Below are 57,010 nucleotides of genomic sequence, written 5' to 3' on the forward strand. Positions count from 1 at the left end.
GCATACCCTCATCAAAGAGCATTGTACATAGAAAAATATGGTGATGAAAAATATAAGGACAAGACTCTTATTGATTTATTCCAAAACACTCACTACAAGAAATAATTTCACTATGAAAAAGGCAATTTATTTTAATATTATAATACTCATTCTTTCATACCTAAACTGTGTTGGTCAAATTATTCCAAAATACGGTTACGATAATAACGGTAATTTAAGTTATGATCAAAATAAAGAAATCGAATCCATAGCATATAACGTTCTCAATCTACCAGAAGCTATTAACTTTAATGACGGTAGAAAAATAGTTTTTTCCTATAATGCATCAGGAGAGAAAATTCAGCAAAGCGTATACGACAGTAACGGTAATCTTGTGCAACAATATAATTATATAGGCGGTATTGTATATGAAAATCAAAATCTCAGCTTTATTGCTCAGCAAGAAGGCTACATTGAACCTAATGATGATCAAACTTTTTTATATACCTATCAACATTTCGACCATTTAGGTAATATTCGGTTATCCTATTCTGATGCAGATAAGGACGGCCTAATTGATCAAGTAGTAAATGGCACGGATAAGGACGGGGATGGTGATTTTTATAATGAAGTAAAGGAGACTAAAGACTATTACCCATTTGGTTTGGTTTATAAAAGGGATAATGTAGTGAGAGGACGTAAACATCCTTATGGTTTTGGTAAAAAAGAGGAATTAGAAATGTTTGGCTTAGACTGGCAGGATTTTGGAGCTCGGATGTATGAGGCATCGCTAGGAAGGTGGCACGTAATTGATCCTTTAGCTGAAAAGTATTATGCTATATCCCCCAATGTTTATGTAGCTAATAATCCATTGAACTTTATCGACCCTACAGGTGCAAAAATAGAAGATCCTGACGGTATTGTAAAAAGGCAGAAAAATTTTCATGAATCTAACATTGAAGGTATTAAAGAGGCTTTAAAAGTAGTAGAGGATAAAAAAATGAAAAAGGCATTCAAAGGTTTATTGAATGCTAATAAATCTATGTTAGATAAAATAGAACAGCTTGAAGTATCAGAACAGACCTATCGTGTAAGTACAATAAATGATAATGGTGTGGGTTATAATGTCATAAACAATAAGGTAGATATAGGAATTGATGGAAACCTTTCTAATGATGATTTTATTGCTATGGTTGCACATGAACTAGAACACGCACATCAATATGAAACAGGACAAATATCCTTGAGAACTGATGGTTTTGCAGAAGCATTAAATGATATTGGGGATGAAACTAATGCTTTTAATCAAGAGCGAATTTTTGGACTAGGAGCTAGGTTTTTTCTTAATAAAACTGAAGAAGAATATACGGATGCTAAAACACGAGGCGAAGGTGTAAATTATAGAGCCTTACCAAAGGGGCCTATATCAATTAATTCACCTCAGGGGAGAGCTCTTAGAAGGAGAACAATTGAAGCCGGTAGAACTGGTCAACCGACTAAGGAATATTATAAGGGATGGCAAGCGGATAGAGCACTTGGTTTTTTAGGTAGAACTTATACTACGAGTCCTTTTAGCAATTAATAGATGTTAAGAATTTTAGTCTATGATAAAAGACTCCTTTGCACAATTTTTTACCAAAGGAGTCTTTTGTTCGGTATTTTTAAATGACGCGATGCTTCAGTGCCCCTTTCTCATTCACACCCTAAATCCACTCTTGATTCCGCATCATTGTTTGGAAAGCAAAATCCAGAATTAAGTGTTTCAGGAACATAGCGCCTTAGATTTGGATCACGCAATCCATTTTCAATAAAGGCAGTAAGGTCATTCATTTCTTCATCCGTTAGGTTGGTAGCACCAAATTGAGGTGCAAGTTGCGTAGGAGGAACTTCTGAGCTTTCCGGTACGCCATTATTCTTATATCGAATGACGTCTTTAACAGAAGTAAACGTACCGCCGTGACCGTAAAAACCATTGTCTATGATATTGTATAGTGTAGGTGTTTTGAACTTATAATCGTCTTCACTGTTTTGAGTAAAACCACCTCTTCCCTTCTTTACGTTAGAAAAACCAGCTTCATCCAAAACCATAGCTTGGCTAGAGTTATCAAAATCTCCCATTCCAAATGCATAAAAGTTTTTATCATTTAATGCGGGCCCTGTATGACATTCATAACATCTACCTTTATCAAAAAATACTACTGCTCCTCTTTTTTCAGTATTATTTAAGGCTTGCAAGTCACCATTAAGCCATTGTTGCCAAGGGGACTGATTCGCTAATAATGTTCTTTCATAAGCGGCGATTGCCAAAGCAGCATTTTGTTTTGTGTAGCGCTCAGACTCCGGTGAATCTGGAAAAGCAGCATCAAAAAGTGCCTTATACCCGTGTCCATTTACAAATTCTTCATCGATTAATAAACGATGCACGTCCTGTCCTTTAATAGCTTGTACTTCAATGCCTTGAAAACCTAAATTGTTTTCTGGGATATTGGTCCAGTTGGCTTCTGTACCCGCATTGGTACCCGTTGCGCCAAATTGACCGTTCCATAGCATAACATCTTGGTAGGCTACATTAAGTACGGTTGGGGATTTAATGGGCTGGATGTCTAGGTTTTCTTGAGGAACTTCAGGATTAACTATTCTTCCTTCTCCCTTAATTCCAAATCCCATTCCACCTTCGCCAAGACCTTGTCGTAATGAAGCAGCAAAACCAGCATCAGCCTGGTGACAAGAAGCACAAGAGTAAGTGTCTTTCATTTCTGTGATCTGCGGATTTCCAGCGGTTCCTGTTTCATGCATAAGCAACTTACCTAAAGCTACTTTTTCTGCTGTTATTGGATTCAGTGGATCTTGCGGAATATTTGAAAAATCATCACTTTCTGGTAAGGTAAAGAACGATTTTCCTTCCCCGTTTGAGGCTTCAATTAATAAATCTTCTAATTCTAAATCTAATGAAGATGCTATAGGCGTATAGTCATCATTGTTACATGAAGCAACGATCAATGCTCCAGCAACGAAAAATAAAATTTTTTTCATCCCTTTATTGTTTTTCCCTTGGTTTGTTATTGGTTCCCTTTTCTTAACAAAATGTTAAGTAAAACAAATATAACAATTGCAGGCAAAAACCATCCTAAATTATAAGAACTTAATGGGATATACTTTAAAAAAGGGGTATTTACCCCTGCTAATCCTACTGAATTTAAAAAGTCTGGTATGCTAAAAAGTAGAATAATCGCTACTACTCCTTTAAAAATTGGTGGTGAGGCATACTTATGTGGAACTAGATTAAGAAATATTAATCCTATAGTAACCGGATAGATTAACATAAGCGCAGGAACAGCGATGTTTATGATATAATTGACATCAAATTGTCCCATTAGTACTCCTAACAAACAGCCGATGATTGCAGTTGCTTTAAATGCTTTGTCAGAGTCACCAAAAAATCCCTTTACAAAATCAGCAGTTCCTGTTACAATTCCTATAGCTGTGGTAAAGCAGGCTAAGGAAACCAATAGGCCTAAGAACATCTTGCCGATATGACCTAGTGTAAAAATACTAAGGGAGGATAGAACTTCAATACGAGAACTATTAGGTTCCATCCAAGTACTGTAAATTGAACCGTTATAGATCAGTCCTGTATAAACTAATAAAAGTGCTAAACCTGCAATACAACCTGATTTAATAATTAATGCTTTATTTACTTTAAAATCAGAGGCACCTTTGAGTTTTAAAGAAACAATAATAACTCCACCAATCACAACTGCGCCGATAGCATCAAAAGTTTGATATCCTTCAAATAATCCTCTAACAAAGGGTTTTTCTAAATCTGTAACGACAGTACTAGCGGGACCGGTAAATAGCCCAATGCCGATAATACTTAGTATGGTCAATAAGATTACTGGAGTTAAAAATTTACCAATTATATCAAGAATTTTAGATCTATTGAGTACAAAGAGTAGTACAAGTGCAAAATATATTGAGCTCGTCAAAAGATACCCAGAATCCAAATAAGGTTGTATGGCTATCTCGTGTGTTACTGAAGCGGTTCTTGGCGAGGGTAACCCAATAGATATTGCATACACAGCAAAACAGTAGATATAACTAAAAACAGGAGATACTTTTTTGCCAAAATCAAACATTGTACCTTGAATTTTGGCGTGTGCAACTATTCCTAATATAGGGATAATAACTGCAGAAATAATAAAACCAAATGTTACCCAATTCCACTGGTCACCAGCTTCGTGACCCAAAAAAGGCGGTAACATTAAATTACCCGCCCCAAAAAACATGGAAAATAATGCAAATCCAGCAACAAATGTTTCCTTATTTAATCTCATTTCTTTAGGTTTAAAGCGGTAATATATTTTTATAAAATGACAATCAGCCATAAAGGTATTAAAATACAATTTCAGGAATCAGGAGTAGGAAAAAATATTGTGTTTTTACACGGTTTTTTAGAGAATCTTACAATGTGGAATTCAATCAAACCTCATTTTAAGGACTATCGATGTATCAGTATTGATCTATTGGGACACGGAGGAAGTGAATGTCTGGGGTATATCCATACTATGGAACAAATGGCAGCTGCAGTGCTGGAAGTTTTGGAATATCTAGAAGTATCCAATGCCGTTTTTGTAGGTCATTCTATGGGGGGATACGTTAGTTTAGAATTAGCTTATAAATATCCAAACATGATTAAAGGCCTAATATTGCTGAACTCTACATCGTATGCAGATAGCGAAGAAAGAAAATTAAGTAGAGATAGAGCCATTGAAATCGTTAAGAATAATCCAAATGCCTATACCAGTATGGCAATAGCAAATTTATTCGCTATAGAAAATAGAAAAAAGTATGCTGATCAAATACTTGCCATAAAGAACCAAGCCAGCAACACTCCGTTGCAAGGTATTATTGCTGCTTTAGAGGGAATGAAAGTAAGAAAAAACCTATCCAATACACTAAAGTATTTAGCAGTCCCCAAAGCAATTTTTGCCGGTACTCAAGATCCGGTATTAGCTTATGAGCAAAGTGTTGCTGAATCTAATTACACCAATACTGAGCTGGTAACTTTTGAAGGAGGACACATGTCTTACATTGAAAATAAATCAAAATTTATTAAAAGTCTGCACTCTTTTTTAGAACATTTATAATATCATTTCAGCGTTACCGAGGAGGGTAAAACCTGTCTAAAAATCGATAAAATACACATTATTTAGTCTTTTTGTGTTAAAATGATGATTTTTAGGGTAAATTTTCTTACATAATATGGTATATCAAATTATTTTTGTTATTATTGTGTTGATTATGAACAAGTAACCCCAACGCATATGACAAAATCAACTTCCCAATCGGGACTTTCTTTTTCTAAGTTATACTGTTCTTTATTTGGTCATAAATTTGAGGTGACCAAAAAAATTACCAATCACGTAAAAGAATATACGTGCTGTCATTGTAAAGAACAGGCTACAATCAATAGTAGAGGAAAGTTAGAAAAATTAACACCTAAATTAAAAGAAGCCAATAAAGCATTAGCTAGCGTACACAAAAAAAAGGTAGCTAAAGAAAATGCTTCTTCCACTTTTCAGGCAGCTTCTTAGTTGTCATTTTGAATAGGATTCCATCCTTGAGCTTTTAGCTCAATTCTTTCATTAGCTCTGGTTACCAAGGCATTTCCACTTTTTTGGTCAAGCATATGACCGATCACCGTAAAATTAGGATTAGCTTTAATCTTAGGGTAATCCTCTTGTGCTATAGTAAAAAGTAATTCATAATCCTCACCACCACTTAGAGCAACCGTTGTGCTGTTTAAAGAAAATTCTTCGCAAGTTGATATTACTGTTGGATCTAGAGGAATTTTTTCCTCATAGAGATTTACACCTACACTAGAGCTTTTACACAGATGTAATACCTCTGAGGAAAGTCCGTCGCTTATGTCAATCATACTGGTTGGTTTTACTTCCAGTTTTTGAAGCAAAAGCATAATATCCTTTCGAGCCTCAGGCTTTAGTTGTCGCTCAATAAGATAGGTATATTTATCTAAATCAGGTTGTACTGATGGATTTACTTTGTAGACCTCTTTTTCACGTTCTAAAACCTGAAGTCCAAGATAGGCACCACCTAAATCTCCGGTAACAACGAGTAAATCATTTTCTTTGGCACCACTTCGATATACGATTTCATCTTCATCTGCGTGGCCGATAGCAGTAACACTTATGATTAGACCCGTAGTTGAAGATGTAGTATCTCCACCGATCACATCAATATCATAAATTTTAGCGGCGGTATAAATACCTTCGTACAACTCTTCTAAAGCCTCTACAGGAAATCTATTTGAAACTGCTATTGATACAGTTATGTGCGAAGCAGTTGCATTCATGGCATAAATGTCAGATAGATTAACCATAACCGCTTTGTAACCTAGATGCTTTAAAGGAACATAGCTGAGGTCAAAGTGTACGCCCTCAATTAGCATGTCTGTGGACACTACTGTTTTTTTAGAATCAAAACTTAGAACGGCAGCATCATCACCAATCCCTTTTATTGTACTCTTGTGTTTTAAGGATACTTCTTTAGTTAGGTGTTCAATTAAACCAAATTCTCCCAATTCGGATAAGGGAGTTCGTTGTGGATTTTTATCTTCTATCATAGATGCAAAGATACTATTTACGCGTTAATTGAAATCAAGGATTTTAATTAACAGTTTTCTTTTCTAAATAAATTAAATGCCAGGTAACATCCTCAGATTTGTAAATTACCAAATCATTAAAACCAATTGCGTAATGTGCTTGCAGAGAGCGTTGATTATGAGCAGCTACTTCTGTAATAAGCATGTCATATTTTTCTCCAAATTCTTTGAGCATAGTAGCATATAAATTTCTAAAAACTCCTTGGCTCCTATATTTTTTAGCAATACAGATTTGCCCCATAATCAAATAGGAAGTAGCGGAAGTAATCTGATTTGTAATTATTGTAAACATAGGTTTAAGGACCTCTATTTCTTTCGCAAAATCTGGATGCATACTTAAGGCATAACCAACAACAGTTTCACCTTGTTTTGCTATAATATGCGCTTCTTTAGCGTTCATTCTTTCAAGTAACTCCATAGTATGCGTTACAGTAACAAACCCTTCTTTTAACTTTTCGTCATCGGATAGTACCAATGGTAAATTTTGTTGCTGTAAAGCTAATATTTGCAGCAATTCTTCGGTAGATGTTACCTTTTTATAACTAATATCCATAATTAATTATCGTATAGTATAAAAATAACAAATGAGGCAATACGCCCCATTTGTTATCAGTTTTTTTAATAAAACTTTGTAGGCTACTTTTCTAAGTGTGTTGATAAGTAGGCTAAAATCTCTTTTTGCTCATAATGGATGGCGTAATCTATAGCCGATCTACCTCTTTTTTTAGCCTTATAATTAGCTCCGTTTTCCACTAATTCTTTGAGCATATTTAATTCTCCATATTTTACTGCGTATAACAAAGGTGTTTTTGCTGAGCAATCGGATTCCAGATTAGCACCTTTCTTTATCAAAGCACTAAAGCACTTTTGGGCTTTTGTTTTAATAGCAAGAGAAAGTAAATGATAAGGTTTGTTATTAACCTGGTAACAGTTATCCAGGGCACTGGGGTCAACTGTTTTAAATAGAAGTTCTGGTTTGTCTGTCGTTAGTGCTTCTTTGAGCTCAGCAGTAACAGACTGAGCAGTTACATTAATAGTAATAAAAGTAAGGATTGATAAAAATAAAGTTTTCATACTGTTTGATTTTTGATTGATGAATTATGATTATGTATTAAAATTAGTCTTGTTGATATTCTAAAATATCTGCAGGTTGACAGTCTAGCGCTTTGCAAATAGCTTCTAGCGTAGAAAAACGAATTGCTTTTGCTTTTCCTGATTTTAAAATGGAAAGATTAGCAGTAGTAATACCAATTTCTTCTGCCAAATCTTTGCTCATCATTTTTCGCTTGGCGAGCATTACATCTAAGTTTACAATTATGGGCATAGTTAAATGGTTAATTCGTTTTCTTGTTGTATTTGCGTTCCTTCTTTAAAAATTGAGGCAATAAACCACGAGAATATTCCTAATATTAGATGCAGCATCCATTCAGGAGTTTCAGTTATTGACATTCTTTGATAGAGAATCCCGATTATAACTAATTCGGTTACTGCATACAAGAGATTCCAGAAGGTAAAATACAGCAGATAACGTGACGCTTTTTTGGTAAATAGAACTTTTGACTTAAACGTCTTAAATATGTTGGATGCTAAGTAGAAAAATACGGTGTAAAAGATCAGAAATATGGTTATGGCCAAAAAAACCTTGGTTTCATAATTTCCTTTGATTACAGAATCAGTAAACGGAATCTTAATGATAAATTCGTTATTGACTATTTCAAAGGATTTTGTAACGATCGCAAGTACTATTAAAATAAAGAATATAATATATCCTATCGTAATCGCTCGCAGTGCATAAAATAATAATGTGGATAATGATCTTTCTCCGAATGTTTTTAATTTCATGAGTTTAGCATTTCTATCGATGGGTCAAAAGTATATAAAATTATTGAAAAACAATAATTAATAGTTGTTTTTTATTAATAAATTACTGTTTTACAAAGTAAATAAACTACCGTTTTATAGTTATAAAACATAGTATTTTGTTGTATTTTAGCCCTATGACAGTGTTTCCTAAAAGACTTCAGAAAAAATTGCAGGATAGAGCTGAAAGCAATGCACTTAGACAGCTTACAAAGGCTACATCATTAATTGATTTTTCTTCTAACGATTATTTGGGCTTTTCTAAAAACAAGAATCTATTTCATCAAGCGTATCAATTATTAGAGAAGACCAATAACAAAGGTAATGGTGCTACAGGTTCTCGATTATTGACTGGCAATCATGAATTATATGCAAAAGCAGAAGAAATGATAGCCGCATTTCACAACGCTGAGTCGGCTTTAATTTTTAACTCTGGTTACGATGCCAATCTAGGCTTATTTTCATCAGTTCTTCAAAAAGGTGATATTATTTTATATGACGAGCTTATCCACGCTTCCATAAGAGATGGTATCCAAATGAGTAATGCAAAGGGATACAAGTTTAGGCATAATGACTTGGAAGATCTTCAAAAGAAATTGAAAAAACACCAAAGAGATACTGAAATCTATGTAGTTACGGAGTCTGTTTTTTCAATGGATGGGGATAGCCCAGATTTAGCTCTAATCAGTAAATTATGTCAAAGTCATAAGGCGCATTTAATAGTAGATGAGGCTCACGCGGTTGGTATTTTTGGAAAAGAGGGAAGAGGGTTAGTGCAAGAGTTAAATTTAGAAGCAGAGGTTTTTGCTAGGATCAATACTTTTGGTAAAGCCATAGGTTGCCACGGGGCTGCTATTTTGGGCTCGGAAAAGCTGATAAGCTATTTAGTGAATTATGCCAGAAGTTTTATCTATACTACTGGACTACCACCTCATTCACTAGCGACCATTTACTCGGCGTACTTGCAATTACGAGAAACGACCGATATTGTTCAACTTAAAAGGAACATAACATACTTTAAAGAAGCTGCAAAAACCTTAGGTATTTGCGATATATTCATTGAAAGTACATCTGCAATACAATGTTGTTTGATTTCAGGAAATGCAGCTGTTAAAGCTTTGGCAGAAAGCTTACAACAAAGAGGGTTTGATGTTAAGCCTATTCTATCACCAACAGTTCCTAAAGGCAAAGAACGCTTACGCTTCTGTTTGCACAGCTATAATACTCCTGAAGAAATTATGGAAGTCTTGCAGCTACTTGCTACCTTTGTCAAAAAGTGAACATAGATCTAGATGGCGAAAAAAAGTAAAAATTCACAGCACATTTTCATTACGGGTATTGGGACAGAGGTTGGTAAAACAATTATATCGGCTATTGTTACCGAAGCTTTACAGGCAGATTACTTTAAACCAATTCAGGCAGGAGATTTAGATTATGCTGACATGGATAAGGTTCAATCTTTAATATCCAACGATAAATCCAAATTTCATAAAAATAGTTTTGCCTTGAACACACCGATGAGTCCACATGCCGCAGCTGATATAGACGGTGTAAAAATCGAAGCAAAGTCGGTTAAAATTCCAAATACAAAGAACACATTAGTAATTGAAGGAGCAGGAGGGTTACTGGTGCCTATCAATGATACCGAAACAATACTTGATCTCATCCCGAAGGATGCAAAAGTAGTTTTAGTTTCAAGGCATTATTTAGGCAGTATTAATCATACCTTACTGTCAGTAAAAATTCTTCAGGATAGGGGCATAGAACCTGTGATAATTTTTAATGGAAAAGAACATCCTACTACAGAGGCTATCATACGAAAAATGGCTGGATGTCAAATTATAGGTAGGGTTGATGAAGAACCCTATTTTGATCAAAGAGTAGTAGCGGAATACGCGGATTTATTTAAAGAAAGTTTAGAAGCCTTACTATAATGAGTTTATCAAAAAGAGATAAGAAATATTTGTGGCACCCCCTTACACAGCACAAGATTCATCCTGAAGCGTTACCGATTGTAAAAGCAAAAGGAGCGATACTTTATGACGAATCTGGAAAGGAGTATATCGACGGAATTTCTTCTTGGTACACAGCAATGTATGGCCACTGTAATGATTATATTATCGAAAAGGCTTCGGCTCAAATGAAGAATTTGGATCAAATTGTTTTTGCCGGATTTACTCATCAACCTGCTATTGAATTATCTGAAAAGCTTATTGAAATCCTTCCGGATAATCAAGCTAAAATTTTCTTTTCAGACAATGGTTCCACAGCAAATGAAGTGGGTATTAAAATGGCATTACAATATCATTTCAATCACGGAGAAAAAAGAAACACCATCATAGCCTTTGAGGATGGTTTCCATGGAGACACATTTGGGGCGATGTCTGCTTCTGGATTATCGGTATACAATGGTCCTTTTGAAGATTTTTTTATAGATGTTCAACGAATACCCACTCCTACAGCGCATAATATTGAACAAGTACTCGCTAAATTACTTGAGATCATAAAGACTAATAGCGTAGCGGCATTTATATACGAACCTTTGGTACAAGGTGCTAATGCTATGCACATGTATGAGGCAAAGTATCTCGATACAATTTTAAATATTTGTAAGGATCAGGGAGTAATCACCATAGCGGATGAGGTGATGACAGGGTTTGGTAAAACCGGTAAAAATTTTGCTTCAGCATATATGCAAACACAGCCCGATATCATTTCCTTATCAAAAGCCTTAACTGCTGGTATGGTACCTATGGGAATTACGAGTTGTACCCAAAATGTCTATGAAGCCTTTTATGATGATTCAATAGGGAAGGCTTTTTTTCACGCTCATACCTATTCTGCTAATCCTATAGCTTGCGCAACCGCTATTGCTGGTATTGAACTGTTACAATCTACGGAAATACAAGAAAAAATAGCAAGTATTATAACATCACATCAAGAGTTTGATGCAAAAATTAAGAATCATCCTAAAATAAAAGGTACAAGACAGCAAGGAGTTATCTATGCTTTAGATCTAAATATTGATATGGATCGCTATGGAAACAAGAGATATCAAATATTTGATCATTTTATGGATAATGGAGTGTTTTTAAGACCCTTGGGTAGTACCATATATATTTTAGCTCCTTATGTGATTAGTCATAAAGAGCTGTATAAAATATACAATGCTATAGAATCGCTATTGTCCAATATTTAGCAGTGTCATTTACCATTCCTCATCATTAGTGTCTTCCGTTTTTTGGTTTTCGTATCCAAGTAGATCTATCTGTTCATTAGTTTCTTTAATGATAACATACATTTCTTGGTAATCCCATTCATCAAACTCTTTTTTACCAACCACATAGATTTTAGCTTCACCTTTTGGACCTTTTATCGGTACTGCTATATTTACTTTTCCTTTACCATTAGTGTAGGAAATATTACCTTGCATCATTCCGTCTTTTTCGATGGGTTCACCAAGAATTCCGACTACATAGCTGTCTTCTTTGACCTTAGCTAAGGCATCATTATAGGGATCACTATTTGTCATAATTTCGCTAACGCCAAAAATTACTGACCCTAAAAAGACAAAGAATAAAATAATGAGTGTAAGGCAGCCTCCCACTGGGACCACCCAAGGCCAATTACGACTAAACCAACTTTTTTGTTGTATTTGATTATTCATATATAAGATTTGATGTATACTTATATGATAAGTAGCTCCATTTGTTAAAAAGTTACAAATCTTTTCGGTAGTACATCTTCATTTTACGCTGTTGTCTTGAAAGAAAAAGAGTAAAACCCTACATTTGCCCAAACTACTAGAAATTTGAAGAATCCAGTTGCTATTACCGGTTTATCCTCGATTTCACCGTTAGGAGTGGAAGCAGATCAAATCTGGAAAAGCTACCAATTAGCTACCCATAACTTAACTTTTGAAGAATTTTTTGAGGAAAAAGCACTCGTAGCTGCTTTATCTGAGGAGACTATAAAAATAGTTGATCAATTAAGATCCGAGAATGATCACTATAAAGAGCTGGATGATTCGGTGTTATACGCAATATTAGCTGCCAGAGGCGCGGTGAAACAGGCCGGTTGGGAAGATTACTCAGACTTTGGTGTAAATATAGGGTCCTCCCGTGGAGCTACGGCATTATTTGAAAAATACCACACAGAGTTTTTGAATAAGAAAAAAGCCTCCACACTCAGTTCACCAACAACAACTTTAGGTAATATTTCCTCTTGGGTAGCACAGGATTTAAAAACCTTCGGCCCTGAAATTAGTCATTCTATTACCTGCTCTACTGCATTGCATGGATTACTAAACGGAGTAGCGTGGTTGCAGTCGGGCATGGCAACTAAATTTGTAGTTGGTGGCAGTGAAGCACCGTTAACCCCTTTTACTATAGCTCAAATGAGAGCTTTAAAAATTTATGCTGATAATGATGCTGGCACCTACCCATGTCAAGCGTTGCAGTTGTCCAAAAGTAGAAACTCAATGTGCCTAGGCGAAGGAGCTGCAGTCATTTGTATAGAGGATGGCAATCAACCCGATGCTTTAGCATTAATAGGAGGTGTAGGGTATGCTACGGAAGCATTACAACATAATATTTCGATTTCGGCAAATGCCAATTGTTTTCAGGATGCTATGAAGATGGCTATGCAATCCATTTCGCCTGAAGAGGTGGACGTAATTGTTATGCATGCACCAGGTACTGTTAAAGGAGATTTAGCCGAGTATAGAGCAATCGAAAAGGTATTTTTAACAAAAAAACCTGCACTGACAACCAACAAATGGAAAATAGGGCATACTTTTGGAGCAAGCGGAATGCTAAGTTTGGAATTAGCGGTTATGATGTTGAATCATCAACAATTTATAGAGATACCTTATCTTCAAGATATTGAAAAACCAAAAAGGATTAAGAATATATTGGTTAATGCTGTAGGGTTCGGAGGAAATGCTGTTAGTATCTTGGTTCAAAAAACGGAAAAAAATTAACATTTAAAGGGAATAATATTAGCAGAATATAAATAATTTGCTAAATGTTTACTTTGGTATTGAATAGTAAACAGTATTTTTGAAATTTCACACGCTATTTATGAGTACGATTAGACACAACTGGACAAAAGAGGAAATACTTGAAATTTATAACAAGCCATTAATGGACCTTTTATATGAGGCGGCTTCAATTCATAGGGAGTATCACGATCCTAACACTGTTCAGGTTTCTACATTACTATCGATCAAAACCGGGGGCTGCCCAGAAGATTGTGGATACTGTCCACAAGCAGCAAGATATCATACCGATATCGAAGGTAATGACTTAATGAGTGTTTCTCAGGTCAAAGCTCAAGCCCTTAGAGCAAAGGCTTCTGGTAGTTCTAGAGTTTGTATGGGAGCAGCTTGGCGAAATGTTAAGGATGGTGAGGAGTTTGATAATGTTTTAGAAATGGTTCGTACCATAAATAAATTAGACATGGAGGTTTGCTGTACGCTTGGTATGATTACCGAAAATCAGGCACAGCGATTAGCCGAGGCAGGATTATATGCCTACAATCATAATTTAGATACTTCAGAAGAATATTATAAAGAGGTAATCTCTACCCGAGGGTTTGAAGATCGATTACAAACTATTGATAACGTTAGAAAAACTAATGTAACTGTTTGTAGCGGTGGAATAATAGGGATGGGAGAACACGCAGAGGATAGAGCAGGTATGTTAGTTGCTTTATCTACCTTAGATCCTCAGCCAGAATCCGTGCCAATTAATGCATTAGTAGCGGTAGAAGGAACACCTATGGAAGAGCAAACACCCGTTGAAATCTGGGATATGATACGTATGGTAGCCACCACAAGAATAGTGATGCCCCAAACTCAAGTACGATTATCTGCAGGAAGAACTGAAATGAGTAGAGAAGGACAAGCAATGTGTTTCTTTGCAGGTGCTAATTCTATATTTGCAGGTGATAAGTTACTAACTACTCCAAATCCTGATGTAAATGAGGATATGGAGATGTTCAAAATGTTAGGTCTAAATCCCCAAAAGCCATTTGTCAAAAAATCACAACCTGAAACGATTGAAGCAGCAGACTCTCAATATAAAGCATTAGGCGAAAAGCCAAAATGGACAAGACCAGGTCATGTCATTGAGAAAAATGAACTAGCTAAACAAAAAGCTAAAGAAACTGTTGTTAGAAAATAATACAGTATACTTTTTCGTTTTTATGGGTATAAATGGGATATCATTTGTGAAAGATGGAGGGATTGAATTTAGAGCAGATACCAAGGGTCAAAAAAATAACAAAAGAAGCATTTCTTAAAGATTACTATGCCAAACAAAGACCTGTTGTCATAGAAAACCTAATCGAAGATTGGCCTGCCTATCAAAAATGGAATTTGGATTATATCGATAGTATTGCAGGAGATAAAACCGTTCCCTTATACGATGATAGACCCATATCTTCTGAGAAAAAGTTTAATGAGCCTCATCACAAAATGAAAATGGGGGACTACATTGAGCTACTAAAATCAAAACCAACTAACTACCGTATTTTTTTATATAATTTATTGAAGGAGGTGCCCCAACTTCAGGCTGATTTTAAGTATCCCAAACTGGGGATGCGGTTTTTAAAAGGGCTTCCTTTTCTTTTTTTTGGAGGAAGAGGCTCCAAGGTCTTTATGCATTTCGATATTGATTATGCTAATATTCTGCATTTTCACTTTCACGGAGAAAAGCAATGTATTTTATATCCACCATCTGAAACACCGTTTTTATATAAAGTACCACACGCATTAATAGCGCATCAGGAAATTGATTTTTCCAACCCTGATTTTGAAAAATGGCCAGCATTGCAAAAAGCAAAAGGGCTTGTTACTCATTTGAAGCATGGGGAAACCTTATATATGCCTGAAGGCTATTGGCATCATATGACCTATCTAACTCCTGGATTTTCCATGAGTATACGATCTGTACCTAAATCGATTTATAATTTGGCAAAGGCAACGTATAACGTTTTTGTGCTACGTCATTTTGATAATTTTATGCGAAAGCAAAAAGGAGATAAATGGATAGCTTATAAAAATGATAGGGCAATAAAACGCACCCATCAAAAAACAAAATTATAGATGCTTAGTAGCTATGCAATAGGCTGCGTTTACGAGGTGAGTTCATTAATCTTATCATATACCAGCTGAGTTTCCCAGCCGCGATACAATAAGTAATCCGCTAATTTTTTCTTTTTTTTAAAAATGTTAGACTCAGTTATTTGAGCTAGCTTTTTAGAGGCTAATGTATGCAGTGATTGCAAATAATCTTCTTCTGGGATTTCTTGGAGTGCTATTTTAATAAGAAAGCTAGAGATATTACGAAATTTAAGTTCTCTTACAATTCGATTCTTACCCCAATGTTTAGTCTTAAATTTACCGCGAGCAAAACTTTTTGCAAAGCGTTCTTCGTTTAAGAAATTATGTTCCATTAAATGGAGCAGTATCTTATCTTTTGCTTCAGGAATAAGATTGTAAGTATTGAGCTTAGCTTCAACTTCTTTATGGCACCTATCTTGATAGGCGCAATAGTATTCTAATTTTCGAGTAGCTTCTGCTAATGTTATACTTACCGGTTTTTGGTACATATTGCAATATTATAAAAAAACAAAAAACCCGACCTAAAAATTTAAGTCGGGTTTTTTTTGTTATTTGATCAACTTTCCATCTTTATCGTGGAAGTGATACTCTAAATACGTGTAAGCGTCTCTAGGTAAAATTTTCACCCATCTATTATAGTCAAAAAACCATTTTGAACGGGGGGATGGAAATCCTTTGGTTAAAAAAGCGGCAATAAAAGGATGAGCGCTTAGCGTTATCTTTTTATGGTCTTTTTTAATTAATTTTTCTAAATCGACCTTTATTTTATCAACTAAAACGATTGGCGCCTCAATTTCGCCATTAGCACCGTGAGGGTCGGGCTCACGAGTTTTTATATTCATTTCAGGACGTACGCGTTGCCGCGTTATTTGTACCAGCCCAAACTTACTAGGAGGTAAAATTTTGTGTTTAGCTCTATCGTCTTTCATCTCTTCTCGGAGCTGGTTATATAGGGTTCTTCTGTTGTCGGAGTTGTTCATATCTATGAAATCCACAACGATTATCCCACCCATATCTCTTAAACGAAGTTGACGGGCTACTTCTGCTGCACTAATAAGGTTTACTTCTAATGCAGTGTCTTCTTGATTTTTAGCTTTGTTAGAACGATTTCCACTATTTACGTCGATTACGTGCATAGCTTCGGTATGTTCTATAACTAAATAGGCTCCCTTACTCATGGAAACCGTTTTGCCAAAACTGGTCTTTATTTGTCTTTCGATACCGTGTTTTTCAAATATTGGTACGTTAGATGAATGAAGCCTAACTATTGATTCCTTGTCAGGAGCAATTTCCTGCAAGTATTCCTTAATTTGACCACATAATACTTCATCGTCTACAACGATTGAAGAAAATGAGTCATTAAAAACATCTCTGAGAATAGAGGATGCTCTGTTCATTTCACCTAGAACTTTTGATGGGTGATGGGCTTTATACAATTTTTTGCACATAGATTGCCATCTCCCTAACAGATTTTGTAAATCTTTATCCAGTTCTGCTACTTTTTTGCCTTCTGCTACGGTACGAACTATGATACCAAACCCTTTGGGTTTAATACTTTTTACCAAACGTTTTAACCGTTCTTTTTCTTCATTAGATTCTATTTTTTGAGAAACAGATACCCGGTTAGAAAAAGGGACTAAAACGATATAACGACCAGCAATTGATAACTCAGAACTAATTCTGGGTCCTTTGGTCGATATAGGCTCTTTTACAATTTGTACTAATAGCGATTGATTTGACTTTAAAACATCCGTAATTACTCCGTTTTTGTCAATATCATTGTCAAAAGGAAAATTCTTTAACGAATAGTCCTTTAATTTACCTGTGCTTACACGTTTTATGAACTTTAATAAAGAAGAAACTTGAGGACCTAAATCATGATAATGCAAGAATGCATCTTTTTCATAACCTACATTAACAAATGCGGCATTTAATCCAGGTACAGCCTTTCTGATTTTGGCAATAAAGATATCACCAACCGCAAAATTACTGTCATCTTCTTCTTTATGTAATTCAATTAGTTTTCCATCCTTTAATAAGGCAAAATCCGTAGAGGAACCAGATCTAATGATCAATTCTTTGTTCACTCTTATTAGATTTTGATCCCGAGTGATCGGGATGGATTAAACAATTTTTTCACAGGAATTAATAAAAATTCCGTTGAGATAGGATACTGTTTTGTTGGTAGCGTAAAACAGAATTTAATCTCGATTTCAAAGAACATTTTTAAAAGAAAAAAGTAGTTAGAAACTACTTTTTCTTATGGCGATTAGCTCTTCTTCTTTTCTTACGCTTATGCGTAGCTACCTTGTGTCTTTTGCGTTTTTTACCACTTGGCATAGGGTGTACAATTTATTTATTAATACTATGTTATTTAACTTCTACGTTAGTCTTTACTCCTTCAACAAAAACTTTTGCAGGCTTAAATGCAGGTATGTTATGTGCTGGAATCTTTATCGTTGTGTTCTTAGAGATGTTACGTCCAGTTTTTTCAGCTCTTGTTTTGATAATAAAGCTTCCAAAACCTCTAAGATAAACATTGTCTCCACTTTCTAAAGAATTTTTTACTTCTTCCATAAATGTTTCAACAGTTGCCTGTACATCACCTTTTTCAATTCCTAGCTTTTCTGAAATTCTTGCTACAATATCTGCTTTAGTCATTCTATTTCCTATTTAGGGGTTTTTTAAATTTTCAAGGGGGCAAATATAGTAATTTAAATTCCAAAATATCAATACTTAAACACGAAATTATTGTTTTTAAAGAATTAATTTCGCCAAACCTAAGTTTTTAGTATGATATTTTATAAAAAACTCATTACGTGGTACTTACAAAACAAAAGATCGCTACCCTGGCGAAAAACAAAAGATCCTTATAAAATATGGTTAAGCGAAATTATACTTCAACAGACGCGAGTTGCGCAGGGATTACCTTATTATAATGCATTTGTAGCGGCTTATCCCACGGTGTATGATTTAGCAGCGGCAAAAGAAGAAGAAGTTCTTAAGCTATGGCAAGGGCTAGGCTATTATTCTAGAGCTCGAAATCTCCATGCCACTGCCAATTATGTAACCAAAGAATTGAAGGGCCAATTCCCTAAAGATTACAAAGGACTTTTAACCTTAAAAGGAGTAGGTGATTATACTGCAAGTGCCATAGCATCTATTTGCTATGATGAGGCAACACCAGTAGTAGATGGTAATGTATATCGTGTTTTATCTCGATTTTATGGGGTACATACACCCATTAACTCCACAAAAGGGGTTAAAGAGTTCAAAAAGCTGGCAACTGAGGTTATGGATCCTAAGCAACCCGCAATATATAATCAGGCAATAATGGAGTTTGGAGCTGTGCAATGCAAACCAAAAAGCCCAGATTGTCCTAATTGTCCTTTACATACTGCCTGTGTGGGCTATAAAAATGCTGATGTTGATGTATTACCAGTAAAAGAAAAAAAGATAAAAGTAAAAAAACGATTTTTTCATTATATCGTATATCGGTTTGAGGAACAAACGATTCTCAAAAAAAGAACTAATAAAGGAATTTGGTTTAACCTATATGAATTTCCCTTGTTGGAGTGTGATAAAATTTTAAGTGTAAAAGAACTGAAAAAAAGATTAGCTAATAAAGATATGATAACTGATAGTTTGGATCTTGTACCTTTTAATCAAGAACCAGTAGTGCATAAACTATCTCATCAGCATTTGTACACCAAATTCTATATTGTAGAGGTTAATAAGAATCGAAAAACAATCCTCAATAATCAGCAATGGATCAGTATTAGGGATATTGAAGATTATCCGGTACCTGTATTAATAGGAAATTTTATGGAGCGATTTTTTTAGTGAAGCGCAGCGCGTATTTTAAATCGTTAATTTTTTAGTACATTTACTATACAAGAAATTTTATAGGTCTAGCTTATAAAAAAATTATGATTATGGTGTTATTCATTGTAATTATATTTTCTTTGTAATCAAATACAAATGCAAAAATTATAACATGTCAGGAACACTAAATAAAGTAATGTTGATAGGGCATACCGGTGATGAGGTTAAAATGCATTATTTTGAAGGAGGCAACTGTATTGGTAGATTTCCTTTGGCAACCAACGATTCTTATCTCAACAAATCCACAGGCGAACGTGTTACCTCTACGGAGTGGCACAATATTGTGGTTAGAAATAAAGCTGCAGAAATCTGTGAAAAATACCTTAGTAAAGGTGATAAAGTGTATATAGAAGGTAGATTAAAAACCAGAAGATGGCAAGATGATCAAGGAAATGATAGGTACAGTACAGAAATACAATGTACAGATTTTACCTTTTTAACTCCTAAGGCCGAAAGTACTGGGCAAGGACAGGCGAACGCTTCGACTCCAAATGCTCAACAAGGAGTGCCGAACCAGCAAGGTGCGGAGGCTTCAGCTCCAATTGCATCCGATGCAGAGGATGATGATTTACCGTTTTAATATTGTTTAACTAAACCAATAAATTTGGACCCTGATCCTGAACCGATATTTATAACACTGTTACTATTTGATGCTGTCTACACCATTAATTGGATTGCGGTAGTAGTTTTATTGATCTGCTCAGCCCTCATATCTGGTAGCGAAGTTGCATTATTCTCCTTAACACCCAACGACTTAAGAGATAATCAGACTTCAAAAAATATTGGAGCTATTACGCTATTACTGAGTAGACCTAAAAAACTGCTAGCTACTATATTGGTGGCCAATAATCTTATTAATATTGCTATCGTTTTGCTTTTTGATTCCATCGGTCAAGTCTTATTCGCAGATCTTGATATCATGGCCTGGGGCATTATAAATGTTCGATTTGTCGTTGAAGTCGGTGTAGTTACATTTTTGATTTTATTATTTGGAGAAATTTTACCTAAAGTGTATGCCAGTAGGAATAAGGTAAAATTTGCAATATTTATGGCAAGACCGCTTCAGGTTTTGGATTGGTTGTTTTCGCCCTTAAGTCTTCCTATGAGAAGTGTAACATTAAGTATACATAGCAAATTGGGTAAACAAAAATCGAATTTAAGCGTAGATCAACTATCTCAGGCATTAGAACTTACATCGGATAAAGATACCACAGTTGAAGAGAAAAAAATATTAGAAGGTATTGTTTCATTTGGTAATACTGATACCAAACAAGTAATGAAGCCAAGGATAAATATATTTGCTTTAAATGCAGCTTCTTCGTACAAAGAAATTATACCAGAAATTATTGAAAATGGGTATTCAAGAATACCGGTTTACGAAGAAAACATAGATAAAGTAATTGGGGTATTATACGTAAAAGACTTGTTGCCTTATATCAATACAACAGAATTTGATTGGATACAATTATTAAGAGATCCTTATTTTGTACCAGAAAACAAAAAACTAGATGATTTATTAAATGATTTTAAAAACAAAAAGAATCATTTAGCTATAGTGGTGGATGAGTATGGCGGTACCAGTGGATTGATAACCTTAGAAGATATTATCGAAGAGATTGTAGGCGATATTAGTGATGAATTTGATGACGAGGATTTAGTATTTTCAAAATTGGACGATCATAATTATGTCTTTGAAGGCCGTACAGCACTTAAAGATTTTTATAAGATTATTAAGCTTGAAAACACGGATATTTTTGATCTAAAGAAAGGTGATGCGGAAACCATTGCTGGTTTTTTATTGGAGATTTCTGGAAGTTTTCCTAAAAAGGGAGAGGTGATGGAGGTTGAGGATAAATACGAATTTAAGATCGAGTCTTTGGACAACAAAAGAATAAAACAGGTAAAATTTACCATTAAAGAATATGCTGAAGAATAGTTTAATTTTACTTATAGGTGTTCTAATTTTATCCTCTTGTGGTGGAGATGTTATTCCTAAACCCAAAGGATATCTTCGGTTAGCGTATGATGCACCAAAATACGATAGTATAATTACCAATTGTCCATTTACCTTTGAGATAAATAAACACGCTCAACTGAATAGCGTTCGTAAGAAAGTAGATTGCTGGTATAATATCACTTATCCTAAGCAAAAAGCAACCATATATTTATCCTATTATCCAGTCGATAAAAACTTAGACTCACTTTTAAGAGACGCACAAAACCTAACACAAGAGCATACTAAAAAGGCTGATGCTATCAAACCTGAAGAATATATAGATCAAAAAAATAACGTTTATGGAATGATCTATAAAGTAACGGGTAATGCTGCTTCGAACACACAGTTTTACGTTACGGATAGCACAAATAATTTTCTTACCGGTTCTGTTTATTTCAATGCTAGGCCCAATTATGATTCTATATTACCAGCATCCGCCTACATTAGACAGGATGTAATTCACTTGATGGAAACTATCAAGTGGAAATAATTCGGTTGGCCTAAGGAATCCCAAAATTTATACAAATTACATGAACAGGTAAGATAATTTTACCACTTTTGCCTTTTTTAAAAATAATGTTGATGTCAGATGATAAATTAAAATGGGTATACTTAGCTTTTTTATCTTTAGTATGGGGGAGTTCATTTATCTTAATTAAAAAATCACTTATTGGCTTAACACCGCTTCAATTAGGTGCTATTAGAACACTCTTTGCAGCTACTTTTCTTTTTTTAATTGGTTTCAAAAGTATTAAAACGATTAAAAAAGAAGAATGGAAGTGGGTTGCCATTTCTGCTTTTGCGGGGAGTTTTATTCCGGCCTTTTTATTTGCTTTCGCTGAGACTGAAATCGATAGTGCAATTACCTCAATACTCAATTCAACTACTCCGTTGATGGCTTTAATCCTGGGATCAATAGTATTTTCGATTTCTTTTAACAGAAAACAGTTGATGGGTGTTATCGTAGGCTTGATAGGTAGTATTGCTTTAATAGTTGAAGGCGCTAATGCCAACCCTTCTCAAAACTATTGGTACGCTAGTTTAGTCCTAATTGCTTCGGTTTGTTACGCCATTAATGTTAACATCATTAAAAGATATATGCAAAATATCAGCCCTATGGCAATTGCAAATGGAAATTTTTTAGTGCTGATTGTTCCTGCTTTTATCGTTTTAATATCGTCTGATTTTTTTAATGGCGAAACCTTACAAGATCCTAAAGTACATTGGAGTTTAGGTTACGCCGGGGTGTTGGCTATTGTAGGTACAGGAATCGCAAAAGTGTTGTTTAACAAGTTGGTGCAGATAAGTAGCCCAGTTTTTGCTACATCCGTTACCTATACCATACCTATTGTCGCTTTATTGTGGGGAGTATTGGATGGTGAAAGTTTTACGCTATTACAATTACTCGCTACCAGTATCATTATCCTTGGCGTATATTTAGCGAATAGAAAAAGTAAGGGTTTGCGTTAGCAAACCCTTACCAATACCTAGTTTTACTTTATATTATTTAAAATCTTCATCAGAAACCCCTTCGTTGATTTTGATTTCTTTTACTTTAAAATCAATATTCTGAGGGCCTAATGCTTGTGTTATCGTAAATGGGAATTTAATTCCTTTTACTTCTTGATAGTCACTGTAATTAGTAGTTACTGTTATTTTTTGACCTTGCTGTTCCTGTACGGTAGTTTCTTTTACTTTAAGGCCAGATTCAGTGTCGAAATAAGCTGTTTTCTTGTCGCTAAGTTTTACGGCATAAGCTTTTCCACCTTCATAAGGCTCTACTTTTTCTAGTGTAGGATTTTCAACTTTAAGCTCAGCAAAAGGATGTGCTTCTGCTTTGGCCGCTTCAATTTGTTTTTCATCATAATCCATACGTTGTCCTTGAGCCATAACATAGCCTTGAGTACCGTCAAAAACAATTTTTTGAGCAGTCATCCCTCCAAACGAAACCTCAATTAAAGATTGGTTTTTGGTAGTAACCTTACTAACCAATCCAAGAGTTGCTCCATTGAAGGCAGCTTCAGCTAACATATATACAGAAGATACGTCTTTTAATTTATCTTTTCCTCCAATAGCTTTAAAGTAGTTCTCTAAAACTTGTGCTGCAGTTACGTCCGTTGGTGTCTCAGCACTGTAATCTGGTTTATCTACCTTATTAGCATATTTGTCATAGTAAAAGATAGATAGCTCTTTGCCGTTGAATTTGGTTTTTTCTAAATTTTCTAGAACTTCACTTCCTTTACCTACTACAACAATACGAGCATTTTTGGAACTGAAATATTTTTGTGCTGCTTTCTGCACATCTTCAACCGTTATAGCATTGATCTTTTCTAAATATGTCTTATAGAAATCTTTTTGAAGGTTTTCTGTTTCAATATTTAGAGCATACTGAGCAATCGTTTCCGGTCTTTCTAATGCCAATACAAAATTACCAATGTACTTAGCTTTTGTGTTTTTCAACTCTTCTTCTGTAACAGGTTTAGAGGTAATTTTGTCAATTTCATTAAGGATTTCAACAACCGAACTATCAGTTACTGCATTTCGAACACTTGCAAAAGCTCTAAAACGTGAGGGAGCATATTTATCATTTCCAATGCTGGAATACGAACCATAGGTATATCCTTTGTCCTCTCTTAAATTAAGGAAAAGTCTCGCTTCACCACCGCCACCTAAGATTTGATTAGCTACCAAAGCTGCTAAATAATCAGGATCACTCATTTTTAGATTTACTAAATTTTCAACAGTGATTTCTGATTGTACTGCATTAGGTACATCAACAAAATTGATTTGCGTGTATTGCACATCTTTAGGAGTAGAATAACCAAAAGAAGGTACGGTTCTTTTTGTCCAAGGTTTGAAGTTTTTTTCAACTAATTCTTTAGCTTCTTCAAAATTGATATCACCTATAATAATTAGGTATGCATTTGTCGGAGCAAAGTAGCTGTCGTAGAAATTTCTAACATCAGCTAATTTTACGTTATTAACAGTTTCCTCTGTTGTAAATTCTCCATAAGGATGTTTTGCACCATAAGCTAAGGCCCTTTGTACCCTAGAGGATATGGCTTTAACATCTTTTTCTTCAGATTTTAACCCTGTAATTATTTTGGTTTTTTCTTTTTCAAATTCTTCTTCAGTAAAATTAGGATTAATCGCTGCATCAGCCATTAACTCTAATACTCTAGGAAAATATTTTGATAAAGATGAAGCAAATGCGCTCTGAGAACCAAAACTTAATCGGGCTCCTAGAAAGTCAATTTCTTCATTAAATTCATCTTTGGAAATATTTTTAGATCCATTTCCTAATAAGCTTGATAGCAATGAGGCTACTCCTGCTTTATCTCCCTCCGCAATGGGGTTATTGTCAATGGTCAATTGCGCAGAAACTCGAGGAAGTTTATGATTTTCTACGACTAGTACTTTTAATCCATTATCAAGCTCAAAACGCTGGGCGTCCTTTAAATTAATCTCAGGAGCAGGCCCCGGTTCTGGCATTTGTGTTCTGTCAACTTGTGCTTGTGTTTTTACAATCGTAAAAACAAATAATACTATAAATAATCTTTTCATGTGATTTTGAGTCTTAATTTGCTGGTTTTTCGCCTGGTAAATAGTTTATTATTACACTTTGATTAGGCTTTAAATATTTCTCTGCCACTTTTTTAATTTCTTCTCTAGTAATAGAACGATAAATCTCGATCTCTTCATTGATCAACGAAGTATCTCCGTATAACAAGTAATTTGTGGCTAAGGAACTAGCGATACCCTGTACACTGGAGTTAGAGTTCACAAAGTTATTCTCAAATTTATTTTGCAATTTTTGGTAATCTCTTTCGGATATTAGTTCCGTTCTCACTTTAGCAACCTCTTCTTCCATTTCGGAGATTAACGTTCCAAGATCTGTGTTGTTTAATGGTATTGCAAAAACCAAATACATCCCATAGTCCTCTTGAGGAATACTAAATGCTCCTACTTGTAAGGCCTGCTTTTGTTCGTCAACCATCTTTTTATAAAGCTTAGAACTTTTTCCGTCGCTTAAATAGGTAGAAATCATTTGCAAAACGTAAGAATCTCTCTGCTTAAATCCTGGCGTGCGATATGCTAAGCCAGTAGCCGGTATTTGAATATTTGGATCATAAGCCGTTGCTGTTCTTTGTGTAGTGATTGGTTTTTCTACTGGATATTTGCGTACGATGTCTTCTCCTTTAGGTATCGGGCCAAAATAATCCTTGATCATTTTTTTAGTTTTCTCGATATCGATATCCCCTGCTACTACCAGCACTGCATTATTAGGCACATAGTATTTTTTGTTATATGCTTTAACGTCTTCTAAGGTGGCTGCGTCAAGATCCTTCATATAACCAATGTTTGGATCTTTATAAGGATGCTTGTCAAAAAGATTTTTTCCTAACACCGGTAAAAATTGACCATAAGGAGAGTTGTCATAACGTAATCGTTTTTCTTCTTTTACAACCTCTTGCTGGGTATCCACACCAGTTTGATCGATAACAGGGTGCAGCATACGCTCAGATTCCATCCATAAACCGAGTTCTAAATTATTAGAGGGGAATACCTCGTAATAATAAGTTCTGTCCTGAGAGGTGTTAGCGTTGTTTTGCCCTCCGTTTGAAGATACGATTTCGAACCATTTTCCTCTTTCAATGTTTTTCGTCCCTTCGAATAAAAGGTGTTCAAAAAAATGAGCAAAACCAGTTCTTCCTTCCGTTCTATCTTTACCCCCTACATGATACATTACAGAAGTAGTCACTACAGGTGCAGTATTGTCTTGGTGTAGAATTACGTGCAACCCATTATCCAGGTCATATTCTGTGTATTCTACTTCTTGGGCTTGTCCAATGAAGGATAATAGGAGCCCTAAAGCAATTGTGTAAATTTTAATTCTCATTCGTAGTATTTTTTTGATTCAGATAATAAGTGTGTAAAAATTGAATTTTGTTACTTCGGAAAGGTATAAAAATGCGTTGTAATTTTCAAAATGAAATGCTAAAGCCGCAACTATTAACACGTTTTTAAGTAAAAAAAAGCGCGTATTCTTTAAATTTAGAAATAAACGAAAAAAAAATATCATGAAGAGATCAACCATTCCCGTAGTTTATGGACTTTTAATCGCAGTTGGATTAATTGTTTACTTTTTATTATTGTCTTTAATAGGAGTACAGACAAATCCAATCTTTAGTTTAGGAAATGGTGTTATTGTAGGTGTAGGCTTGTATTATGCATTACGTAATTATAAGAAGGAAAAGGGAGTAAATTTTGAATACCAGAAAGGTTTTATGGCAGGTTTGCTCACTGGATTTAATGCTACTATATTATTTACTATTTTCTTTGCGGTATATGTAACTCATCTAAACACTGATTTTCTACCAATGATGCTTGAAAATTGGAGCTCACATTATCATGTTGGTGTTGGTATTGTAGTGTTTGTAGCCGCTATTATGGGGTTCGCAACTACCTTTGTGCTTACATTATCTTTTATGCAACTCTTCAAAGATAGTTGGAATACAAAAAAAGGAAAAAAATCCACAGCGATTGAGGCTTAAAATATTTGTCAATTAATTAATTAGAAGTATATTTGCACCCGCCTTTAATTAGGCGAGGTTTATTTTTATTGATATAAATTAATTAATCGTTACGCTATGTACGCAATTGTAGAGATAGCAGGGCAGCAATTTAAAGTTGCGAAAGACCAAAAGGTTTTTGTACACCGATTAGCAGGTGAAGAAGGAGACAAAGTTTCTTTCGATAAAGTTTTACTTACTGCTGATGGAGACAATGTTACCCTTGGCGCCCCCGCTATAGAAGGAGCTCAAGTAGGAGCCAAAATTACAAGACACCTTAAAGGAGATAAGGTTATTGTTTTTAAGAAAAAAAGAAGAAAAGGTTACCGTGTTAAAAATGGTCACCGTCAGTCATTAACAGAGATAGTAATAGAAAGTATTGCTGCATCTGGAGCTAAAAAGCAGACTGCGAAAAAAGAAGAGCCAAAAGCGAAAAAGGAAACCGCTAAGGCAGATGCCCCTAAAAAGGAAACTGCAGCTAAAAGTGACACAAGTGCTGAAGATTTAAGTGCAAAAACAGTTGCTGAATTAAAAGAAATGGCTAAAGCTAAAGGTATCACAGGTTTTTCTTCAATGAAGAAAGCTGAGCTTATAGAAGCTTTACAAGAAAAATAATTAACCAAGCAGTAGTTATAGCTGCTAATATTAACTTATAAAACCGTAATAAGATGGCTCATAAAAAAGGAGTAGGTAGTTCGAAGAACGGTAGAGAATCAGAATCGAAACGCTTAGGAGTTAAGATTTTTGGTGGACAAGCTGCCGTAGCAGGTAACATCATTGTTAGACAAAGAGGTACTGCTCACAAACCAGGAGAAAATGTGTATGCTGGTAAAGACCATACACTACACGCTAAAGTAGACGGGATCGTTCAGTTTACTAAGAAAAAAGATAACAAGTCATATGTTTCTATAACCCCTTTTGAGGCATAGAGAAATGAACTTTATTAAATAAGCGAAAGCCTTTTCAACAAATTGAAAAGGCTTTTTTATTTTCTTTTTGCTGGCAAATGAGTTAAGTTTTTTGTGTAGAGCGTTAATAAATTTTCTGTGGTTAAGTAATTTGTTAAACTAATTTAACACTTATTTATTATGAAAAAATTAACCATTTGCACATTACTATCAGCGTCTATTTTATTTTCTAGCTGTCTGGGTTCATTTTCGGCCTTTAACGGATTGAAGGATTGGAATCAAGGAGTAACAAACAGTAAATTTGTAAACAACCTTATTTTTTGGGCACTTAATATTGTGCCGGTGTATAGTTTATTTATGTTAGGTGATGTAATTATTTTCAATGTTATAGAATTTTGGAGTGGTTCTAATCCTATTGCTATGAATGAAGGTGATATGGAAATGCAGATCGTAGAAAAAGATGGAAACACTTTTGAAATGATTGCAACGAAAAATAGATTGCAAATTAAAGTCATTGAAGGTGAGCGAAAAGGAGAAAAATTGGATTTAGTTTATAAACCATCAGAAAAATCTTGGAGTGCAATAAAGCCTAATGGAGAAGTTATAAAATTATCTTCTTTTGAAGAAGGTTTTTATGTAGTACATATGCCAGATGGTGAAGAGGTTAAGATTGATGTAAATGCTACACGAAACGAAGGTTTGGCTTTATTGGAGCGTAAAACAGTGGCATATCAAAATTGCCTGGTTGCGGAATTAGAATAGTCATTAAGAGAATAGAATATGCTAATCTCATTTGACTATATGAAATTTGTTTAAAATAAAAAACAGCTCTGTATTGAGCTGTTTTTTTATATCTATAAAGTAGTTGAAATATTAATATCTATAATACTCTGGCTTAAATGGACCTTCAACTTCCACACCGATGTATTCGGCTTGTTCTGGTCTTAACGTTTCTAATTCAGCACCTAATCGCGATAAATGTAACTGCGCTACTTTTTCATCCAAGTGCTTAGGAAGCATATATACTTCGTTTTTGTACTTATCAGAATGGTTCCATAATTCTATCTGAGCTAAAGTCTGATTGGTAAAAGAATTACTCATCACAAAACTTGGGTGTCCAGTGGCACAACCTAAATTTACTAATCGTCCTTCTGCTAGTATGATAATATCTTTGCCATCGATAGTATATTTATCAACTTGAGGCTTAATTTCATCTTTAGTGTTACCATAATTTTTATTCAGCCAAGCCATGTCAATTTCATTATCAAAATGACCAATATTACAAACAATTGCTTTGTCTTTTAATGCTTTGAAATGTTGTTCTTGTATGATATCTTTATTACCAGTGGTAGTAATAACGATATCAGCATTATGAATAACGGTTGTTAATTTTTTCACTTCAAAACCGTCCATAGCAGCTTGTAATGCACATATTGGGTCAATTTCTGTAACGGTAACTATAGATCCAGCACCTCTAAAAGATGCAGCGGTTCCTTTTCCTACATCACCGTACCCACAAACTACAACTCTCTTACCTGCAAGCATGGTATCAGTAGCTCTTCTAATTGCATCAACAGCACTTTCTCTACACCCGTACTTGTTATCAAACTTGGATTTAGTTACAGAGTCATTAACATTAATAGCAGGCATAGGTAAGGTCCCTTTTTTCATTCTTTCGTACAGTCGATGCACTCCTGTAGTGGTTTCTTCTGACAACCCTTTAATGCAGTCAACCAATTCTGGATATCTATCGAGTACCATATTTGTTAAATCTCCACCGTCATCTAAGATCATATTCAACGGCTTTCTTTCTTCTCCAAAAAATAAGGTTTGCTCAATACACCAATCAAATTCTTCTTCATTCATTCCTTTCCACGCGTACACTGGTATACCTGCTTCTGCAATTGCAGCAGCAGCTTGATCTTGCGTAGAAAAAATATTACAAGAACTCCAGGTAACTTCTGCACCTAGTGCTTTTAAGGTTTCTATCAATACAGCTGTTTGAATGGTCATATGAAGACAACCAGCAATTCTTGCTCCTTTAAGCGGTTGCTCGTCTTTATATTCTTCTCTTAGCGACATTAATCCAGGCATTTCTGCTTCTGCTAATTCAATTTCTTTTCTTCCCCAAGCAGCTAAGGATATATCTTTAACTTTATAAGGAACATATGGAACTGTCTTTGTACTCATATTTACTTGTTTTATGTTTAAGAGGTACTTTCTAGCAATTCGTACCAAAATATTATAAATTCGCATAGTGAAAATCCGGAAAAAATCTTGATTTTCAGAGTGCAAAGGTACGTAATAACTTTAAGAATATAAATGCCTCTTTACAAAACTATAACGCCAAAAAAAGGCACCACAATCTTAATCTGGAAAATAGATGAAACTTTCGAAACCCTGAAAAAAGATATTGAGCTTATCGCAAATTCTCAACAACGTGTTGAGGGTATGAAATCAACACTGCATCAAAGAGGTTTTTTAAGTATTCGCCATTTGTTAAAAGTCATGAATTATTACGATAATGATTTGTGGTATGATGAACTGGGTAAACCTCATCTTGTAGATAAAAAACATATCTCGATCACGCATTCCTTTACTTTTTCTGCTATAATCGTTAGTGATGATCCAATAGGAATTGATATTGAAAAAAAGAGAGCGAAAATTCAACATATTGCACCTAAGTTTTTGTATTCTTCGGATTATGATTTGTTAGCCGATAAGTCGATCGATGAACACGTTGAGGTTTTGACAATTTTATGGTGTGTTAAAGAATCAATTTATAAACTATTTGCTACACCAGGTCTAAGTTTTAAAGATCACATACCAATTAAATCTATTGACTATAAGCATAATCATGTACAAGCGCAGACAGATTACAATGGAAAGATTACGGACTACACCTTGCATTTTATGGAGTTCGAAGGATTCTGTTGTGCGTATGTAGTGCCTTAAAAATAACAAAGTTTAAAAGCTATGAAAGTATCCATAGAGCTTACCTTAACTCCTTTACAGGATGACTATGAGCAACATATTATTGCATTTATCAAAAAATTACGAGCATCAAAGTTTACAATTCTTGAAAATCCATTGAGTACCCAGGTATATGGCGAATATGATGAAGTTATGAATTTTCTTACGGAAGCCATAAAAACATCGTTCAATGCTTTAGAAAATGTATTGGTAACTATGAAAATTGTCAAATCCGATAGAAGTAAGTATGAACCACATTTTTGATTTCCTATTTGGTCAATATGAGAATTATGCAAACTTAGATATTGTATTAGAAATTACGGCGGTTCTTTTTGGCTTATCTAGTGTGTTATTTGCTTGGCGTAATAAAATATGGGTGTACCCAACAGGAATCATTAGCACAGCTATATATGTTTATTTATTGTATAAATGGGACTTATTAGGTGATATGATTATCAATGGTTATTATTTTATGATGAGTGTTTATGGATGGTACGTATGGACCAGAAAAGTTGGCCCTGATAATAAAAGCACACCGATCTCCAAAACAAATCTTAGAGATAAGAAAATAAGCTTACTCATTTTTTGGAGTAGCATCTTGCTGATCTATTTGGTCTATGTTGCAAATGATAAATGGGATAATAGTTATGCATATATTGACACTTTAACCACAGCAATATTCTTCGTCGGAATGTGGTTAATGGCAAGACGAAAAATTGAAAACTGGATATTTTGGATTTTAGGGGATCTAATTTCTGTTCCGCTTTATTTTTATAAGGGTTTTACATTTACCAGTATACAATACCTTATTTTTACAGTAATTGCTATTTTTGGGTATCTTGAATGGAAAAAACGCTTAAACAAACCGATAGTGACTGCTTAAAGGTGGTATTATTTGGTCCGGAATCTACGGGGAAAAGCACTTTGGCTGCAGAATTAGCGGTATATTACAATACCATTTGGGTCAAAGAGTACATGAGAGATTACTTACAGCATAAATGGAATGTGGAAAAGGCAAAATGCACTTATGACGATTTGCTGCCCATTGCCGAAGGTCAAATGCAAGCTGAGAATCAAAGTGTAGCAGTAGCAAATGATATATTAATTTGTGATACTAATTTGTTAGAACTAAAGGTGTACGCTCAGGTTTATTACAATGGGAAAGTACCTGATGCAATCCGTAAATTTGCGCTGCAAAACAAGTATGATCTCTATCTTTTAACAGACGTTGATGTTCCTTGGGTTGCTGATGATCTTAGAGATAAACCACAAGAGCGCCAAGAAATGTTCGAAGAATTTAGAAATGAATTAGAAACACAAAATTTGCCCTATGTGCTCATCAATGGAGATCGCGTGACTAGGTTAAATAGAGCAATAAAAGCGATACATAAACTCATTAAAGCATACAATAGTGAAAATAACAGACAAGGACATTAAATTAATAAAATCTAAAGGGCTTACTGTAGATAAAGTACTGTCTCAGATAGAAATTTTTAAAAATGAAATTCCCTTTGTTTCTTTAAGAAGTGCTGCTACGATTGGAAATGGTATCACTAAATTAAGTGAACATTACCAATCAGAATTAGCTAAATTGTACGATAATCGTCTAAATGAAATAGAAACTTTAAAATTTGTACCTGCGTCTGGCGCTGCTACTCGAATGTTTAAAGAGCTTTTTCGTTTTTTAGACCATTATGATTATGAAAAAGAGAGTCTCAACTCTTATACCAATCACGAAAAAGCAAATGCGATACGACTTTTTTTAATTGGTTTAGAAAAATTTCCCTTCTATGAATTGGTGATGAAACGCGTACAGGAAGCTTACCCAAATTTTTCAAGTCTTTCTGAAGGGAAACAATTATACATTTTTGTGGAAATGATGTTAAAGGAAAAAGGATTAAACTACGGTTCTTTTCCTAAAGGGCTATTACCCTTTCATCAATATACTGAGGATAATATTTCAACAGCATTTGAAGAACATCTTTACGAAGCAGCAGGTTATAATAAAGACCATAGGGACCAGTCAAAATTGCATTTTACCATATCCAAAGAACATTTGGAGGCGTTTAAAGGAGAGTTTGAACAAATAGAAAAAGAAATTGAAGCAAAAACAAATACTTCATTTGATATTACCTATTCTTTTCAAAAACCAGAAACAGATACTATTGCTGTTACTGAAGACAATGAGCCTTTCAGGCTTGAGGATGGCTCCTTATTATTTAGACCAGGAGGGCACGGAGCACTCATTGAAAATTTAAATGACCTAGATGCGGATATCATCTATATCAAAAACATCGATAATGTAGTAGTAAGAAAGTATCAGGAAGAAGTTTCTTCTTTCAAAAAGGTATTGGCGGGTAAATTGATTGAAATACAAGATGAGGTGTTTAGAATACTGAACCAACTCGATGAAAGTGTACCTTCTGAAGCTGAATTAAAAGACATCAAAAAGTTTTTGGTCAACCAGCTTAATGTACGATTACCTTTAGATTTTGATAAATTTTCCGAAAAGTATAAACTCCAATTTTTAAAAGAATCCTTAGACCGTCCCATTAGAGTATGTGGTATGGTGATCAATGAGGGGGAACCAGGGGGAGGTCCATTTTGGATCAAAAGAGATAATGGACGACTTACCCTTCAAATTATTGAAGGTCCCCAGATTGATAAAACAGATAAACGACAAAAAGAAATTTTAGAAAGTTCAACTCATTTTAATCCAGTAGATATCGTCTGTGGAATACGGAATTATAAGAGAAAGAAGTTTGATTTAATAAAATATGTCGATCCAGACTCTGGTTTTATCACCAAAAAAACAAGGGACGGTAAAACTCTAAAGGCGCTAGAATTACCGGGACTATGGAATGGAGCTATGGCTAATTGGATAAGTGTTTTTGTAGAGGTGCCACTAACAACATTTAACCCAGTTAAGTCAGTAAATGACTTATTAAAATCGGCACATCAGGTAAAATTATTCTCTTGAAAGTAGCTGAGTTATTAAAAGAAGTCAATTATAAATTTGTCAGGAGTTCTGGTCCTGGAGGGCAAAATGTAAATAAGGTTTCCTCAAAAGTGGAATTGTATTTTGACTTGAAAAATTCCTTGGCATTATCCGAAAAAGAAAAGTCCGTTCTCAGTACCAAATTAACAAATTACATTTCAAAGGATCAGCTCCTGATTTTAAAATGCGATAGTGCAAGAAGCCAGCATAAAAATAAAGACATTGTTAGTAAACGTCTTATTACCTTGCTAAAAAAGGCGCTTCAAAAAACTGCGGTGCGAAAGAAAACTAAACTTCCTCAAAAGGCAGTTAAAAAAAGATTAGAGCAGAAAAAACGCAATGCAGAAAAAAAAGCAAACCGAAGAGACCCTCTACGTTAGTTGAATAAAACTGTGTAAAAAATCTACACTTTTTTGTAGATTCCACACCTTTCTATGAATTTCTTACCATAAAATTTATTTTATAAATCGCTGTTTATCAGTGTTTAAAACTGATTTTTTGAAATATACCCAATTTGGAATGATTATTACTTTATAAAAGTAATTCTTATTAGATATTTCAAAATTGATAAAAGTACCTTACATATTAGCCCTCCTCTTTGTAGCACTATGTATTACTAATGTTAGTGCGCAGGATGAAATCGCGGCGACATATGTAACAGTAGAGCTAAATGATTACCAGGATGAATATCAAGAGTATACAGAAATTGAAATAATTGAATTGACAATGGCGGTACAAGATGAATTAGCTAAAAAGTTTGAAGGCCTGCGTATTTATAAAGCATACATCGCCAAAGACAATACTTATAAAGTAGTACTCAAAGGAAAAAATAACTTCACAAAAGTTGTATTTGCAAGCGCTAACGGCGAATGGATTAAGCCAAACGCTAAATCTTAAATCTAGGGGTAGAGAAGAAATATCGTTTTGCACTTAAAGACGATATAAAGTTGTTTAGTGCTAAAAAGAGACCCGATCCCAAGGGTCTCTTTTTTATTTTATATCATAAGAATAATTAAAATGCTTACTTTTATATCTCGGCTTAAAGAATACAAAACTCATGGCTCAAATTCTTATCGTGGAGGATGATGTTGCATTTTGCACGATGCTTAAAACATTTTTACAAAAAAAGGGATATCATATAAAAACGGCATTCTCTGGTAAGGAAGCAACGGAAACGATAGCTAAAGATTCTTTTGATGTTATACTTATTGATGTACGTCTTCCGGATTGTGATGGTATTTCGCTTTTGGATGAAATCTTGAGTAAGCGTAATGATACAGCCGTTATAATTATGACCGGATATGCTGAAATTAATATGGCCGTCAATGCGATTAAACAAGGTGCTTTTGATTATGTATCAAAGCCTTTTAATCCTGATGCTATTCTTCAAACTATTGAAAAAGCCATAGAGAATACTCAGATATCAAAGCCTCCGTTAAACAAATCGTTAGACAATCTTGTTTCTCATAATGTAGTGGCAAAACCTACAACAGAAAAATCTTGTTTTGTTAAAGGAATTAGTGATGCTTCTAAAAAATTGAATGAATACGTTTCCTTAGTCGCACCAACAACTATGTCTGTTCTCATAATGGGAGAAAGCGGCACTGGTAAGGAATATGTAGCTTGTAGTATACATAGGGCCAGTAAGCGCAATAGTCAGCCTTTTATAGCAGTAGATTGTGGCGCCATACCAAAAGAGCTTGCATCTAGTGAGTTTTTTGGTCATATCAAAGGTTCATTTACAGGAGCGGTAAATGACAAAGTGGGTCATTTTGAAGCAGCGAATGGAGGGACATTATTTTTGGATGAAATCGGAAATCTAAGCTATGAACTACAGGTTCAATTGTTAAGAGCGCTTCAGGAGCGCAAAATTAAGCCTGTAGGCAGCAATACAGAAATAGAGGTAGATATTAGAGTTATTGCAGCTACCAACGAAGACTTATCCAATGCGGTTAAAAAAGAAGGTTTTAGAGAGGATTTATTTCATCGATTAAATGAATTTTCAATTACCGTTCCCGCTCTAAAAAATCGGGTTGAGGACCTTTTACTTTTTGCGAATCAATTTTTGGAGCAATCCAATCAAGAACTCGATAAGGAGGTGCTTGGTTTTTCTGAGGATGTCTTAAATGCGTTTAAACATTATACGTGGCCGGGTAATTTACGAGAATTAAAAAATACCGTTAAACGCGCTGTATTGTTATGTCAAAAAGAAATGATATCCTTAGATCTTTTACCTAACGAAGTGGTTAATGCAACGCAAGAGCCGATACGCTCTTATAGTTTATTTAAAAATGAAAATGAACAAGAACTTATTTTGGATACCTTAGAAAAAACAAAAGGAAACAAAGCTAAAGCAGCCAGGTTGTTAGCTATTGATCGCAAAACGCTATATAATAAATTAAAACAGTATAATATTCGCTTGTAGCTTTTTAAGCTATTCTACCTTTAACTTCTCTATCAAAACTTCTATTTTTTCTATAGCTTCATTGGCTAAATCAAAAATTATATCCTCTGTTATGTCGTACTGATTTGGATGTTCAAGCTTGGTAAGTAAATTAATGATAGTATGGGCTTTGATTTGTCTAAACATAGGTAGCATCTTATGCGTCACACGTTTTAAGGCAACCAGATCTTTGTTTGCAACGATTTCTTTTAATTGCTTGATATTATTTTTAGTGCCCTCATAAAAAGCGTCAAGAATGGTATAAAAAGAATCGGGGTCTCCTTGTGCAAATTGTTTGATATCTTCAAGATGGAAATCAACAGTAGTTTCTTTTACTTCATTAATGTTTATATTGGGCTGAGGTATAGAAACTTGCAGTACTTCTCTGATAAGAGTCAATAATTCTGTAGGCGTGTAAGGCTTTCTTAAGCTACCTAAAAAACCTGCTTGTTTATAAAAATCGTTAGTTGCGTTTGTCTTTCCAGACAAAGCAATAAATGGAGAATTGGTTATGTTTTTTGCTTTTTCAATCAATTCAAAACCGTCCATTGAGGGCATTTGAATATCTGTAAGGATTAAATCATAATGGTGTTGATTGAGTAGCGTTATGGCTTCTTTACCATTGTGGCAAGTATCATATGCCAGCCCGGTTTGCGCAATAATTTCGCTGGTCAATGCAATTTGACTGGGGTCATCATCTACAATTAAAAGTTTTTTATCTTCTATAATTTGATCATATTGATTTTTTGCATTTTTTAGAGGATCAGCTGCTAATGAATGAGTTTGAACAGGAATACTAATAGTAAATGTACTTCCTTCATCTAATTTGCTGGTTAAACTAATGGTGCCATTAAGTAGTGTAACTATCTTTTTCGTTATGGCTAATCCCAGGCCAAATCCACCAATGCGTTGTTCTGTTGATTGATCTCCCTGTGAAAACTCTTCAAAAATAAGTTGTTGTTGGTTTTTAGAGATACCGATACCTGTATCACTAACTGCTATAACTAATTTTTTATCTCCTATTCCATTTTCTTTTAACCCCGCTTTTATCACTATTGAACCTTGCTCCGTAAACTTATAGGCATTATTTAGTAAGTTTGTTAAGACTTGTTTAATCCTAAAGGGGTCACTAATAAACTGTTTGTTCAGTTCTTCAGATACTAACAATTTTATCCTTATGTTTTTCTGATCGTTAATAGGGATCACACTATCAACCGTATCTTCAATTATTTTTTTTGGTGAAAAGGGAAGTTCCTCAACACTCATCTTGCCTGCCTCAAGCTTTGATAAATCTAATAGGTCATTGACCAAATGAAGGATGTAATCAGAAGATTTTTTAAGATGTTCTAAATAATACTTTTGCTTTTGGTTTAAGGTGGTTCGATCCAATAAATCGGAATACCCAATTACTGTATTGAGTGGAGATCTAAGATCATGGGTCACTGTATTGATCAAAGACTCTCGTGTTTTCAATAAGGATTCCGTATAGGACTTTTCTTTTTCAAGTGCTACCCGATACTTTTGGCTTTGGGACACATCTTTGGTTATCAGGTAAATAAACAACAGCGCGATCACAAAACTAGTTGCACCGATAATAAGAATATAAGTCGAAGTTTTGTTTAGGATTGTATTGGAAGCTTCTAGTCGATTGAGATAGGCTTTTCGCTCATTTTCTTCAATAGATGAAAGAATGGCTCTTAATTGTTTAGTGATCGTTTGGTCATTCTTCAATAAATTATTTTCCCTAATTTTTATCTGCTGGTCGTAGTTTCTTTCTTTTTGTTCGATTTCAGCTACAGCTTTATAAAATCGTTTAGCGACAGAATCCAGGGTTTCATTAGACAAACGTTGTTGGTTATCTTCCTTTGACCATTCTAGTAACGTTTTTAGGTATTTTTTACCACCTTCGCTAAGGTTTTTAAATCGATCTTCATAATTTTGATAGTTACCGTAATCATTGCTGTTTTTTTGCAACTCTTCAATAATATTTTGTTGAAGGTTTTTATCTTTTCGCTGTCTATAGATTGCGATAAGCTCTTTGAAGTTCTTATTTTTACTATCGATTAGCGTGGTAATACTATCAATCTTTTTTACTTGCAGAGAGTCATCCGTAATTTTCATTACCTTTTGGATGGTTGCCAATATAGTGTCTACTTTAGCTTGGTAAGAAGTGTAATTTTCAGTGTTAGAAGTTTGAATAATGTTTCGAGTTAAACTTTCCGCTTCATATAATCCAGTAATCGCTTTTCCAACCAAAAACAGTTTTTCATTGTTTTCATTCTTAATCTCGGTTAATGAAGTATAGTTTCTTACTTGTGCGTATATCACCCAAAAAGCGGCTACGGCAAGAATAACGACTAGGATATATCCTGCTATGATTTTATAGGTAACGGCCCTTTTAGTATTTTTCATACACTATAATAACGTCTGTTTGAAAAAATCAGTATTTTTCTTTTTAAATCTACGATAAATCAAACAATCCTGTTACTTTTGCACAGAAATCTCATAAGGGGTGCTATTTATTAGCGTCAGGGTGTAGAGAAATCAGTAAGAGCATTAAAAGTTCTTTGTGTAAATTTCTATTCCTTTTTGATAATAAAGGCTGAGATCATACCCAATGAACCTAGGCGGGTAATGCTGCCAAGGGACATGGAATTATTAAGAGCATATAGCTTTTATCCGTATTAATTGTTGAAGTCGTATAACCACTGTAGTTATTTCACAGTAGGTTATAAAGAAAGTAATTGGAAACCATTTTCTTTAGGTAACACTCAACGGAACATTATAGTTTAAAATATAGAATAATTACCCCTTTTATTCGTAAAAATAATTACGAATGAAACGTATAAAATTTTGTGCCATAGTTATAATCCTATCGACTATGGGGATGTTTGGACAGGAAAAGAAACAAGATTCAATACCAGTAGATGTTGAGAAACTTGATGAGGTTTTAGTAAAATCTGTGCGCGTGGATGCCGATTCACCGATCACCCATTCTAATTTATCTAAAGAAGAAATAGCAGAACGTAATCTAGGACAAGATATTCCTATTTTGTTGAATTACCTGCCTGGAGTAGTAACAGCGTCAGATGCGGGTGCAGGAGTAGGTTACACTTATATTAGGGTAAGGGGAAGCGATGCATCTCGCGTTAATGTTACGCTAAACGGTATCCCTTTTAATGATGCAGAAAGCCAGGGGACTTTTTGGGTTAACTTACCAGATTTTGCCTCTTCAGTAGAAAACCTTCAGCTGCAAAGAGGAGTGGGTACTTCAGCTAATGGATCAGGAGCATTTGGAGCTAGTTTAAACTTGTTAACGGATGCTGTTTCTCAAGAATCCTATGGCGAGATAGCAAATTCTTTTGGCTCTTTTGGTACAAGACGTCATAACGTAAAGTACAGCACAGGATTAATGAATGATCATTTTGAAATTGCTGGTAGATTGTCAGCAATAGCCTCTGATGGTTATATAGATAGAGCTAGTTCAGACTTAAAATCTTATTATATGCAGGGGTCGTATGTGTCAGATAATACCTTGATCAAAGCGATAGCCTTTGGTGGACACGAAATTACCTATCAATCCTGGTTCGGTATTGATGCAGAAACCTTAGCAAATGATAGAACCTTTAATCCAGCAGGCCAATATACAGATGAAAATGGAAACACTAGATTCTACGACAACGAAGTAGATAACTATAAACAAGATCATTATCAATTGCACTGGAATCAACGCTATACTAACAATTGGTCAACAAATTTAGGCTTAAATTATACCTACGGAAGAGGATTTTTTGAACAGTACAGAGAGGATGAAGATTTTGCCGACTACGATTTTACACCCATTGAAATAGGTGGAGAAACTATTAATACTACAGATTTAATTAGAAGAAGGTGGTTGGATAATGATTTTTATGTAATCAATGCTACTGCAAATTATAAGGATAATTCCCTGGATGTAGATTTTGGAACATTCTATAGTTTCTATGATGGGGATCACTTTGGAGAAGTGATTTGGGCACAATTCGCAGGTGGATCTGAAATCAGGGACCGCTATTATTTTGGTAATGGTAAGAAAAATGAATTCACCATTTTTGGAAAAGCAACCTATAGGATAGACAACAAATGGTCTGCATTCCTAGATTTACAAGGTAGGTTTATAGGATATGAAACAACAGGATTAAGCTCTGATAGAATCCCTCTTGAGGTGGATGAAAACTACAATTTCTTCAATCCAAAATTCGGAGCTACCTACGAGATAAATACACAACATCAATTATATGCTTCTTATGCTAGGGCTAACAGGGAGCCCCGAAGAAGCGATTTTGAGCAGGGGATCAATACTGCAGAGACTTTGAACGATATTGAATTGGGGTGGCGATTTGGTAAAAATAAAACAATAGTCAATACCAATCTGTATTACATGTGGTATCAGGATCAATTAGTATTAACAGGAGCCTTAGACGATGTAGGAGCTCCTATCAGAGCAACTAGTGGAGAAAGCTACCGATTAGGTATTGAAATAGATGCTGATATTACCTTAGGAACCAAATTTAGGATACAACCAAATCTTGCACTTAGTACCAATAAAAATAAAGATTTTGTTACTTCAAGAGATGGTGAATTGGTTAACCTGGGAGATACTAATATTTCATATTCGCCAAATATTGTGGCAGGAAACATATTTGTATTTCAGCCCACCAAAGGTTTACAGTTTAACTTTTTGTCCAAATATGTAGGAGAACAGTATATGGGTAATATTGATAGTGAAGCTTCTAAATTGGATAGCTTTTTTGTCAATGATGTAAATATCATATACGAATTGAAAGATATCCCTGTGTTCAAATCAATTACCTTCACCGGATTGGTGAATAATATTTTTGATGTAGAATATGTATCTAACGGTTACTTTTTTACGTTTGATGACGATTTCAGTAATCCGGGAACGGTGACAACTATTGAAGGAGCTGGCTATTATCCGCAAGCAGGAATTAATTTTCTACTCGGAGCAACTTTAAAATTTTAATTAAAGCTAAAAACTAGATGGTCAGCACATCTAGTTTTTGTATTTTTATAACATAAACTTTAGGGGTGTCTCCTATTATGGAGTCTGAGAAATACCCTTTGAACCTGATCCGGATAATACCGGCGAAGGGAAAAGTTAGTACTGCGCTAAGTAGCGTATTTACTTCTCTTTAGGTAGTATTCTTACCTCTAAAGTTTATGATGATAGTAAGAACACCATGATCATAAACTTAAATTCAAATCCAATAACAATTTCATCGGTAACCTCTTTGCAGCAAATTCTTGAGGAATATAAAATTTCTTCAAAAGGGATTGCTGTTGCCATTAATCATCAAATAGTATCCAGAGATCAGTGGTCTGATGTCGTATTTAATGAATATGATCAAGTAACGATTATTAAAGCTACCCAAGGAGGCTAATAAAAAAGAAGTAATAGATAACACTATGAGAAAAGACAGCATTCCTAATAAAGAAGTAATAACTACAAAACCTTTCCCTAACTCAAAGAAGATTTATGTACAGGGAGAAATCCACAAAGACATTAACGTGGCTATGCGCGAGATTACGCTTAGCGATACCGTAGATTCGTTCAGCGGTAAAAAAACACCTAATCAACCAGTAACGGTATATGATACTAGTGGTCCGTACACCGATCCTCATAAAGAAATTGATGTACATCAGGGTATTGAACGCATTAGAGAGCAATGGATAATCGATCGCCAGGATACGGAAGAGTTAACTGAGTTCTCCTCTAACTACTGTAACCAAAGATTGAATGATCAAAGCTTAGACCATTTAAGATTCAATCATATTCGTAAACCCAGAAAGGCAAAACCTGGCAAAAATGTAAGTCAGATGTATTATGCCAAACAGGGAATTATTACTCCAGAGATGGAATATGTGGCCATACGCGAAAATCAAAAAATACAAGAAGCCAAACGAATAGCAAAACAACATCCGGGACAAGATTTTGGCGCCAGCATACCGGATGTGATTACTCCTGAGTTTGTAAGAGAAGAGATCGCAAGAGGTAGAGCAGTAATCCCTTCCAATATCAATCACCCAGAGAGTGAACCTATGATTTTGGGAAGAAATTTTTTAGTAAAAATCAATGCTAATATAGGTAACTCCGCAACCACGTCAAGTATTGAGGAAGAGGTAGAAAAAGCAGTTTGGGCTTGTAGGTGGGGAGCAGATAATATTATGGACCTTTCTACAGGTAAGAATATCCATGAAACACGAGAGTGGATTATTCGAAATTCTCCAGTACCAGTTGGCACAGTACCTATATATCAAGCCTTAGAAAAGGTAAACGGAAAAGCCGAAGACCTCACGTGGGAGATCTATAAAGACACCTTGATTGAGCAAGCAGAGCAGGGGGTGGATTATTTTACAATTCACGCCGGGGTGCGATTGGCTTATGTACCTATGACCGCCAAACGAGTTACAGGTATCGTGTCTCGTGGAGGATCCATTATGGCAAAGTGGTGTTTGGCACATCATAAAGAAAGCTTTTTATACACCCACTTCGAAGAGATCTGTGAGATTATGAAAACCTATGATGTAGCATTTTCGTTGGGAGATGGGTTACGTCCAGGTAGTATTGCCGACGCCAATGACGAAGCCCAATTCGCAGAATTAGAAACGCTGGGCGAGCTAACCAAAATCGCTTGGAAACACGATGTACAAACTTTTATAGAAGGTCCAGGACACGTCCCTATGCATATGATCAAAGCCAATATGGACAAGCAGTTAGCTGCCTGTGGCGAAGCACCATTCTATACTTTGGGGCCATTAACTACAGATATAGCACCGGGATATGACCATATTACGTCAGGGATTGGTGCAGCAATGATAGGTTGGTATGGAACTTCAATGTTGTGTTATGTAACTCCTAAGGAACACCTTGGTTTACCCAACAAAGAAGATGTGCGTACCGGAGTGATTACCTACAAGTTGGCTGCACACGCCGCTGATTTGGCTAAAGGTCATCCGGGGGCACAGCATAGGGATGACGCCTTAAGCAAAGCACGGTTTGAGTTTCGATGGGAGGATCAGTTCAACCTATCCCTAGATCCAGAACTGGCAAGGTCATACCATGATGAAACCCTGCCGGCAGAGGGAGCAAAAATTGCACACTTCTGTAGTATGTGTGGTCCTAAATTTTGCTCCATGAAGATTTCACAAGAGGTAAGAGATTATGCCGCAAAGAAAGAGCTAGATGAGCAACAAGTGCTCGAAGCAGGAATGAAAGAAAAAGCACAGGAGTTCAAAGACAAAGGCAGCGAAGTGTATTTATAGGAGCTGTTTCCCGCTTTACGCTATATCTTTTTAGGGTTTTGCACCCTAAAAAGGATGCCGCTGCAATCGGGGCTAAAAATAAATGATAAGTAAATAATAAATAATGTTGATTGTACTTACTTCCGAAAAAGAAATAGTAAACGAAGCTGCTTTAATTAATCAGTTATTTGAAGCAGGTCTTCACAGGTTACACTTGCGCAAGCCGCAGTTTACAAAAAGTGAATACAGTAAGTTGTTAGATCAAATAGAGCCACAACATTATAAAAAAATAATGCTTCACGAGTATCACGATTTAGTAAATGCCTATGATTTAAGAGGAATGCATTTACAAGAAAAAGCAAGGCGCGACCTTAAACGTAACTTAGAAAATTTTTTAGCAATTAATGAAAAGAGTGGTTATAAGGTTTCTAGCTCATTTCACACCGTAGAAGAAATAAAAGACTGTGGCGGGTTATTTGAATATGTGCTACTAAGCCCTGTCTTCAGCTCTATTTCTAAATTGGGGTATAAGGGTAAAAATTTTGATGTTAACGGAGTTGACGAATATGTAATTGGTATGGGGGGCATTAATCAAGATACTTTACAAGCAACATATGATTTGGGGTATCAGGGAGTAGGTGTGTTAGGCGGTGTATGGAATACAACTAAGCCTTTAGAGAGTTTTAAAGCAATCAAAAGCAGCTACGATGCTATTTTTCAAAATGCAATCACATAGCAAGTATGGATAAACGACCTTACATATTAACCATTGCAGGATTTGATCCCTCAGGGGGTGCTGGGGTATTAGCAGATATAAAAACCTTTGAAGCATTGAAGTGTATGGGTTTAGCAGTGGCTACAGCCAATACGATTCAAAACGACAAAACGTTTATGAAATGTTACTGGACCCCAATCGAAGTGATTAAAGAACAATTGGTAGTGCTTATGAAGCGTTTTCCTTTTGAAATCGTTAAGATTGGTATTGTAAAAGACTGGCTAACGCTAAGTAAGATTATAGATATTCTATACGATTATAATCATCAGATTAAAATTGTCTTAGATCCAGTGCTAAGTGCTACCGCTGGCTATAGTTTTGAGACATCTTCGGTTAATGGAAACAGGAGTATAGACGTATTTGAAGAAATCCTAAACAAAGTCTACCTGTTAACTCCTAATTATTTAGAAATTCAAAGGCTCTATCCTAAAAAAAGTATTGAGGAGGCAACTTTAGCCATACAACAAAGCACGAATGTATTATTAAAAGGAGGGCATCGAACAGAAGAAAAAGGTAAAGACGAATTGTATACCAAATCAATTGATGTGTTCACCCTAAAATCTGAAATATCTAATGCTACAGCAAAGCACGGCAGTGGATGTATACTTTCTTCTGCTATAGCAGCATATCTCGGAAAAGGCTTACCGCTACTAGAAGCTTGTACCATGGCTAAACGATTTACCGAACAACGGTTAATTTCTAATACGTCATTGCTGGCGTATTATTAAAATGATATTATGAAGGAATACGTAAAAATACAATACATCTCTCAAGGAACTACTGCCGAAGAGCATTTGGATAACATCAAGAAGGTGTGTGATGCTGGAATTAAATGGGTGCAATTAAGGCTCAAAAATGTAGATTTCGAAACTTATCTGCAAACCGCAATCGAATGCAAAAAAATATGTACTGCTTACGGTGCTTTATGCATTATTAATGATAATGTAAGTATCGCCAAGCAGTCCAATGCTGATGGAGTTCATTTAGGATTAAATGATATGAATCCAAGAGATGCTAGAGCAATTTTAGGACACAGAAGCATTATTGGGGGCACGGCAAATACGATTCAGGATTGTTTGCTTCAGGTAAAAAATGGAGTGGATTATATTGGATTAGGACCTTATAAGTTCACTAAAACAAAACAGCAATTAAGTCCAATTTTAGGCTTATCTGGTTATAAAGAGATTGTAGAAGCGGTTAGCAAAATCAATCAACAAATTCCGGTCATAGCAATCGGTGGTATTACAGCAAAAGACATAAGAAAACTCATAAACGTTGGAGTAGACGGTATCGCAGTGTCTGGGTTGTTATCAAACAACCCTGATCTTAAAGAAACCGTAACTCAGATACGTTCAATCATTAAGACAACACAACATGGATACGTTACAAATAGCAGATAAGGAGTTTAGTTCAAGACTATTCACAGGTACAGGAAAGTTCAGTTCTTCAAAAGTGATGGAAGAAGCCTTGCTTTCATCAGAGAGTGAATTGGTAACAGTAGCTTTAAAAAGAGTAGAACTAGATAATGAAGAAGATGATATTTTACGTCATTTGACTCATAGCCGCATCAATTTACTACCAAATACATCGGGCGTTAGAGATGCTAAGGAAGCGGTATTTGCTGCGCAGTTAGCTAGAGAAGCTTTAGAGACAAACTGGATAAAACTAGAGGTACATCCAGATCCTAAATATTTACTTCCGGATCCTATAGAAACTTTAAAGGCAGCCGAGGAATTAGTCAAACAAGGTTTTGTGGTCATGCCCTATATCCACGCGGACCCTGTTTTATGCAAGCGATTAGAAGAAGTAGGCGTGCAGTGCGTTATGCCTTTAGGAGCCCCTATTGGTAGTAATAAAGGTTTAAAAACCCTAGATTTTTTAGAAATTATTATCACTCAGAGCAATGTTCCCGTAATCGTTGATGCTGGTATAGGGAGTCCATCACACGCGGCTCTTGCTATGGAATTAGGAGCAGATGCAGTTTTGGTAAATACCGCTATTGCTGTTTCACAAAACCCTGTAGCAATGGCTGAAGCATTTAAACTGGCAGTGAAAGCAGGTAGAATGGCGTATAATGCAAAACTGGCTCCAATTCAACAGATGGCTCAGGCGAGTAGCCCATTAACAAGTTTTTTACATGAGTAGTTTTACAAAAATTATTGAAAATTATCATTGGGATAGTATGCAGAAAGACATCTATGCTAAAACAGCTGAAGATGTCATCTACGCTTTACAAAAAGACAAAAGAACACTCGACGATTTTAAAGCATTAATTTCTCCTGCAGCTAAACCGTTTATAGAGCAAATGGCGCAAAAAAGTGCTGAGCTTACCAAAAAGCGATTTGGCAATACGATGCAGATGTTTGCACCTTTGTATTTGAGCAATGAATGCCAAAATATTTGTACGTATTGCGGTTTTAGTATGACTAACAAAATAAGAAGAAGGACATTAATAGACGAAGAAATACAACAAGAAGCTGATTATCTAAAAAGTAAAGGCTTTGATCATATTTTATTGGTCACAGGAGAAGCGAATAAAATTGTTGGTGTTGATTATATTGGTAATGCCATTGACATTATAAGAGATAAATTTGCAAATATTAGTATGGAGGTTCAACCTATGGATCAATCTGATTATGAATTCTTAAAAGCTAAGGGATTATACGCAGTTTTGGTGTACCAAGAAACTTATCATAGACAAGCCTATAAAAAACATCATCCCAAGGGAAGAAAATCAAATTTCGAATATCGGTTAACAACACCAGATCGATTGGGTAGGGCAGGTATACATAAAATTGGTATCGGAGCATTATTTGGTCTGGAGGATTGGAGGACAGACAGCTTCTTTACAGCCTTGCACCTTAGATATCTGCAAAAGACCTATTGGAAAACAAAATATGCAATATCCTTCCCCAGGCTAAGACCGCATAGTGGAGGGCTGGAACCTAAAGTTGAAATGACGGACAGTGATCTAGTGCAACTAATAAGTGCTTATCGATTATTGGATGAAGATGTGGAACTTTCCATATCTACCAGAGAGACTGAAACTTTTAGGAACAATATTGTTAATTTAGGAATTACTTCAATGAGTGCAGCCTCTAAAACAAACCCAGGAGGGTATGTGGTGGAAACCTCATCCTTGGAACAATTTGAAATCAGTGATGAACGATCTACCGAACAAATCACTGAAATGCTACAAGAAAGAGGATTAGACGTGGTCTGGAAGGATTGGGATAAAACCTGGTGTTAAAAGTCATATCTTTGTGTAACTATGCTTAGTCAAGAAGAAAAAAAACAATACCATAGACACATCATCCTTGAAGAATTTGGACAAGTAGGACAAGAAAAGTTGAAGTCAGCCAAGGTATTAGTTGTTGGAGCTGGTGGGCTCGGATGCCCGGTATTACAGTATCTTACCGCTGCCGGTGTTGGGACCATTGGGATTGTAGATTTTGACGTAGTAGATCAATCCAATCTTCAACGACAAGTGTTGTATACCATAGCAGACATTGGTAAGTCAAAGGCAGAGCGAGCAGCTAGTAGACTTGCGGCACTTAATCCCTTTGTAAATTTTAAAGTACATAATTATAAGTTAGACCGAGATAATGCAGAAAAATTATTTGCCGCGTACGACCTTATTGTAGATGGCAGTGATAATTTTTCAACACGGTACTTGGTTAATGATACCTGTGTTCTGACAAATAAACCGTTGGTTTTTGGATCCATATTTAAATTTCAGGGGCAAGTCTCTGTATTTAATTACAATAATGGTCCTACGTATCGATGTCTTTTTCCTGAGCCACCTGGTCCATATGAGGTACCTAATTGCGCTGAAGTTGGTGTAATTGGAGTGCTGCCTGGTATCATAGGTGCCTTACAAGCGAATGAGGCTATTAAATTGATCACCGGGGTTGGGGATATTCTTAACGGAGCGCTCTTATATTTTGATGCACTTACCATGAACCAACAAATTGTAAAATTTGCTAAGAACGAAAATATTAAAATCACTAAACTAGAAGAGGATTATGATGTTTTTTGCGGTATTGTTGAGAACAAAGATGCAATAACAGAAATTTCAACGGAAGAATTTAAATCCAATCCTCAAAAGTACACTGTTTTGGATGTCCGAACAGAGCAAGAGTTTCAGCAGTTTAATATTGGAGGTGTCCATATTCCGCTTGCTGAATTAGAACAAAGGTATACTGAAATAAATACAAAATTACCCGTAGTGGTCTGCTGCCAATCTGGAGTTCGCAGTAAAAAGGCAATACAGCTCTTACAAAGTAAATTACCAGATATAGAGGTATTAAACCTCATAGGAGGTTTGGCTTCTTATTAATTAGTAATGGTTAATATATTTCCTTGTTTTTGAACGCGATAGGCTTTAAGACTATATGGTAATGAAGAATCTTCAGGTTGCCCAAAAATTAAATTGTAACTATTTGCATCAGAACACCCACAAGTTGCCTTTTCGTTCGCCACGTTTAGTGAGGAGCATGCTTGTATTTTGTGATTAGGATCCGTAAGCTCAAAAGCTACAAAGGTAGTATTGTCAATATTGCGTATATAAGTTCCATAAATACCCGTGTCTTCCCTTCTCAAAACAGCACTACCGCCGGGAAAATCTAATTCGTTGAATTGTGGAAGATTTAAATTTACCTGAAAATTAACAGCCACGTTTGGCAAATAGGGATTTTGTATACGATCATCATCGGCGCAAGAAATAAATAGTAATAAGGATATTATAGAAAGAATATATTTCATCAAAACAAGGGTTAATATTTAAAAAGCAAATTACGTAAAAATATAAATGACTTTATTTTTTTCTTATATTTGTTATCGGTAAAGTCCCATCTAGGTGGGATTTTTTGTATTTATATAAACGATGAAGTTATGAGCAAAGTATCTTATTATACTGCAGAAGGGCTAAAAAAATTAAGAGAAGAGTTAAATCATCTTAAAGATGTGGAACGACCAAAAGCTTCTCAAGCAATTGCAGAGGCACGTGATAAAGGAGATTTGAGTGAAAATGCTGAGTATGATGCTGCAAAGGAGGCGCAGGGGCTTTTAGAAATGAAGATTTCTAAGTTAGAAGAAACTTTATCCAATGCCAGATTGATTGATGAATCTCAATTAGATACTTCTAAAGTATTAGTACACTCTAGCGTAAAAATAAAGAATCAAACCAATGGTGCTGAGATGACCTATAAGTTGGTTGCACAGAGTGAAGCGGACTTAAAAACAGGAAAAATTTCTGTAGACTCTCCTATTGGTAAAGGTTTGCTAGGAAAAAAAGTAGGTGATACTGCCGAAATTCAAGTACCTAATGGAATTATGAAATTTGATATTGTAGAAATTTCCAGAGATTGATACCGTATCCAAAATTAAGTAGAAGACCCTTTTTTGCTTACCAGAAAAGGGTCTTTTGTTTTTTTACTTTTTGGTAAAATAAAGTATCTTTCGAAATCTAATAACCGACTAAAACCAAGTAATGGCTACTCTATTTACAAAAATTGTCAAAGGAGAAATACCTTCTTATAAAATTGCAGAGGATGAAAACTTCTATGCATTCTTAGATATAAATCCTAATGCAAAAGGACATACACTATGTATACCGAAAAAAGAAGTAAACAAAATCTTTGACCTGGACGAAGAGACTTATATGGGCTTGATGGCTTTTTCAAGAAAAGTTGCAAAGGCACTGGAGCGCTCAGTTGAATGCAAAAGAGTAGGCGTCGCTGTCGTGGGATTAGAAGTGCCACACGTTCACGTACATTTAATACCATTGAATGATATGAAGGAAATGACATTTCAGCATAAAGTCTCTTTGACCCAACAGCAATTTGAAGATCTCGCCGCAAAAGTTGCTTCAAATCTTTAAGTTGATGAGTAATAGCGAGGAATACAAGTTATCATTGACGTTACGGATCGATTGGAGTGAAATGGACACCTATCAGCATGTCAACAATATTAATTTTATGAAATACATGCAGAGCGCTCGTGTTCAATTTTGGCAAGTAAGTGGGTTACAAGAATTGTATAATACTACTAAAAAAGGACCCATGTTGGTTTCTACAAAGTGTGATTTTAAACATCCGCTATTTTTTCCCGGTAATGTTACGATCAAAACAAAAGTAGCCTATACCAAAAATTCAAGCTTTGGACTTCTTCATCAACTCTATAATGATGACGGAGTACTGTGTGCTGAGGGACAGGATGTTGCGGTTTGTTTTGATTTTAATATCGATAAAACCTTTCCTATACCAGAGGATATTAGAAATGAAATGGCTAAATATGTTTAGCTGTTTAATATCTCGGGATTTTTTAAATAAATAATTGTTGCCGCAACGATTATAAATAAAATAATTACAAGGGTATAAAATAGGGGCGTAAACCTCACCTTGCTTGCTGTTGGAGTAACGGTTTTTCGGTGATAATCATAAACCATTTCTATATCTTTAGTCCATAATGCAGGGTAAATATGAGACTTGCATTTTAAACATTCAATCTTATCTTCAACGTCCTTTGCGTTCCTTTTGAATAAGGCTGTTTTTAGTTCTTTTTGCTTGAAAGAAATGATCAAACCATCGGTGTTAAAACATACTGGGCAATTGTTATTCAGGTTTGCTTTTTTAAGGATGGTATATTCAGTTTTCACAAAGAATAAGTTTGGTTTTGTATTTATAACGAAACTTCCCTCCGATTGTTATACAGATACACCAGATTTACGTAAGGTGATTTGAAAAACAGTCCCTTTGCCTAATTCTGACTTTAATACCTTAATTTTTCCCATATGATATTCTTCAATAATTCGCTTTGCTAAGGAAAGGCCAAGACCCCAACCTCTACTTTTAGAAGTATATCCGGGTTCAAAAATTTTAGCAAATCTCGATTTCGGGATTCCTTTACCTGTGTCTTTAATATTGATAAAAACGCGTTTAGAATCTTCAGTCAATTGGATACTTAGATCTCCTTTCCCTTTCATAGCATCGATGGCATTTTTCACCAGATTTTCAATAGTCCAACTGTATAATTGAGAGTTTAGACTTACAAAAATAGGTTTGTCTGGGAGGTTGAGTGAAAAGTTGATTAACTTTGAACTTCTGGATTGTAAGTAAGCGTATGCGTTCTTTGTTTCTTTAACGATATCTGTGTCTTCCAAATTGGGTATCGAACCTATTTTCGAAAAACGCTCAGTAATTACTTTTAACCGTTCAATATCTTTTTCGATTTCTTCCAGATACTCTGGATTAACATTCTCTGCTTTTAAAATTTCGTTCCACCCTACCAGTGAGGATAATGGCGTTCCTATTTGATGAGCGGTTTCTTTAGCCATACCTGCCCATAATTTATTTTGTTCACTTACTTTAGAGGTGGTAAAGAAAAAATAGATCACACCAATCAGTAAAAATATGATAAGAACTATAGCGATTGGATAATAGGTTAATTTTTTGAGAATACCAGAGTTTCCGTAGTTAAGGTGTTGAATGGTACCTTTTAAATCCAATATTATGGGGTCATTTTCAGATTGAATTTCTGTCAAATACGCTTTTAGATTCTCTTCATCCTTGATAACGCTTTCTGAAATGTTAGAGATGTTAGACGCATCTATATTACCTAAACTATCTCTTATAAATTGGTTATTAGCATCGGTTATTATGATGGGTATGGTTTGGTTAGATGCACTTATAAGGATGGAAAGATCTAGGTAATCATCTTGTGTACCGCTATTTAGTGCGCGATAGGATTGTGCCCAGGTTTGCATTTTTACTCTTTCGTCTTCTTTAAGGCGCTGTAAAAACAATGAAGTATTCCACAAAACAAGTCCCGTAATTACTAAGGCAGCTAAGATTATAAAATAACTGGCAAAATTACGTTCATCTGTAAAATTCATATAGCTAAATTACAAGATTGCTGGTTTAGAGGTAAACGCACATCTTTTTATTTATTGTTTAAAAATACGCACTTCGTGTTAAATAACTTAATTTTTTGAGCTTTAAACTTTGACTATCTTTGTGGATAAGATACAGCAATTATGATAAAAATAGACCCTGAAAATACGGTAACTCCAAAACTACACGGTATGTTGTTAGGAGCAATTGGACCGCGACCAATTGCTTTTGCAAGTACGGTAGATAAAAAAGGTAACCCTAATCTTTCTCCCTATAGTTTTTTTAATGTTTTTAGTGCAAACCCTCCAATTGTTATTTTTTCTCCTGCACGTAGGGTACGTGATAATACAACAAAACACACACTAGAAAATGTTATGGAAACCAAGGAAGTGGTCATCAATATCGTTAATTACGATATCGTACAACAAATGTCGTTGTCCAGTACGGAATATGATCAGGGTGTCAATGAATTTACAAAGGCTGGTTTAACGATGCTGCCATCGGAAAAGGTCAAACCCTTTAGAGTAGCCGAATCCCCAGTGCAACTAGAATGTAAAGTTAATGAAGTAGTACCCTTAGGCGAGGAAGGAGGTGCCGGTAATCTGGTGATATGCGAAGTAGTTTTAATGCATGTAAACGAAGCAATATTAGATGCAAATGGTAGTATCGATCAAGCCAAAATAGATCAGGTAGCCCGTATGGGTGGCAATTGGTATAGTCGAGCTAACCAGGGAATGTTTGAAGTTCCTAAACCGCTCAAAACGAAAGGTATTGGTGTTGACATGTTGCCAGAGGCAATTCGACTTAGCACTATCTTTACAGGGAATGATTTAGGGAAGCTAGGTAATATCGAAATGATACCTCAAAAAGATGAAGCACAACAGTTTGTTGATAAAAATGAAGATATAAAAACGTATATTGATCAAGCAAACCCAGAGGAAATTCATAGATTTGCACAGCAGTACCTAGATAAAGATGAGATAGATACTGCTTGGAAAATTTTAGTAGCAAAAACGTAATACATTAAGATGGAAGTACAAGGCAAAATCAAAATGATAGGTGAAACACAAACCTTTGGCAACAATGGTTTTAGAAAGAGAGAGATTGTAGTAACTACAGAAGAACAATACCCGCAACATATTTTAGTAGAGTTCATACAGGATAAGACCGATTTATTAAACAATTTTCAGCCCGGTCAAAATGTGAAAATAAGCATTAATCTTAGAGGAAGAGAGTGGGTAAATCCACAAGGCGAAACAAAATATTTTAATTCTATTCAGGGTTGGAGAATTGAAAATTTACAAGCGGCTGCTCCTACTTCAGGTGCTCCGATGCCTCCTGCAGATGCTTTTGAGCCTGCGAATGATTTCACAGAAGAAGATCACGACGACCTGCCGTTTTAATCAAATACAGGTTTTTAAAAGATAAAAGTCCGATACGCAGTATCGGACTTTTCATATAATGGTTAAAATGAACCTCTTAAAAAAACTCAAAAAAAGCAATGATGAACAAAATTTATCTTAAAAGGTCTTAACAAATATTGCGATTTTTTTGTTTATATCAAACAACTAATTGATATTTAACGTTGTAGATCAAGCTGCATTTTATATTGTTTTTTTTAGGTACACATATCGATTTTCCACCGGTAACTTATGCTGATCAAGATGGTTTATTGGCTATTGGTGGAGACCTCTCTACTGAGCGATTGCTGTATGCGTATAATCATGGAATTTTTCCCTGGTATAATGAAGGTCAGCCTATACTTTGGTTTTCCCCAGATCCTCGAATGGTACTGTTTCCTGATGAGCTCAAAGTGAGCAAAAGTATGAAACAAGTATTGCGAAAAAACTTGTTTCAAGTTACCTTTAATACACAATTTACAAGTGTAATACAAAACTGCTCGTCTATTATGCGTCCAGGTCAGCAAGGTACTTGGATTACGGATGAAATGAAAGAAGCCTACACTGCCTTGCACGAAAAGGGTATAGCGATGTCAACTGAAGTATGGCAAGACGAAATGTTAGTTGGTGGTCTTTATGGAGTTTGGCTAAAGGAAAAAGGCGTATTTTGCGGTGAGAGCATGTTTGCTAAAGTAAGCAATGCTTCAAAAGTGGGATTTATTTCATTAATTCGTCATTTAAAGTCTCAAGGTCTAAAACTTGTAGATTGCCAGGTGTATACCGATCATTTAGCAAGTTTAGGGGCAAAGGAGATATCACGGAATCAATTTTTAAGCTTTTTGAAATAACAAACGCCGTATGAAAATTCATAATTTAAGCAACCAGAATTCGATTGTTCATCATTTTATTGCACAACTTAGAGATATCAATATCCAAAAGGATAGCATGCGGTTCAGAAGAAATATTGAGCGTATTGGTGAAGTTTTGGGTTATGAGTTAAGCAAGCATTTAGAGTATCAAGAGATAGATGTTACAACACCTTTAGGGGTAGCTTCTTCGAAAAAAGTACAAGACTCACTAGTTATATGCTCGATTCTAAGAGCAGGCTTGCCTTTACATAATGGTCTTCTGCATTATTTTGATGATAGCGAAAATGCCTTTATATCAGCCTTTAGAAAACACACCACGGATACTGAGTTTGACATAGAAGTTAAATACCTGGCAGCTCCAACGATAACGGATAAAGTATTGATTATGGCTGACCCCATGCTAGCTACCGGAAAAACTATTGAAAACACCTACCAAGTATTAAAGGAAAGAGGAACGGCGAAACAAATTCATGTAGTGGCGGTTATTGGCTCACAAGAAGGAGTGGATTACATCGCACAATTTTTACCAAAAGATGCACATTTATGGATCGCTACTATTGATCCCGAATTAAATGATCATAAGTATATAGTACCGGGCTTAGGAGATGCAGGTGATTTATCTTTTGGTCAAAAATTATAACTTACAATTTTTGTACTTCGGTATACCTAAAACAATCAATTTGGTGATCGTTGACCATTCCTATTGCTTGCATAAATGCATAGATAATGGTAGATCCAACAAACTTAAATCCACGTTTCTTTAAGTCTTTACTAATCGCATCTGATGTCGCTGTGGTTGCGGGATTATCTTTATAGCTTTGCCAACTATTTACAATCGGTTGTCCATCAACAAATTTCCATATGTATTGATCAAAACTGCCGAACTCTCTTTGAATGTCGATAAAAAGCTGAGCATTAGTCACCGCTGCTTTTATTTTTAATTTATGACGTATAATCCCTGAATCTTGCAGTAGGGAGTCAATTTTATTTTGATCGTATTTAGCAATACGATGGTAGTCAAATCCATCAAAAGCAATTCTAAAATTCTCTCTTTTTTTTAAAATTGTAATCCAGCTTAATCCAGCCTGGAAGCTTTCTAAAAGTAAAAATTCGAATAAATCTTTATCGTCGTGTAGTGGCACACCCCATTCTTGATCATGATAGGCTTCGTATAGCGCATCTCCGAGACACCAACCACATTTGTGTTTACTCATTAGTTTTCGATTTAAGTTGTGTTCCTATATCCTATTCTTTTTCGGTGGCACGCTGTAACTTGTCATTTATGGTTCGACCCAGTCCAATATCTGGTAACTTTTCAGCAATGATAAGGTCTAAGCCTAAACGATCAAGACGGTGCATAGCTGCGTAAAGATTTTTAGCTGCTTCTTCAAAATCTCCTGTAGGAGAAAGTATTTCTTGCTGGGTTACAGGTATGTTAAGCACAGTCTTTTGAAAGCTCAAAATGCCTACTTTTCGATTAGAAAACGTTTTAAGAAGTTCATCCACATCAACAGTTAGGTATGTTGGCGTATTCGGAGCATAATGGCGTAACAACATGCCCGGCGCTACCGGGTTGTTGTCTTTATTTTTTGTAAGTTGTTTAATCGGGCCAATTTTTTCTTCAATTTGCTCAACAGAGAGTGACCCTAATCGATAGAGTATGGGTTCATCATTGCTAAAACCAACAATAGTGGATTCGATACCTTTTTGGCAATTACCACCGTCTAAAATAACCGCTAGATCTTTACTAAAGTAATGGTCAACGTGGGTTGCTGTTGTAGGACTAATAGAGCCAAAAGGATTTGCACTAGGCGCTGCTAACGGAAAATCAAGTTGATCTAACAGCTGTAATGCGATAGGATGATTAGGAACCCTTACAGCTACTGTATCTTTGCCTGCGGTTACGGTATCAGAAATGTGTGTTTTCTTTTTTAACACCATCGTCAACGGTCCCGGCCAAAATGCTTTAGCTAGTTTAAAAGCGGATTCCGGAATATCTTGTGCAACTTCAGTTAAAAAATCAGCAGATTTGATATGAACAATCAATGGGTTAAATAAAGGACGTTTTTTTAATTCAAAAATCTTTTTTACAACTTCTTCCTTATAGGCATTCCCGGCTAACCCATATACCGTTTCTGTTGGTAATGCGATAAGTTGTCCTTCTTGTAAGGCGTTTTTAGCAATTGTTATATCTGTTGTTATCATAATATCTGACACTTTATACAGTGCTATAATCAAGGCAAAGATACTATCTATACGGTATAGTTTTTAATTTATGAATAATATAACAGTTAAAAAATGCCTTCATTTCATATATCTTAAAACGTATAATCCAAAATAATCTAGTCT

Annotated in this window: 63 protein-coding genes and 1 riboswitch (1 of these 64 cut by a window edge); of the genes, 43 read left to right on the forward strand and 20 right to left on the reverse strand. The window is 35.3% G+C overall.

Annotated elements, in window-relative coordinates:
• A protein-coding gene (locus EV197_RS03725; protein WP_165388996.1) for an RHS repeat domain-containing protein crosses the window boundary here: on the forward strand, positions 1-105 show its end. The gene continues 1,365 nt to the left of window position 1, outside the view; only the last 105 of its 1,470 coding nucleotides appear in the window; its start codon lies off the left edge, out of view; the stop codon is at positions 103-105.
• Between the two features lie 7 nt (positions 106-112).
• Positions 113-1,561, forward strand: a complete 1,449-nt coding sequence (locus EV197_RS03730) for an RHS repeat domain-containing protein (RefSeq protein ID WP_165388997.1) — start codon at positions 113-115, stop codon at positions 1,559-1,561.
• A gap of 110 nt (positions 1,562-1,671) precedes the next feature.
• Here the strand turns inward: EV197_RS03730 and EV197_RS03735 are convergent, their stop codons facing one another.
• Together EV197_RS03735 and brnQ are read right to left on the reverse strand one after the other, a co-directional pair.
• Positions 1,672-3,012: a cytochrome-c peroxidase gene (locus tag EV197_RS03735; RefSeq protein WP_130285387.1), complete on the reverse strand. Its 1,341-nt coding sequence runs from the start codon at positions 3,010-3,012 to the stop codon at positions 1,672-1,674.
• Between the two features lie 26 nt (positions 3,013-3,038).
• Complete coding sequence (gene brnQ / locus EV197_RS03740; RefSeq protein WP_130285388.1) at positions 3,039-4,313, reverse strand: branched-chain amino acid transport system II carrier protein; 1,275 nt, start codon at positions 4,311-4,313, stop codon at positions 3,039-3,041.
• A gap of 36 nt (positions 4,314-4,349) precedes the next feature.
• Here brnQ and EV197_RS03745 point away from each other — a divergent pair, with 36 nt between their 5' ends.
• Together EV197_RS03745 and EV197_RS03750 are read left to right on the forward strand one after the other, a co-directional pair.
• Positions 4,350-5,126 (forward strand): alpha/beta fold hydrolase, encoded by a 777-nt coding sequence (locus EV197_RS03745; RefSeq protein WP_130285389.1) that lies wholly within the window; start codon positions 4,350-4,352, stop codon positions 5,124-5,126.
• Between the two features lie 177 nt (positions 5,127-5,303).
• Positions 5,304-5,573 (forward strand): hypothetical protein, encoded by a 270-nt coding sequence (locus EV197_RS03750; RefSeq protein ID WP_130285390.1) that lies wholly within the window; start codon positions 5,304-5,306, stop codon positions 5,571-5,573.
• On the opposite strand, the gene thiL is transcribed toward EV197_RS03750, so the two are convergent.
• The 5 genes from thiL to EV197_RS03775 all read right to left on the reverse strand — a co-directional run bounded on the left by thiL (position 5,570) and on the right by EV197_RS03775 (position 8,503).
• Positions 5,570-6,622, reverse strand: coding sequence for a thiamine-phosphate kinase (gene thiL / locus EV197_RS03755; RefSeq protein WP_130285391.1), 1,053 nt, complete (start codon positions 6,620-6,622; stop codon positions 5,570-5,572). The genes EV197_RS03750 and thiL overlap by 4 nt on opposite strands.
• 43 nt (positions 6,623-6,665) lie before the next feature.
• Positions 6,666-7,214, reverse strand: coding sequence for a GNAT family N-acetyltransferase (locus EV197_RS03760; protein ID WP_130285392.1), 549 nt, complete (start codon positions 7,212-7,214; stop codon positions 6,666-6,668).
• Positions 7,215-7,297: 83 nt separating this feature from the next.
• On the reverse strand, positions 7,298-7,735 hold the full coding sequence (locus EV197_RS03765) for an ankyrin repeat domain-containing protein (protein ID WP_130285393.1): 438 nt from the start codon (positions 7,733-7,735) through the stop codon (positions 7,298-7,300).
• Between the two features lie 43 nt (positions 7,736-7,778).
• Entirely contained in the window at positions 7,779-7,985 is a 207-nt protein-coding gene (locus EV197_RS03770) for a helix-turn-helix domain-containing protein (RefSeq protein ID WP_130285394.1), read from the reverse strand.
• Positions 7,986-7,987: 2 nt separating this feature from the next.
• Complete coding sequence (locus EV197_RS03775) at positions 7,988-8,503, reverse strand: DUF2975 domain-containing protein (RefSeq protein WP_130285395.1); 516 nt, start codon at positions 8,501-8,503, stop codon at positions 7,988-7,990.
• 155 nt (positions 8,504-8,658) lie between these two features.
• On the opposite strand from EV197_RS03775, the gene EV197_RS03780 reads away from it, so the two are divergent.
• The 3 genes from EV197_RS03780 to bioA are packed head-to-tail and all read left to right on the forward strand — an operon-like array spanning position 8,659 to position 11,720.
• Positions 8,659-9,801, forward strand: a complete 1,143-nt coding sequence (locus tag EV197_RS03780; RefSeq protein ID WP_130286184.1) for an aminotransferase class I/II-fold pyridoxal phosphate-dependent enzyme — start codon at positions 8,659-8,661, stop codon at positions 9,799-9,801.
• A gap of 12 nt (positions 9,802-9,813) precedes the next feature.
• Positions 9,814-10,455, forward strand: coding sequence for a dethiobiotin synthase (gene bioD / locus EV197_RS03785; protein ID WP_130285396.1), 642 nt, complete (start codon positions 9,814-9,816; stop codon positions 10,453-10,455).
• A complete protein-coding gene (bioA, locus tag EV197_RS03790; protein WP_130285397.1) occupies positions 10,455-11,720 on the forward strand; it encodes an adenosylmethionine--8-amino-7-oxononanoate transaminase in 1,266 nt (421 codons plus the stop codon). The genes bioD and bioA overlap by 1 nt, the downstream gene beginning before the upstream one ends.
• 9 nt (positions 11,721-11,729) lie before the next feature.
• Here the strand turns inward: bioA and EV197_RS03795 are convergent, their stop codons facing one another.
• Positions 11,730-12,188, reverse strand: a complete 459-nt coding sequence (locus tag EV197_RS03795; protein ID WP_130285398.1) for a cytochrome c oxidase assembly factor Coa1 family protein — start codon at positions 12,186-12,188, stop codon at positions 11,730-11,732.
• A gap of 144 nt (positions 12,189-12,332) precedes the next feature.
• Between EV197_RS03795 and EV197_RS03800 the strand changes: the two genes are divergently transcribed.
• From EV197_RS03800 to EV197_RS03810, 3 genes are all read left to right on the forward strand, one after another.
• Complete coding sequence (locus EV197_RS03800) at positions 12,333-13,502, forward strand: beta-ketoacyl synthase N-terminal-like domain-containing protein (protein WP_130285399.1); 1,170 nt, start codon at positions 12,333-12,335, stop codon at positions 13,500-13,502.
• Between the two features lie 100 nt (positions 13,503-13,602).
• Positions 13,603-14,706, forward strand: a complete 1,104-nt coding sequence (bioB, locus tag EV197_RS03805) for a biotin synthase BioB (RefSeq protein WP_130285400.1) — start codon at positions 13,603-13,605, stop codon at positions 14,704-14,706.
• 53 nt (positions 14,707-14,759) lie between these two features.
• On the forward strand, positions 14,760-15,629 hold the full coding sequence (locus EV197_RS03810) for a cupin-like domain-containing protein (protein WP_130285401.1): 870 nt from the start codon (positions 14,760-14,762) through the stop codon (positions 15,627-15,629).
• Between the two features lie 29 nt (positions 15,630-15,658).
• On the opposite strand, the gene EV197_RS03815 is transcribed toward EV197_RS03810, so the two are convergent.
• From EV197_RS03815 to EV197_RS03825, 3 genes are all read right to left on the reverse strand, one after another.
• Entirely contained in the window at positions 15,659-16,135 is a 477-nt protein-coding gene (locus EV197_RS03815; protein WP_130285402.1) for a regulatory protein RecX, read from the reverse strand.
• 60 nt (positions 16,136-16,195) lie between these two features.
• Positions 16,196-17,734, reverse strand: coding sequence for an Rne/Rng family ribonuclease (locus EV197_RS03820; protein ID WP_130285403.1), 1,539 nt, complete (start codon positions 17,732-17,734; stop codon positions 16,196-16,198).
• A gap of 283 nt (positions 17,735-18,017) precedes the next feature.
• Complete coding sequence (locus EV197_RS03825) at positions 18,018-18,308, reverse strand: HU family DNA-binding protein (protein ID WP_130285404.1); 291 nt, start codon at positions 18,306-18,308, stop codon at positions 18,018-18,020.
• 132 nt (positions 18,309-18,440) lie between these two features.
• Here EV197_RS03825 and mutY point away from each other — a divergent pair, with 132 nt between their 5' ends.
• From mutY to EV197_RS03850, 5 genes are all read left to right on the forward strand, one after another.
• Positions 18,441-19,490 (forward strand): A/G-specific adenine glycosylase, encoded by a 1,050-nt coding sequence (gene mutY / locus EV197_RS03830; RefSeq protein WP_130285405.1) that lies wholly within the window; start codon positions 18,441-18,443, stop codon positions 19,488-19,490.
• A 154-nt stretch (positions 19,491-19,644) separates the two neighbouring features.
• On the forward strand, positions 19,645-20,112 hold the full coding sequence (locus tag EV197_RS03835; protein WP_130285406.1) for a single-stranded DNA-binding protein: 468 nt from the start codon (positions 19,645-19,647) through the stop codon (positions 20,110-20,112).
• Positions 20,113-20,136: 24 nt separating this feature from the next.
• Positions 20,137-21,468, forward strand: coding sequence for a gliding motility-associated protein GldE (locus EV197_RS03840; protein ID WP_130285407.1), 1,332 nt, complete (start codon positions 20,137-20,139; stop codon positions 21,466-21,468).
• Positions 21,455-22,018: a gliding motility lipoprotein GldD gene (gene gldD / locus EV197_RS03845; RefSeq protein WP_130285408.1), complete on the forward strand. Its 564-nt coding sequence runs from the start codon at positions 21,455-21,457 to the stop codon at positions 22,016-22,018. The genes EV197_RS03840 and gldD overlap by 14 nt, the downstream gene beginning before the upstream one ends.
• Positions 22,019-22,110: 92 nt before the next feature.
• A complete protein-coding gene (locus tag EV197_RS03850; RefSeq protein WP_130285409.1) occupies positions 22,111-22,998 on the forward strand; it encodes a DMT family transporter in 888 nt (295 codons plus the stop codon).
• A gap of 33 nt (positions 22,999-23,031) precedes the next feature.
• Here EV197_RS03850 and EV197_RS03855 read toward each other — a convergent pair whose 3' ends face one another.
• Together EV197_RS03855 and EV197_RS03860 are read right to left on the reverse strand one after the other, a co-directional pair.
• The gene (locus EV197_RS03855; RefSeq protein WP_130285410.1) at positions 23,032-25,092 is read right to left on the reverse strand and encodes a M16 family metallopeptidase; all 2,061 of its coding nucleotides are present in this window, start codon (positions 25,090-25,092) and stop codon (positions 23,032-23,034) included.
• A 13-nt stretch (positions 25,093-25,105) separates the two neighbouring features.
• Positions 25,106-26,428, reverse strand: a complete 1,323-nt coding sequence (locus EV197_RS03860) for a M16 family metallopeptidase (protein ID WP_130285411.1) — start codon at positions 26,426-26,428, stop codon at positions 25,106-25,108.
• 181 nt (positions 26,429-26,609) lie between these two features.
• Here EV197_RS03860 and EV197_RS03865 point away from each other — a divergent pair, with 181 nt between their 5' ends.
• From EV197_RS03865 to EV197_RS03880, 4 genes are all read left to right on the forward strand, one after another.
• A complete protein-coding gene (locus tag EV197_RS03865) occupies positions 26,610-27,083 on the forward strand; it encodes a DUF4199 domain-containing protein (protein WP_130285412.1) in 474 nt (157 codons plus the stop codon).
• A gap of 96 nt (positions 27,084-27,179) precedes the next feature.
• Entirely contained in the window at positions 27,180-27,716 is a 537-nt protein-coding gene (gene rplU, locus EV197_RS03870) for a 50S ribosomal protein L21 (RefSeq protein WP_130285413.1), read from the forward strand.
• 53 nt (positions 27,717-27,769) lie between these two features.
• Entirely contained in the window at positions 27,770-28,030 is a 261-nt protein-coding gene (gene rpmA, locus EV197_RS03875; RefSeq protein ID WP_130285414.1) for a 50S ribosomal protein L27, read from the forward strand.
• A 159-nt stretch (positions 28,031-28,189) separates the two neighbouring features.
• A complete protein-coding gene (locus tag EV197_RS03880) occupies positions 28,190-28,771 on the forward strand; it encodes a DUF3332 domain-containing protein (RefSeq protein WP_130285415.1) in 582 nt (193 codons plus the stop codon).
• Positions 28,772-28,882: 111 nt separating this feature from the next.
• Here the strand turns inward: EV197_RS03880 and ahcY are convergent, their stop codons facing one another.
• Positions 28,883-30,199 carry an adenosylhomocysteinase gene (gene ahcY, locus EV197_RS03885; protein ID WP_130285416.1) on the reverse strand — a complete coding sequence of 439 codons (1,317 nt, stop codon included), beginning with the start codon at positions 30,197-30,199 and terminating at the stop codon, positions 28,883-28,885.
• Between the two features lie 132 nt (positions 30,200-30,331).
• Here ahcY and EV197_RS03890 point away from each other — a divergent pair, with 132 nt between their 5' ends.
• The 8 genes from EV197_RS03890 (at position 30,332) to EV197_RS03925 (ending at position 36,405) form a co-directional block, all read left to right on the forward strand.
• The gene (locus EV197_RS03890) at positions 30,332-30,964 is read left to right on the forward strand and encodes a 4'-phosphopantetheinyl transferase family protein (protein ID WP_130285417.1); all 633 of its coding nucleotides are present in this window, start codon (positions 30,332-30,334) and stop codon (positions 30,962-30,964) included.
• A gap of 21 nt (positions 30,965-30,985) precedes the next feature.
• Positions 30,986-31,246 carry a thiamine-binding protein gene (locus EV197_RS03895; RefSeq protein ID WP_130285418.1) on the forward strand — a complete coding sequence of 87 codons (261 nt, stop codon included), beginning with the start codon at positions 30,986-30,988 and terminating at the stop codon, positions 31,244-31,246.
• The gene (pnuC, locus tag EV197_RS03900; protein ID WP_130285419.1) at positions 31,230-31,865 is read left to right on the forward strand and encodes a nicotinamide riboside transporter PnuC; all 636 of its coding nucleotides are present in this window, start codon (positions 31,230-31,232) and stop codon (positions 31,863-31,865) included. Before EV197_RS03895 ends, pnuC begins: the two co-directional genes overlap by 17 nt.
• Positions 31,826-32,419: an AAA family ATPase gene (locus EV197_RS03905; RefSeq protein WP_130285420.1), complete on the forward strand. Its 594-nt coding sequence runs from the start codon at positions 31,826-31,828 to the stop codon at positions 32,417-32,419. The genes pnuC and EV197_RS03905 overlap by 40 nt, the downstream gene beginning before the upstream one ends.
• A complete protein-coding gene (locus tag EV197_RS03910) occupies positions 32,394-33,962 on the forward strand; it encodes a DUF4301 family protein (protein ID WP_130285421.1) in 1,569 nt (522 codons plus the stop codon). Before EV197_RS03905 ends, EV197_RS03910 begins: the two co-directional genes overlap by 26 nt.
• Complete coding sequence (gene arfB, locus EV197_RS03915; protein ID WP_130285422.1) at positions 33,959-34,360, forward strand: alternative ribosome rescue aminoacyl-tRNA hydrolase ArfB; 402 nt, start codon at positions 33,959-33,961, stop codon at positions 34,358-34,360. The genes EV197_RS03910 and arfB overlap by 4 nt, the downstream gene beginning before the upstream one ends.
• A gap of 184 nt (positions 34,361-34,544) precedes the next feature.
• Entirely contained in the window at positions 34,545-34,877 is a 333-nt protein-coding gene (locus EV197_RS03920) for a hypothetical protein (protein WP_130285423.1), read from the forward strand.
• A 160-nt stretch (positions 34,878-35,037) separates the two neighbouring features.
• A complete protein-coding gene (locus tag EV197_RS03925) occupies positions 35,038-36,405 on the forward strand; it encodes a sigma-54-dependent transcriptional regulator (protein ID WP_130285424.1) in 1,368 nt (455 codons plus the stop codon).
• A 9-nt stretch (positions 36,406-36,414) separates the two neighbouring features.
• On the opposite strand, the gene EV197_RS03930 is transcribed toward EV197_RS03925, so the two are convergent.
• Positions 36,415-38,835 carry a hybrid sensor histidine kinase/response regulator gene (locus EV197_RS03930; protein WP_130285425.1) on the reverse strand — a complete coding sequence of 807 codons (2,421 nt, stop codon included), beginning with the start codon at positions 38,833-38,835 and terminating at the stop codon, positions 36,415-36,417.
• Positions 38,836-39,259: 424 nt separating this feature from the next.
• Between EV197_RS03930 and EV197_RS03935 the strand changes: the two genes are divergently transcribed.
• The 9 genes from EV197_RS03935 (at position 39,260) to moeB (ending at position 48,839) form a co-directional block, all read left to right on the forward strand.
• On the forward strand, positions 39,260-41,446 hold the full coding sequence (locus EV197_RS03935) for a TonB-dependent receptor (protein WP_130285426.1): 2,187 nt from the start codon (positions 39,260-39,262) through the stop codon (positions 41,444-41,446).
• Positions 41,447-41,497: 51 nt separating this feature from the next.
• Positions 41,498-41,594, forward strand: a riboswitch (TPP riboswitch).
• A gap of 69 nt (positions 41,595-41,663) precedes the next feature.
• The gene (thiS, locus tag EV197_RS03940) at positions 41,664-41,864 is read left to right on the forward strand and encodes a sulfur carrier protein ThiS (RefSeq protein WP_130285427.1); all 201 of its coding nucleotides are present in this window, start codon (positions 41,664-41,666) and stop codon (positions 41,862-41,864) included.
• A gap of 25 nt (positions 41,865-41,889) precedes the next feature.
• Positions 41,890-43,746 (forward strand): phosphomethylpyrimidine synthase ThiC, encoded by a 1,857-nt coding sequence (gene thiC / locus EV197_RS03945; RefSeq protein WP_130285428.1) that lies wholly within the window; start codon positions 41,890-41,892, stop codon positions 43,744-43,746.
• Between the two features lie 103 nt (positions 43,747-43,849).
• Complete coding sequence (locus EV197_RS03950) at positions 43,850-44,461, forward strand: thiamine phosphate synthase (RefSeq protein WP_130285429.1); 612 nt, start codon at positions 43,850-43,852, stop codon at positions 44,459-44,461.
• Positions 44,462-44,466: 5 nt separating this feature from the next.
• Entirely contained in the window at positions 44,467-45,228 is a 762-nt protein-coding gene (locus EV197_RS03955) for a hydroxymethylpyrimidine/phosphomethylpyrimidine kinase (RefSeq protein WP_130285430.1), read from the forward strand.
• A gap of 9 nt (positions 45,229-45,237) precedes the next feature.
• The gene (locus tag EV197_RS03960; protein WP_130285431.1) at positions 45,238-45,900 is read left to right on the forward strand and encodes a thiamine phosphate synthase; all 663 of its coding nucleotides are present in this window, start codon (positions 45,238-45,240) and stop codon (positions 45,898-45,900) included.
• On the forward strand, positions 45,875-46,645 hold the full coding sequence (locus tag EV197_RS03965; protein WP_130285432.1) for a thiazole synthase: 771 nt from the start codon (positions 45,875-45,877) through the stop codon (positions 46,643-46,645). Before EV197_RS03960 ends, EV197_RS03965 begins: the two co-directional genes overlap by 26 nt.
• Positions 46,638-47,750 (forward strand): 2-iminoacetate synthase ThiH, encoded by a 1,113-nt coding sequence (thiH, locus tag EV197_RS03970; protein WP_130285433.1) that lies wholly within the window; start codon positions 46,638-46,640, stop codon positions 47,748-47,750. The genes EV197_RS03965 and thiH overlap by 8 nt, the downstream gene beginning before the upstream one ends.
• A 21-nt stretch (positions 47,751-47,771) precedes the next feature.
• Positions 47,772-48,839 (forward strand): molybdopterin-synthase adenylyltransferase MoeB, encoded by a 1,068-nt coding sequence (gene moeB, locus EV197_RS03975; RefSeq protein WP_130285434.1) that lies wholly within the window; start codon positions 47,772-47,774, stop codon positions 48,837-48,839.
• Here the strand turns inward: moeB and EV197_RS03980 are convergent.
• On the reverse strand, positions 48,836-49,264 hold the full coding sequence (locus EV197_RS03980) for a hypothetical protein (RefSeq protein WP_130285435.1): 429 nt from the start codon (positions 49,262-49,264) through the stop codon (positions 48,836-48,838). The two genes, moeB and EV197_RS03980, sit on opposite strands and share 4 nt — an antisense overlap.
• 129 nt (positions 49,265-49,393) lie before the next feature.
• Here EV197_RS03980 and greA point away from each other — a divergent pair, with 129 nt between their 5' ends.
• From greA to EV197_RS03995, 3 genes are all read left to right on the forward strand, one after another.
• Positions 49,394-49,870: a transcription elongation factor GreA gene (greA, locus tag EV197_RS03985; protein WP_130285436.1), complete on the forward strand. Its 477-nt coding sequence runs from the start codon at positions 49,394-49,396 to the stop codon at positions 49,868-49,870.
• A 121-nt stretch (positions 49,871-49,991) separates the two neighbouring features.
• Positions 49,992-50,381, forward strand: coding sequence for an HIT family protein (locus tag EV197_RS03990; RefSeq protein ID WP_130285437.1), 390 nt, complete (start codon positions 49,992-49,994; stop codon positions 50,379-50,381).
• A 4-nt stretch (positions 50,382-50,385) separates the two neighbouring features.
• Entirely contained in the window at positions 50,386-50,802 is a 417-nt protein-coding gene (locus tag EV197_RS03995; protein ID WP_130285438.1) for an acyl-CoA thioesterase, read from the forward strand.
• On the opposite strand, the gene EV197_RS04000 is transcribed toward EV197_RS03995, so the two are convergent.
• Both EV197_RS04000 and EV197_RS04005 read right to left on the reverse strand, forming a co-directional pair.
• Positions 50,799-51,158, reverse strand: a complete 360-nt coding sequence (locus tag EV197_RS04000; protein WP_130285439.1) for a hypothetical protein — start codon at positions 51,156-51,158, stop codon at positions 50,799-50,801. The genes EV197_RS03995 and EV197_RS04000 overlap by 4 nt on opposite strands.
• Before the next feature lie 48 nt (positions 51,159-51,206).
• Positions 51,207-52,394 (reverse strand): sensor histidine kinase, encoded by a 1,188-nt coding sequence (locus EV197_RS04005; RefSeq protein WP_130285440.1) that lies wholly within the window; start codon positions 52,392-52,394, stop codon positions 51,207-51,209.
• Between the two features lie 141 nt (positions 52,395-52,535).
• Here EV197_RS04005 and EV197_RS04010 point away from each other — a divergent pair, with 141 nt between their 5' ends.
• From EV197_RS04010 to upp, 4 genes are all read left to right on the forward strand, one after another.
• Positions 52,536-53,411 (forward strand): flavin reductase family protein, encoded by an 876-nt coding sequence (locus EV197_RS04010; RefSeq protein ID WP_130285441.1) that lies wholly within the window; start codon positions 52,536-52,538, stop codon positions 53,409-53,411.
• Between the two features lie 9 nt (positions 53,412-53,420).
• Positions 53,421-53,795: a DUF3127 domain-containing protein gene (locus tag EV197_RS04015; protein ID WP_130285442.1), complete on the forward strand. Its 375-nt coding sequence runs from the start codon at positions 53,421-53,423 to the stop codon at positions 53,793-53,795.
• A gap of 206 nt (positions 53,796-54,001) precedes the next feature.
• Positions 54,002-54,640 (forward strand): leucyl/phenylalanyl-tRNA--protein transferase, encoded by a 639-nt coding sequence (gene aat / locus EV197_RS04020; RefSeq protein WP_130285443.1) that lies wholly within the window; start codon positions 54,002-54,004, stop codon positions 54,638-54,640.
• A 10-nt stretch (positions 54,641-54,650) separates the two neighbouring features.
• The gene (gene upp, locus EV197_RS04025; protein WP_130285444.1) at positions 54,651-55,301 is read left to right on the forward strand and encodes a uracil phosphoribosyltransferase; all 651 of its coding nucleotides are present in this window, start codon (positions 54,651-54,653) and stop codon (positions 55,299-55,301) included.
• Position 55,302: 1 nt separating this feature from the next.
• On the opposite strand, the gene EV197_RS04030 is transcribed toward upp, so the two are convergent.
• Together EV197_RS04030 and EV197_RS04035 are read right to left on the reverse strand one after the other, a co-directional pair.
• Positions 55,303-55,875: a DNA-3-methyladenine glycosylase I gene (locus EV197_RS04030; protein ID WP_130285445.1), complete on the reverse strand. Its 573-nt coding sequence runs from the start codon at positions 55,873-55,875 to the stop codon at positions 55,303-55,305.
• Between the two features lie 31 nt (positions 55,876-55,906).
• Complete coding sequence (locus tag EV197_RS04035) at positions 55,907-56,866, reverse strand: L-threonylcarbamoyladenylate synthase (RefSeq protein ID WP_130285446.1); 960 nt, start codon at positions 56,864-56,866, stop codon at positions 55,907-55,909.
• Positions 56,867-57,010 lie beyond the last annotated feature (144 nt).

The organism is Aquimarina brevivitae, assembly GCF_004216895.1.
Lineage (GTDB): Bacteria > Bacteroidota > Bacteroidia > Flavobacteriales > Flavobacteriaceae > Aquimarina > Aquimarina brevivitae.

What these genes read in the sequence shown, in the direction of transcription:
- EV197_RS03730 (WP_165388997.1), top strand. Translation starts at nt 113, where the DNA reads ATGAAAAAGGCAATTTATTTTAATATTATAATACTCATTCTTTCATAC.
- EV197_RS03735 (WP_130285387.1), bottom strand. Translation starts at nt 3,012, where the DNA reads ATGAAAAAAATTTTATTTTTCGTTGCTGGAGCATTGATCGTTGCTTCA.
- brnQ (WP_130285388.1), bottom strand. Translation starts at nt 4,313, where the DNA reads ATGAGATTAAATAAGGAAACATTTGTTGCTGGATTTGCATTATTTTCC.
- EV197_RS03745 (WP_130285389.1), top strand. Translation starts at nt 4,350, where the DNA reads ATGACAATCAGCCATAAAGGTATTAAAATACAATTTCAGGAATCAGGA.
- EV197_RS03750 (WP_130285390.1), top strand. Translation starts at nt 5,304, where the DNA reads ATGACAAAATCAACTTCCCAATCGGGACTTTCTTTTTCTAAGTTATAC.
- thiL (WP_130285391.1), bottom strand. Translation starts at nt 6,622, where the DNA reads ATGATAGAAGATAAAAATCCACAACGAACTCCCTTATCCGAATTGGGA.
- EV197_RS03760 (WP_130285392.1), bottom strand. Translation starts at nt 7,214, where the DNA reads ATGGATATTAGTTATAAAAAGGTAACATCTACCGAAGAATTGCTGCAA.
- EV197_RS03765 (WP_130285393.1), bottom strand. Translation starts at nt 7,735, where the DNA reads ATGAAAACTTTATTTTTATCAATCCTTACTTTTATTACTATTAATGTA.
- EV197_RS03770 (WP_130285394.1), bottom strand. Translation starts at nt 7,985, where the DNA reads ATGCCCATAATTGTAAACTTAGATGTAATGCTCGCCAAGCGAAAAATG.
- EV197_RS03775 (WP_130285395.1), bottom strand. Translation starts at nt 8,503, where the DNA reads ATGAAATTAAAAACATTCGGAGAAAGATCATTATCCACATTATTATTT.
- EV197_RS03780 (WP_130286184.1), top strand. Translation starts at nt 8,659, where the DNA reads ATGACAGTGTTTCCTAAAAGACTTCAGAAAAAATTGCAGGATAGAGCT.
- bioD (WP_130285396.1), top strand. Translation starts at nt 9,814, where the DNA reads ATGGCGAAAAAAAGTAAAAATTCACAGCACATTTTCATTACGGGTATT.
- bioA (WP_130285397.1), top strand. Translation starts at nt 10,455, where the DNA reads ATGAGTTTATCAAAAAGAGATAAGAAATATTTGTGGCACCCCCTTACA.
- EV197_RS03795 (WP_130285398.1), bottom strand. Translation starts at nt 12,188, where the DNA reads ATGAATAATCAAATACAACAAAAAAGTTGGTTTAGTCGTAATTGGCCT.
- bioB (WP_130285400.1), top strand. Translation starts at nt 13,603, where the DNA reads ATGAGTACGATTAGACACAACTGGACAAAAGAGGAAATACTTGAAATT.
- EV197_RS03810 (WP_130285401.1), top strand. Translation starts at nt 14,760, where the DNA reads ATGGAGGGATTGAATTTAGAGCAGATACCAAGGGTCAAAAAAATAACA.
- EV197_RS03815 (WP_130285402.1), bottom strand. Translation starts at nt 16,135, where the DNA reads ATGTACCAAAAACCGGTAAGTATAACATTAGCAGAAGCTACTCGAAAA.
- EV197_RS03825 (WP_130285404.1), bottom strand. Translation starts at nt 18,308, where the DNA reads ATGACTAAAGCAGATATTGTAGCAAGAATTTCAGAAAAGCTAGGAATT.
- mutY (WP_130285405.1), top strand. Translation starts at nt 18,441, where the DNA reads ATGATATTTTATAAAAAACTCATTACGTGGTACTTACAAAACAAAAGA.
- EV197_RS03835 (WP_130285406.1), top strand. Translation starts at nt 19,645, where the DNA reads ATGTCAGGAACACTAAATAAAGTAATGTTGATAGGGCATACCGGTGAT.
- gldD (WP_130285408.1), top strand. Translation starts at nt 21,455, where the DNA reads ATGCTGAAGAATAGTTTAATTTTACTTATAGGTGTTCTAATTTTATCC.
- EV197_RS03850 (WP_130285409.1), top strand. Translation starts at nt 22,111, where the DNA reads ATGTCAGATGATAAATTAAAATGGGTATACTTAGCTTTTTTATCTTTA.
- EV197_RS03855 (WP_130285410.1), bottom strand. Translation starts at nt 25,092, where the DNA reads ATGAAAAGATTATTTATAGTATTATTTGTTTTTACGATTGTAAAAACA.
- EV197_RS03860 (WP_130285411.1), bottom strand. Translation starts at nt 26,428, where the DNA reads ATGAGAATTAAAATTTACACAATTGCTTTAGGGCTCCTATTATCCTTC.
- EV197_RS03865 (WP_130285412.1), top strand. Translation starts at nt 26,610, where the DNA reads ATGAAGAGATCAACCATTCCCGTAGTTTATGGACTTTTAATCGCAGTT.
- rplU (WP_130285413.1), top strand. Translation starts at nt 27,180, where the DNA reads ATGTACGCAATTGTAGAGATAGCAGGGCAGCAATTTAAAGTTGCGAAA.
- rpmA (WP_130285414.1), top strand. Translation starts at nt 27,770, where the DNA reads ATGGCTCATAAAAAAGGAGTAGGTAGTTCGAAGAACGGTAGAGAATCA.
- EV197_RS03880 (WP_130285415.1), top strand. Translation starts at nt 28,190, where the DNA reads ATGAAAAAATTAACCATTTGCACATTACTATCAGCGTCTATTTTATTT.
- ahcY (WP_130285416.1), bottom strand. Translation starts at nt 30,199, where the DNA reads ATGAGTACAAAGACAGTTCCATATGTTCCTTATAAAGTTAAAGATATA.
- EV197_RS03890 (WP_130285417.1), top strand. Translation starts at nt 30,332, where the DNA reads ATGCCTCTTTACAAAACTATAACGCCAAAAAAAGGCACCACAATCTTA.
- EV197_RS03895 (WP_130285418.1), top strand. Translation starts at nt 30,986, where the DNA reads ATGAAAGTATCCATAGAGCTTACCTTAACTCCTTTACAGGATGACTAT.
- pnuC (WP_130285419.1), top strand. Translation starts at nt 31,230, where the DNA reads ATGAACCACATTTTTGATTTCCTATTTGGTCAATATGAGAATTATGCA.
- EV197_RS03905 (WP_130285420.1), top strand. Translation starts at nt 31,826, where the DNA reads ATGGAAAAAACGCTTAAACAAACCGATAGTGACTGCTTAAAGGTGGTA.
- EV197_RS03925 (WP_130285424.1), top strand. Translation starts at nt 35,038, where the DNA reads ATGGCTCAAATTCTTATCGTGGAGGATGATGTTGCATTTTGCACGATG.
- EV197_RS03930 (WP_130285425.1), bottom strand. Translation starts at nt 38,835, where the DNA reads ATGAAAAATACTAAAAGGGCCGTTACCTATAAAATCATAGCAGGATAT.
- EV197_RS03935 (WP_130285426.1), top strand. Translation starts at nt 39,260, where the DNA reads ATGAAACGTATAAAATTTTGTGCCATAGTTATAATCCTATCGACTATG.
- thiS (WP_130285427.1), top strand. Translation starts at nt 41,664, where the DNA reads ATGATCATAAACTTAAATTCAAATCCAATAACAATTTCATCGGTAACC.
- thiC (WP_130285428.1), top strand. Translation starts at nt 41,890, where the DNA reads ATGAGAAAAGACAGCATTCCTAATAAAGAAGTAATAACTACAAAACCT.
- EV197_RS03950 (WP_130285429.1), top strand. Translation starts at nt 43,850, where the DNA reads ATGTTGATTGTACTTACTTCCGAAAAAGAAATAGTAAACGAAGCTGCT.
- EV197_RS03955 (WP_130285430.1), top strand. Translation starts at nt 44,467, where the DNA reads ATGGATAAACGACCTTACATATTAACCATTGCAGGATTTGATCCCTCA.
- EV197_RS03960 (WP_130285431.1), top strand. Translation starts at nt 45,238, where the DNA reads ATGAAGGAATACGTAAAAATACAATACATCTCTCAAGGAACTACTGCC.
- EV197_RS03965 (WP_130285432.1), top strand. Translation starts at nt 45,875, where the DNA reads ATGGATACGTTACAAATAGCAGATAAGGAGTTTAGTTCAAGACTATTC.
- thiH (WP_130285433.1), top strand. Translation starts at nt 46,638, where the DNA reads ATGAGTAGTTTTACAAAAATTATTGAAAATTATCATTGGGATAGTATG.
- moeB (WP_130285434.1), top strand. Translation starts at nt 47,772, where the DNA reads ATGCTTAGTCAAGAAGAAAAAAAACAATACCATAGACACATCATCCTT.
- EV197_RS03980 (WP_130285435.1), bottom strand. Translation starts at nt 49,264, where the DNA reads ATGAAATATATTCTTTCTATAATATCCTTATTACTATTTATTTCTTGC.
- greA (WP_130285436.1), top strand. Translation starts at nt 49,394, where the DNA reads ATGAGCAAAGTATCTTATTATACTGCAGAAGGGCTAAAAAAATTAAGA.
- EV197_RS03990 (WP_130285437.1), top strand. Translation starts at nt 49,992, where the DNA reads ATGGCTACTCTATTTACAAAAATTGTCAAAGGAGAAATACCTTCTTAT.
- EV197_RS03995 (WP_130285438.1), top strand. Translation starts at nt 50,386, where the DNA reads ATGAGTAATAGCGAGGAATACAAGTTATCATTGACGTTACGGATCGAT.
- EV197_RS04005 (WP_130285440.1), bottom strand. Translation starts at nt 52,394, where the DNA reads ATGAATTTTACAGATGAACGTAATTTTGCCAGTTATTTTATAATCTTA.
- EV197_RS04010 (WP_130285441.1), top strand. Translation starts at nt 52,536, where the DNA reads ATGATAAAAATAGACCCTGAAAATACGGTAACTCCAAAACTACACGGT.
- EV197_RS04015 (WP_130285442.1), top strand. Translation starts at nt 53,421, where the DNA reads ATGGAAGTACAAGGCAAAATCAAAATGATAGGTGAAACACAAACCTTT.
- upp (WP_130285444.1), top strand. Translation starts at nt 54,651, where the DNA reads ATGAAAATTCATAATTTAAGCAACCAGAATTCGATTGTTCATCATTTT.
- EV197_RS04030 (WP_130285445.1), bottom strand. Translation starts at nt 55,875, where the DNA reads ATGAGTAAACACAAATGTGGTTGGTGTCTCGGAGATGCGCTATACGAA.
- EV197_RS04035 (WP_130285446.1), bottom strand. Translation starts at nt 56,866, where the DNA reads ATGATAACAACAGATATAACAATTGCTAAAAACGCCTTACAAGAAGGA.